The sequence below is a fragment of the Cupriavidus sp. 8B genome, from assembly GCF_054589115.1.
Window position 1 is genome coordinate 34139 of record NZ_BAAILO010000082.1, and the last position, 56139, is coordinate 90277.

The following is a 56139-nucleotide window of genomic DNA, read 5'->3' on the forward strand; positions in this document are numbered from 1 at the left end:
GCGCCAGCATGCCGGTCTGCGCCAGCAGCGCGTCGATCGAAATCGTGCCGTAGCGCACCTGGGCGTCGTTGGCGCCGCATAGCTCGCGCGCCATGAACAGCCCGAGGCCGGTGCCCTGGGCGTTGCTGGTAAAGAAGGGCTCGAACAAGGTGCGCTGGTGCTCGCGCGAGACCTCGACGCCATCGTTCCACACGATCAGCTCGGCATGGTGCTGGTCCAGCGCATGAGCCAGCAGGCGGATCGCCCCGGGCAGGCGGCTGCAATAGCGCCAGGCGTTGTCGAGCAGGTTGCCAAGCACTTGCTGCAACTGGGAGGCATCGAAGATGACCGGGCGCGCCACGTCCACCGTGAGCCGGATGGCATTGGCGTTGATCTCGGCCGCACGCGGCACGCGCCGCGCGCCAACCGGGTCGTGGTCCGCGGAGCGGGCGCGCATCTCCAGCCGCCAGCGGCCGACGATATCCGGCAGCGCCTGGTTCAGGTCCACCGTGGTGCGCTCGGTGCGCGGGCGGCGCGACATCTGCAGCACGTCCGACACCACCTGGTCGAGCCGGCGCACATTGTCGTGGATGATGCGCAGCAGCCGCGCATCCACGTCGCCCTCCGCGCGTCCCGCCTCGCCCGGGCGCGCGGCCCGTCGGCTGGTTTCGGCCAGCAGCTCGCTGGCCTGGCTGATGGCCGCCAGCGGATTGCGGATCTGGTGCGCCACGCTGGCCACCAGGCGCCCCATGGCGGCCAGCTTTTCCTGTTGCACCTGCTCGGCGATGCGCTCCCAGCTTTCGATATGGACCAGCACCGTGTCGCGCATCTCGCTGCGCAGCAAGGCCTCGTCCTCCGGGCGCCAGGCCATGGCCTCGCGCTGGGCGATGGCCAGGCGCAGCCGGGCCGCCGCCTCGGGCGCCAGCTCGTTCCAGGTGCCGGTGTTCATGGCGTTCTGCGCACTGAGCGAGACCGACATCGAGGATGCGAAAGTGGATCGCAGGCTGGCCAGCCCCGGCAGCAGGAAGCGCAGCCGCAGCCGCGTATGCAGGATGGGGCCGCGCCCCGAGGATGGCCGCGACGGCAGCGGCAGCAATTGCAGGATGCGCGGCGCGTCGTCTTTGCTGCGCACCCAGTCGCGCAGCATTTCCATCAGCGGCTGCAGGCGGGGAATCTGGCGCAGGTCGAACAGCGCGTCGCGCCCAAAGGCGGGGGCGTCCGTTTGCTTGCCCCGTTCGGCAGGCTGCACGCCAAGCAGCACCACCGCGGCCGGGTTGGCCGCCACCACCACGCCGTTGGCACGCAGCAGCATCACGCCGTCCTGCATGTCGTTGACCATCAGCCGGTTGACCAGCTGCTGCAGGCGCAGCTCCTGCTCGCGCGCCAGCGCCAGCCGCTCCTGCGCGAGCTGGCGGTTGGCCAGCAGGTACATCAGCGAGGCCGCGATCATGAAGACCAGCCCGTACAGCCCCGAGCCCAGCAAACCCGTGTCGGCCTGGCGCAACAGCAAGGTCTGCGCGAAGGGGGCGCTCATCACCACCAGCGCCGAGGCTGCCGCCGCGAACAGCGCGAACAGCAGGCTGGTGAGCGCGCCGGCCTGCAGCGCGGGCAGCAGGAAGATCATGGCGAGCCCCTCGCCGCGTTGGCCCTGCGCGTGAAAGATCAGGCCCAGCAGGGCGAGATCCGCCAGCACCTGGAAGCGCACCCGCAGGTGAAAGCCGCGGCGCCACCAGAGTGTCGCGACCACCATGGCCAGCGCCACCACGGCATAGGGCACGGCCAGCGGCAGCGCGCCCAGCCCGATGCCGAACCCGCTACTCAGTGTCTGCGCGGCGCGCTGCGCCGGCAGCCACGCATAGCCCAGCAGCAGCGCGGCCACCGCCAGCCGGGTCCAGCAGAAATAGCGCAGCAGGCGCCAGTGGAATTCAGGAGGCTCGGGCTGGCGCCACATCGCGGCGAGGGCACGCCAGGCATTCAGGCGGGACCAGAACGAGGCAGGCCCGTTCATGCGGCAGGGCTGTCCGGATCGCTATCGGCCGGCAGGTGGGCGCGCCGGCAGTAATGCAGGCCGCGGTAGGCGATGGCTTCGCCCTGCGGCAGGTGCACGCCGCAGCGCGCGCATTGGACCATGGCTTGCTGCGCGGGCGCAGGCTGGTCGCGGACAGGCGAGCCGTGCGCGGGACCGTGCCGGGCGGCGCGGTCCTCCCGAAGGCGCGCTTGCGCGCGCTGGCGAAGCCACCAGAAACAGCCCAGCAGGACAGCCAGGACAAGGAAGATGCGTGCCATGCCGGCCTCAGATTCGGTGCAGTATGACTTCGATGACGAAGCGGCTGCCAACATAAGCCAGCAGCAGGATGCCGAAGGACGCAATCACCCAGCGCAACGCGGTGCGCCCGCGCCAGCCGTAGAAAGTGCGCCCGGCCAGGATGCCCGCGAACATCGCCCACGACAGCAGCGCGAACACCGTCTTGTGGTCGAGCCGGAAGGCCCGGCCGAACAGTTGCTCGGAGAACAGCAGGCCTGACAGGATCGTCAGCGTCAGCAACACGAAGCCGGCGCCGATCAGGCGGAAAAGCAGCTTCTCCAGCGTCAGCAGCGGCGGCAGCAGGTCGAGCCAGCGGCCCACCCACTGGGCCGGCTCGCTGGCGCTGCCGGCCTGGGGCGAGCGGTTGAAGCCATGCAGGCGGCGTTCCGCCAGCAACATCAGGAAAGCATGGAAGGCGGCCAGCGTGAACAGGCCGTAGGCCACGTTGGCAATGATGAAGTGCAGCTTGAACAGCGGCCGCGCCGCGTAGCCCAGGATCTGTGCGCCGGGAAACGCCAGCGGCATCAGGCTGGCGAGCATGGCCACCGGGACCACGATCAGCCCGAGGCCGGCCAGCGAGAAGAAGAAGCTCTCGATCCAGTAGATGCCCACGCCCAGCCACAGCATGGCCGACAGCGCAAAGGCAAAGCCAAACACCATGCGGTCTGCCGGGAAGATGGTCTCGTGCAGCAGCAGGCCGTGGCTGGCCACCGCGGCCAGCATCAGCGCGTGCCACCAGGCCGGGCGGCCCTCGCCGCGCCCGCCAGTCCCCCCGCCGCCGTGCAGCAGCACGGTGGTCGCCGCGCCCCCAATGGCACCGCCGGTGCCGGCAGCCGATAGCTGCGGGTTACGCGTTGCCCAGCCGTGATAGGCCAGGCCGCAATAGAGAAGTGCCGTCAAGGCATACAGTACAATGGCCATTTGCACAGTTTACCTTAGCGCCCCGTCCCGGTGGCGCCCCGCTTGAGCCGGGCCAAGAGCCAGCCTCAAGCCTCGATCAAGCTCTATCCCCCGGACTTCTGCCATGCTGGACAATCTCACTCAACGCCTGGCGCGGGTCGTCAAGACCATGCGCGGCGAGGCTCGCCTGACCGAAGCCAATACCGCCGAAATGCTGCGCGAAGTGCGCCTGGCCATGCTGGAGGCCGACGTCGCCTTGCCGGTCGTGCGGGAATTCATCGCCCGCGTGAAGGAAAAGGCACTGGGCGAGGACGTGGTGTCCAGCCTGACGCCGGGCCAGGCGCTGGTGGGCGTGGTGCAGCGCGAGCTGACCGCCGTCATCGGCGGCGAGGAAAGCCTGTCCGCCGACAACAAGAGCGGCGAGCTGAACCTGGCGGTGCAGCCGCCCGCGATCATCCTGATGGCCGGCCTGCAAGGCGCCGGCAAGACCACCACCGTCGGCAAGCTGGCCAAGTGGCTGAAGGAAAACAAGAAGAAGAAGGTGCTGACGGTATCGTGCGACGTCTACCGCCCCGCCGCTATCGCCCAGCTCAAGACCGTGTCCGAGCAGGTTGGCGCCGATTTCTTCCCGTCCCAGCCCGACCAGAACCCGGTGGACATCGCGCGCGCCGCGGTGGACTGGGCGCGCAAGCACTACCACGACGTGCTGATCGTCGACACCGCGGGCCGCCTGGGCATCGACGAAGCGATGATGAAGGAAATCGCCGCGCTGCATGCCGAGATCAAGCCGGTCGAAACCTTGTTCGTGGTCGACGCCATGCTGGGCCAGGACGCGGTCAACACCGCGCGCGCCTTCAATGACGCCCTGCCCCTGACCGGCGTGGTGCTGACCAAGCTGGACGGCGATGCGCGCGGCGGTGCCGCGCTGTCGGTGCGCCACATCACCGGCCGCCCGATCAAGTTCGTCGGCGTTGGCGAAAAGCTGGACGGCCTCGAGCCTTTCTACCCCGACCGCATGGCCCAGCGCATCCTGGGCATGGGCGACATCCTCGCGCTGGTCGAGGAAGCCCAGCGCGGCGTGGACATGGAAGCGGCCGAGAAGCTGGCCAAGAAAATCAAGAAGACCGGCGACTTCGACCTGGAAGACTTCAAGGCACAGATCGGCCAGATGAAGAAGATGGGCGGCCTGGGCAGCCTGGTCGACAAGCTGCCGGCGCAGTTCGCCCAGCAGGCGCAGGGCGCCAATATGGACGTGGCCGAGAAGCAGGTGCGCCGCATGGAAGGCATCATCAACAGCATGACGGCCGCCGAGCGCGCCAAGCCCGACCTGATCAAGGCCAGCCGCAAGCGCCGCATCGCCACCGGCGCCGGCGTGCCGGTGCAGGAAGTCAACCGCCTGCTCAACCAGTTCGACCAGATGCAGAGCATGATGAAGAAGCTCAAGGGCGGCGGCATGATGAAGATGATGCGCCAGATGGGCGCGATGAAGGGCGGCATGAAGGGACTCTTCAACCGCTAAGCCATCCGGCACGGCGGCGCCCGCTCCCGGGCGCCGCGCCACCCGCAAAAGACAGAGACTGAGACAGGATCCACATCATGATGACCGCCGAACAGGCCCGCGAACTGTGGGCCAACTCCGAGGAAATCGTCAGCGCCGAGGCCGTCCAGGCATCGCTGGACCGCATGGCGGGCGAGATCACGGAAAAGATGGGCGATACCTTCCCGCTGGTGCTGTCGGTGATGGGCGGCGCAGTCGTCTTCACCGGCATGCTGCTGCCCAAGCTGGCGTTCCCGCTGGAGTTCGACTACATCCACCTCTCGCGCTACAACAACAAGACGGTCGGCGGCGAGATGCAGTGGCGCGTGGCGCCGCGCGAGTCGGTCAAGGGCCGCGCGGTGCTGGTGCTGGACGACATCCTGGACGAAGGCGAAACCATGGCGGCCATCCGCCAGCGCATCATGGACATGGGCGCGACCAATGTCTACGCGGCCGTCCTGTGCGAAAAAGTGCTGCAGAAGGCCAAGCCGATGCACCCGGACTTCTGCGGCTTCACCGTGCCCGAGCGCTATGTCTTCGGCTGCGGCATGGACGCCCACGGCTACTGGCGCAACCTGCCCGCCATCCGGGCCTTGCGCTAAGCCCTCGCGCTCAGGCCTCGCGTTACGGCCTGGCGCTGACGATCGGCCACAGCGAGGCCAGCAGCATCAGCGCCATCGCCACGTTGAACAGGCGCAGCACCCGCGGCTGCGCCAGCCAGCGCCGCATGGCCGAGCCGAACACCGCCCAGATCGCCACGCTGGGCAGGTTGATCACGGCGAACAGGCCGGACAGCAGCAACACATTGAGCCAGACATTGCCGTGCAGCACGTAGGTGCTGCACGCGCCCACCGCCATCACCCAAGCCTTGGGATTGACCCATTGGAACGCGGCCGCCGCCAGGAAGCCCATGGGCTTGCCCACCTCCTGGTCCTGGATGCCCCCCGCCGTCGCCAGCTTCCACGCCAGCCAGGTGAGATAGGCCACCGCCACCACGCGCAGCACCTGCCAGGTCCACGGCAACGTGGCGAACAGCGATCCCAGGCCGAGGCCGACCACCGCCACCATCAGGCCGAAGCCGATGCTGATGCCCAGCACATGGGGCACCGTGCGGGCAAAGCCGAAATTCACGCCCGAAGCCAGCACCATGGTGTTGTTGGGCCCCGGGGTGATCGACGACACAAGGGCAAACGCGCAGAACGCGGCAAACACGCCGGATCCGGCAACAAGCTGGGGGACTGCCATGACAGGCTCCATCACATGCAAAAAGGAATGGCGCTAGTCTAGCCATGGTCAACTGTACAGTACCGGTACAGTTGACCATAAAACTGGCGATACGGCTTGCCGTGTGGCGCCCGCATCATGGCAACCACGGCTTCGCTGCGTTGACGACATCGAGCGCGTTGAGCGCATCAAGTGCATTCACCGCCACGATCAGCGCGATACCCCACAGCACCACGCCGGTCGCCCGCTCCACGCCGCGTACCGAGCGGGCAAAGCGCGCGCGCACCAGCGGATGGCGCACGCCCCAGGCCACCAGCATGTCCCAGCCGAAGACCATGGCGAACATCCAGCCGCCATAGCCCAGCTGGACCGCCAGCGGCGTGCGGGTGCCGGCCAGTACCGAGAACAGGCTGGCGTAGAACAACGCATTCTTGGGGTTGAGCACGGCGGACAGGAATCCCGTCACGAGTTGCGCCGCATACGCGGCGCGGCCGGCGCCCTGCACCTGCTGGCTATCTGTGCCATTCGCACCATTTGCGCCGGGCAGCGCCGTCTCGCCGCTGGCGCGCAGCAGCCGCCAGCCCAGCCAGGCCAGGTACAGGCAACCCGCCCACTGCAGCAGCATGAACACGCCCTGGCTGGCGCGGGTAGCCGCCAGCCCGGCGATGGCCAGCCCGATAAACACGCCGTTGCCCAGTGCAATGCCCAGGCAGACGGCGCTGGCGCGGCCCACGCCATGCACCAGCGCGCTGCGCACTACCAGGAAAAAGTCGGGCCCGGGGCTGAGCAGCGCGAGAAAATGCGCGCCCGCCACCATGGCAAATTGGCCGAGGCCGGAATCAACAGGGAAATCCACGCCAGTCCTTTCGTGTCTTCGGATGAGCACGAAGTCTGGGCCGCAAGAGGGCGGCAAGTATTGGAGAAAATTGCGCGCGACGGCTCAGCCGCTCAGCCGCTCAGCCGCTTCGGCGCTGGTAGCTGCGTGGCGTCAGCGCTACGCGCTGCTTGAAGGCGCGCTGGAAGTGGCTCTGGTCGGAGAAGCCCAGCACCTGGGCGATCTCCGCCGGCGCCCCGCCCGCGCGCAGCAGCTGGCGCGCGTGGTTGATGCGCAGATCCAGCTGATAGGCATGCGGGGTCATGCCGACGTCAGCCCGGAAGGCGCGGATCAGCTGGTAGCGGCTCATGCCGGCGCCGCGCGCCAGCTCCGCCAGCGGCAGCGGCTCGGCATGATGCGCATGCAGCAGCGCGACAAGGCGGGCCAGCCGGGCCTCGGGCGTGAGCGGCTGGCGCGGCGCGCGCACCGCCTGGCGCCGGTCGGCACCGCCGAACAGCGCAGCCACGAAGCCGCCCAGCGCCGCTTCCTTGGCAGCCAGCGTGGCCGCGGAGAACAGCACTTCGTTAAGCCGGCACAGGCTGGCATAGGTGTCCGCCGCGCTGGTGACCCGCACCCGCGCCAGCGCCGCGGGCAACATCGCCACGCCACGCGCCTCCAGCACCGCTGCCGTCCATGCCGGGTCCAGGTGCAGCATCTGGTAGCTCCAGCGCGCGTCCGGCTCTGGATTGCAGGCGTGCACCTGGCCAGCCGGGATCACGACCACATCGCCGGGCGCCAGCGTTACCGACTCGGTCCCGGTGCTGAACAGGCTGTGGCCGCCATCGACGGCGCCGATCGATAACGTGGGATGGGTATGCGGCAGGTAGGCGGCGCCGCTGTCGCTGGCGCAGCGGCTCTCGACATGCGGCATGGCGGGATCGAACCAATAGCGGGCCTGCCGCGTGCCGGCGACTTTGCTGGATTCGGTGGCTCCGGTGCTGCGCGGGCGCATATCAGTCGGTCCGGTATGGACGCTCGCGCAGCCATTTGGTGGCGATCCATTTCTCGCCGGCTTCAACGGGCAGGCCGGCATGCAGGGTGCGCTCGTCCAGCGCGCCGTCGGACTTGCGATAGCTGAAATAGACCGCGTTGCCCTTGACCGGCGCCACCTCCAGGCCAAGCTTGGGAAAGGCGGTAGCGCCGCCCGCCGGCGGGCTGTTCAGGTAGATCACCAGGGTAGCGACGCGTTGCCCGCCGACCTTGAGCTGGCGCGCCTCGCCGGGGCGCTGCGGGTTAAAGAAATCGTAGTGCGGCTGGTACTCGCCGCCGGGCTTGTAGTTGAGGATCTGCAAGCCTTCGCCGCGGTCCGCGGCAATCCCGGTCACCGCGGCGATGCAGTCCTCGATGCGCTCGATCAGCGCATGCTCGCCGACCTGGAACATCGCGCCCAGGCTGGTGCGCGCCTCGATCAGGTTCTCGTCGCCGGTGTCGGGGTTGATCACGGGTGAGCGCGCCAGGCGGCCGCGCGCCAGCTCCACCAGGGCGTCGCACTCGGCATCCGTCAGCAGTTGCTGGAACAGGGTCACGCGCGGCGCCGCGAGCGTGAACAGGATGGGAATCTCGCGGCCGGCGAAATGTGCCGCGTTGCGCTTGCCTTGCACCCCGCGATGGTCCCGGCCACCGGCGTGATCGGCCGCGCGCTCGGCCGGCTTGCCGATGCCCAGCTCCGCGGCCATCTCCGCGGCGTTGTCCGGCGGCGTCCCCCGCACCTCTGCCCGTGCCGCGGCGGACAGCGCCGCGGCCACCGTGGCTTGCGCGAAGGCCTGCTCGTAGCCGGACTGGCACATCGACTGCACCAGTGCCTCGGCGCCAAAGCCCTGCCCGATATGGCGCCGCAGCCAGCGCTCCAGGTCCGCCGAGGAACTGGTGTAGCCCGCCTTGCCGGCGGTGTCGCCAGTGGCGCTGGTGCCGCGGGTGTTGCTCATGAGGGATTGGCCAGCCGCTGCGGCGAGAACGGGTTGCGCGCCGGCGCTTCGGGCGGAAGCACGCGGCTGCGGGTGGCCGTGCCGGTTTCGGGGTCGCCGGCGACGGTGACCGTGGCTTCGGAATACTGCCAGCGCTTCCAGGCTGCCAATACCGCATTGGGATACTCGGGACGGCCGCGGCTGCCGTTATACCGGCCCAGCGCCAGGAACAGGTCGCCCTGCTCGCGGTCCAGGTAGTAGCGCAGGATGGTGCAGCCGTAGCGCAGGTTGCTCTGCAGGTGGAACAGCTTGCGGCTGTCGCTGTCGCCGATGCTGCGCACCCAGAACGGCATCACCTGCATCAACCCGCGGGCGCCGGCCGAGCTGATCGCGTACTTGCGGAAATTGCTCTCGACCTGCACCAGGCCTAGCACCAGCGCGGGTTCCAGCCCGGCGCGCTTGGCTTCATAGTAGGCGGTCTCGATCAGCTCGATGCGCACCTGCGGCTCGGGGATGCGCCCCGCAAGCCGGTGCGACATTTCTTCCAGCCACTTGAGATAGGCCAGTTGCTCGCCGCCGGTGGCGAAAGCGGGGCGCAGCGGGCGGCTGTCGGCAATCGCCGCGGCCAGCGCGCCGCGCACCGAGTCGGCCAGGTCCTCTTCCTTCTGGGCCCCGGCGTGGGCGGCGGCGCTCAGCACCAGCAGCATGCCGGCACTGGCACGCGCCACGCGCAGGCGGCTCAGGCTCAGGTCAGGCAAGCGCAGCGGGTGCAGTAGGCGCATGGCGCTCAGGCGGACAACAGCCCGCGCACGTGGGCAACCACGTCGGCGACCGGCAGCTGGGTGGCTTCGGCGTCGCGCCGTCCCTGGTACTCCACGCGGCCTTCCTTCAGGCCACGGTCGCCCACCACCACGCGGTGCGGCACGCCGATCAGCTCCCAGTCGGCAAACATGGCGCCGGGGCGCTCGCCGCGGTTGTCCAGGATCACGTCGACGCCGGCTGCCAGCAGCTCGGCATGGATACGGTCGGCCTCGGCCTTGACCGCCTCGGAGCGGTCGTAGCCAACCGGGCAGACCACCACCGCGAACGGGGCGATCGATGCGGGCCAGACAATGCCGCGCTCGTCGAAGTTCTGCTCGATGGCGGCCCCCAGGATACGGGTCACGCCAATGCCGTAGCAACCCATCTGCATGGGCTGGGTCTTGCCGTTCTCGTCCAGGAAGGTGGCGCCCATCGATTCCGAATAGCGCGTGCCGAGCATGAACACATGGCCGACTTCGATGCCGCGGCAGATCGCGAGCGTGCCCTTGCCGTCCGGTGAAACGTCGCCTTCCACCACGTTGCGCAGGTCCGCCACCACGGGCTCGGGCAGGTCGCGGCCCCAGTTCACGCCGGTCAGGTGGTAGTCGCGCTCGTTGGCGCCGCAAACGAAGTCGCTCATGTTGGCGACCGTGCGGTCCGCCACCACGTTGACAGGCTTCTTGGCGCCGATGGGGCCCAGGTAGCCCGGGGGCGTGCCGAAGGTCTCGGCGATCTCGGACTCGGTTGCGAAGCGGAACTCGGCCAGGCCGGCCACCTTGGACGCCTTGACCTCGTTGAGCTCATGGTCGCCGCGCAGCAGCAGCAGCCAGATCTGCGTGCCGGCCTCGCCTTCGGTGGCCAGCACGATCGACTTGACCGTGCGTGCCAGCGGGATGCCAAGCAGCTCGGCCACGTGCTCGCACTTGGCCTTGCCCGGCGTGGGCGTGTTGACCATGGCTTCAGCCGGCGCGGCGCGCTGGGCCAGCAGTGGCAGGGCCTCGGCCGCTTCCATGTTGGCGGCGTAGTCCGAGTCGGGGCAGTAGACGATGGCGTCTTCGCCGGTCTCGGCGATCACGTGGAACTCGTGCGAGCCGGAGCCGCCGATGGCGCCGTTGTCGGCCGCCACGGCACGGAATTCCAGGCCGAAGCGCTGGAAGATGCGCACATAGGCGTCGAACATCTTGTCGTAGGACGCCTTCAGGCCAGCAGTGTCACGGTCGAAGGAGTAGGCATCCTTCATGGTGAACTCGCGTCCGCGCATGATGCCGAAGCGCGGCCGGCGCTCGTCGCGGAACTTGGTCTGGATCTGGTAGAAGTTGATCGGCAGTTGCTTGTAGCTGCGGATTTCGCTGCGGGCGATGTCCGTCACCACCTCTTCGGAGGTAGGCTGGACGGCAAAGTCGCGCTCGTGGCGGTCCTTCAGGCGCAGCAGCTCGGGGCCCATCTTGTCCCAGCGGCCGGTTTCCTGCCACAGCTCGGCGGGCTGGATCACCGGCATCGACAGTTCGACCGCGCCGGCGCGGTTCATTTCCTCGCGCACGATGGCTTCCACCTTGCGGATCACCCGCAGGCCGACCGGCATGTAGCTATAGATGCCAGCGCCGAGCTTCTTGATCATGCCGGCTCGCATCATCAACTTGTGCGACACGATTTCCGCGTCGGAAGGGGCTTCCTTTTGGGTGGAAATGAAGAATTGCGAGGCTTTCATCCGTTACTTTCTCGTGAGGCCATGCCCGCCCTGGCAGGTTCCGTGGGCGAGATGGCGCGAATCCGTGGTGCGCGCGTGCATTATGCAGCGCTTTTTGCTCGGGGAAAACCAGCACCCCGTTGCACAAAGCCCCATTACGCGCTTCCTTTATAATCAACCTAATTCTAAAGGATTCGAGGTGCAGTCATGCTCGATCGTGAAGGCTTTCGCCCGAACGTCGGCATCATCCTCATCAACGCACGGAACGAGGTGTTCTGGGGCAAGCGCATAGGCGAACATTCGTGGCAGTTTCCGCAAGGCGGCATCAAATACGGCGAAACGCCGGAGCAGGCGATGTACCGCGAGCTACATGAAGAAGTCGGTCTGCTGCCCGAGCATGTCAGGATTGTCGGTCGCACACGCGACTGGCTGCGTTATGAGGTGCCGGACAAGTTCATCCGCCGCGAAATCCGCGGCCATTACAGGGGACAGAAGCAGATTTGGTTCCTGTTGCGCATGGCGGGCCGCGATTGCGACATCCGCCTGCGCGCCACCGACCACCCGGAGTTCGATGCCTGGCGCTGGAGCCATTACTGGGTCCCGCTGGACGCTGTCATCGAGTTCAAGCGCGATGTCTATCAGCTTGCGCTGACCGAGCTGTCCCGCTTCCTGCAGCGCAATACCCGCGCGCCGCTGAGCCCCTACGGCACCCATGGCCGGCATGGTTCGGTGCGCGCAGGTTATGCTCGCGCGGGGCTGGACGAGCATCCCGACAGCGTTCCGGACCTGGTGCATCAGGACCTGGCCCACGATCCGGGCCCAATTTCGCCGGCCCAGCCGGCGTCCACAGAACGGAGTACCGATGATTGATTTTGCCGGCCGCGGCTTGCGCCCGAGCCTGCCCGCCGCCTGCTTGCTGGCGGCAACCCTTTGCCTTGGCCTGGCCGGCTGCGGCAGCACGTCCAAGCCGCAACACCTGCCGATGCCCGACGAGTCCGAGGATTACACGCCGAAAAAGGAGTTCAGCATCCTCGACCCGTTCGCCGCGAAGGAATTCAGGGAAGTGGAGACCCCGCTGCCAGCGCCGCCGCGGGATGCGGACCTGATCCCGTTCGAAGTCAGCCCCGCCGGCAACTTTACCTTCGCCGTCGACAGCAAGTCGGTGGCCGTGGGTGCGGACGGCGCGGTGCGTTATACGGTGGTCATCACCGGCGCCGGCGGCATGCGCAACGTGAGCTTTGAAGCCGTGCGCTGCGACACCTTCGAGCGCAAGATGTACGCCACCCTGCCCAGGGGCGCGACCGAGTGGGTACGCAACCGCACCGATGACCGCAGTGGCTGGGTCCAGCTGGCCGGTATCGCGCGCAATAACTATGGCGCGACGCTGGCCAAGGATTTCCTGTGCGAGGGCCGCTCCGCAGCCGGCAAGGCGCAGGACATCGTCAAGGATCTGCGTGGCGAAGCACCGCGCAAGAGCGCGATCGCACGTTGATGGCGGCAACGGCGCAGTAGTACGGCGCCGCTCCATGCAAAAAAGCCCGCGAGCGATCGCGGGCTTTTTTGCATGGTACCTCGGAACAATCAGTCCGCTCAGACCAGTACCAGGTTGTCCCGGTGGATCAACTCGTGCTCGTTCTGGTGGCCAAGCACTCGCTCAATCTCGGACGAGGGCTTGCGCGCGATCAGCTTGGCTTCCGAACTGGAGTAGTTGGTGATGCCGCGCGCCACCTCATGGCCCGCCGCGTCGATGCAGGCAATGACCTCGCCACGCGCGAACTCGCCCTGCACCTCCACCACGCCGATCGGCAGCAGCGACTTGCCGCCGCTGGTCAGCTTATCCACCGCGCCGGCATCGATCACCACCCGCCCACGCAATTGCAGGTGGTCGGCCATCCATTGCTTGCGCGCGGTCAGGCGGCCTGTTGGGGCTAGCAGTTGCGTGCCGATGCCTTCGCCACCGGCAAGCCGCTCCAGCACATTGGCTTCGCGCCCGGAAGCGATCACGGTATGCGCGCCCGATTTGGCGGCGCGCTTGGCGGCCAGGATCTTGGTCAGCATGCCGCCGCGGCCAATCGACGTGCCGGCGCCGCCGGCCATGGCCTCGAGCTCTACCGCGCCGGCCAGCGCCTCGTCCACGAACTCGGCCTGCGGGTTGCTGCGTGGGTCGGCGGTATAGAGGCCGCGCTGGTCGGTCAGGATCACCAGCGCATCGCCTTCGATCAGGTTGGTGACGAGCGCGCCCAAGGTGTCGTTGTCGCCGAACTTGATTTCGTCGGTGACCACGGTGTCGTTCTCGTTGATGATGGGCACGACACCCAGCGACAGCAGCGTCAGCAGGGTCGAGCGCGCATTGAGGTAGCGCTCGCGGTCGGCCAGGTCGGCGTGGGTCAGCAACACCTGGGCGGTGCGGATGCCATAGCGGCCAAACTGGCTTTCGTAGACCTGGGCGAGACCCATCTGGCCCACTGCCGCAGCGGCCTGCAGTTCATGGATTTCCTTGGGGCGCCGGACCCAGCCCAGGCGCTGCATGCCCTCGGCGATGGCGCCGGAGCTGACCAGCACGACTTCCTTGCCGGCCATGCGCAGCTTGGCGATCTGTGCCGCCCAACGGGCGATGGCCTCGTGATCGAGACCCTTGCCGTCGTTGGTCACCAGGCTGGACCCAACCTTGACGACGATACGTTTTGCCTGGGCGATGACCGATTGCATGGTGGGAATCCTGTCTGCTGGGTACTGCTGTTTTGTTTTTGTAGTTAGTTCTGCTCGCCGCCGGACTGGTCGACGTTGTGCAGGCGGTCATCCAGGCGGATGTCCGGCTCGGCCAGTGCGGCGACTTCCTCGGCCTTGATCGCGGCCAGGTGGTCCTTGATCGCGTAGATCAGTTCGCGGCAGCCTTCGCCGGTCAGGGCGGAGATGCGGAACACCGGGCCCTTCCACTTGTAGCGTTTGACGAAGTCCTTGACGCGCGCATCGCGCTCTTCCTCGGGCACCACGTCCAGCTTGTTGAGCACCAGCCAGCGCGGCTTTTCGTACAGGCTTTCATCGTACTTCTTCAGCTCGTTGACGATGGCGCGGGCCTCGGCCACCGGATCCACGGCTTCGTCGAACGGCGCCAGGTCGACGATGTGCAGCAACAGCCCCGTGCGCTGCAAGTGGCGCAGGAACTGATGGCCCAGCCCGGCGCCTTCCGCCGCGCCCTCGATCAGGCCGGGGATGTCGGCCACCACGAAGGACTGCTCGTGATCGACCCGCACCACGCCCAGGTTGGGATGCAGCGTGGTGAAGGGATAGTCGGCCACCTTCGGGCGCGCATTGGAGATGTGCGAGATAAAGGTCGACTTGCCGGCGTTCGGCATGCCCAGCAGGCCCACGTCGGCCAGCACCTTCAGCTCCAGCTTGATCATGCGGCGCTCACCCGGCTTGCCGTCCACCTGCTGGCGGGGCGCGCGGTTGGTACTGGACTTGAAGTGCAGGTTGCCCCAGCCGCCCAGGCCACCCTCGGCCAGGCAAACGGTCTGGCCATGCTCGGTCAGGTCGGCGATCAGTTCGCCGGAATCCATGTCCAGGATCTGCGTGCCGACCGGCATGCGCAGGTTCACATCTTCGCCGCCCGCGCCATAGCAATCGGCGCCCCGGCCATTCTCGCCGTTGCGCGCCACGTGCTTCTTGGCGTAGCGGAAGTCGATGAGCGTGTTGATGTTGCGGTCGGCCACCGCGTAGACGCTGCCGCCGCTACCGCCGTCGCCACCGTCGGGGCCACCGAAGGGCACAAATTTCTCGCGCCGCATCGATGCGCTGCCATTGCCGCCGTTGCCGGCGATGACTTCAATTCTGGCTTCGTCGATGAACTTCATGATGACCTTCCGTGGTGTAGCGACCGCAAAGCGCGCGCCCGGCCGGGATGGCAGGGCCGCGGGCGCGGCGAATGGCGACAATGACATTGTCGCCAGAAAAGAAAAAGCCCCGCAAGTACTGCGGGGCCTTCATGCTGCAAAGGCTGTGATCAGACTGCCGGAACGACGCTGACCTGCTGCTTCTTGGCAGCGCCCTTGACGGCGAACTGCACGTGGCCGTCGACGAGAGCAAAGAGGGTGTGATCCTTGCCAATGCCAACGTTATCGCCCGGGTGCACGCGGGTACCGCGCTGACGCACGATGATGCTGCCGGCGTTGATGGCTTGACCACCAAACACCTTGACGCCCAGACGCTTCGATTCGGAATCGCGGCCGTTCCGTGTGGAACCGCCGCCCTTTTTCTGTGCCATGACTAACTCCTGTCGCTTTACTTTACCTAGTTACGCTTGAATTCGATGTCGACGATGACTGAGCACCGGCTCAGCCAATGATCTCTTCGATGCGCAGCTCGGTGTAATTTTGACGATGGCCTTGACGCTTTTGATAGTGCTTGCGACGGCGCATCTTGAAGATCTTCACCTTATCGTGACGACCTTGGGAGATAACGGTAGCCTTGACGGAAGCCCCGCTAACCAGCGGCGTACCAAACTTGAGTTGGTCGCCTGCGCCCACTGCGAGCACCTGGTCGAGCGTGATTTCTGCGCCAATGTCTGCCGGTATCTGTTCTACTTTAAGTTTTTCGCCAGCAGCAACCTTATATTGCTTGCCGCCGGTTTTTACGACCGCGTACATTGTCGAACCTCTCGATGTGAAATAAAACGCCGAAAGCCAACGCCGGCGCGCCCTTGCGTCCGTTTCATCCCGCTGCTCCAATCAGCAAAAGGCAAGGAAAACAGACAAGCCGGACGGCCCAATTGGCCCGGTTATCTCCCACCAGCGCATCTGCAGACAACACAAAGCGGCCGGAGGAAACCCACGATTCTATACCAAAGCCGGGAAAAGTACAAAGAAAACAGACACATAGCCTGCCCGGCGTCGCGTGGCGCCGCCTGAAGCACTTCCCCGCCCGTTCTGGTCAGATCAGGTCCGCGAGCAGGAAACCGGCCAGGGCGGCGAAAGCTGCCCACAATGCGGTTCGCCGCAGCTTGCGGCGCGAGGAGGATTGTTGCTGGGTCATGGCGGCATTATAGGTCCCCGGGATCGCCGCCCCCGCTCTACGCGCAGCGCGACTGCGCGCCTTGTCGCACCCCCCGTTCAGGGGACATACATACACCCGCATGGCTTATAATCGGCGGGTTTTGCGTAACGGTGAACATCTTGTCCCAGTCTTCCGCCACTGCCTTGCTTGCCCCGGTCGCTGCCGACATGCGCGCCGTTGATTCGGTTATCCGCCAGCGCCTCGCCTCGGAGGTACCCCTGATCGAGCAGATCGGCGAGTACATCATCAGTGCGGGCGGCAAGCGCCTGCGCCCGGTGATCCTGCTGCTGTCCGCGCGGGCCTTCGGTTACGACGGCAACCGGCACCACGAACTGGCCGCCGTGGTCGAGTTCATCCACACCGCCACGCTGCTGCACGACGACGTCGTCGACGAGTCGGAGCTGCGCCGCGGCCGCCAGACCGCCAATGCGGTCTTCGGCAACGCCGCCAGCGTGCTGGTAGGCGACTTCCTCTATTCCCGTGCCTTCCAGATGATGGTGGACGCCGGCAGCATGCGCATCATGGAGATCCTCTCCAATGCCACCAATGTGATCGCCGAAGGCGAAGTGCTGCAGCTGCTGAACATGCACGACCCCGACGTCACGGTGGAGCGCTACCTGCAGGTGATCCGCTACAAGACCGCCAAGCTCTTCGAAGCCTCGGCCCAGCTCGGCGCCGTGCTGGCCGGCGCGGACGCGGCCACTGAAGAAGCCGCCGCGGAATACGGACGGCGCATCGGCACCGCGTTCCAGCTGATCGACGACATGCTGGACTACACCGCCAGCGCCGAGCAGATGGGCAAGAATGCCGGCGACGACCTGCGTGAAGGCAAGCCCACCCTGCCACTGCTGCACCTGCTCGAGCACGGCACCGCGGAACAACGCACGCTGGCCCGCGAAGCCATCGTGCAAGGCGGCACCGAGCATTTCGATGCGGTGTTCACCGCAATCCACGCCTGCGGCGCGCTCGAGGTCACCTTCCAGGCTGCCCAGCGCGAAGCCGAAGCCGCGGAGAAAGCCGCCCAGCAGTTCCCCGACTCCCCATTGAAGCAAACGCTGATCGACCTGTGCGCGTTCTCGCTGCAACGGCAGTCCTGATGCCAAAGCGCCTCGTGCGGGCGTCCTCTTCCATTCCGGAAAAAAGGCTGCTACACTTGTGTGCTTTCGCGCTGCAGCAGTAATTAAGCAGCTAGTAATTAGGCAGGCAGCGCAGAGAAAAACAAACGGGGTGTAGCTTAGCCTGGTAGAGCGCTACGTTCGGGACGTAGAGGCCGGAGGTTCGAATCCTCTCACCCCGACCAGTTTCACGGTCGACAAGACCGTACAAAAAAGGCCGCACAGCAATGTGCGGCCTTTTTTCATTGGCGCACCCGGCTCGCCGATCCTGATTCCCACCCCTTGCGCATCCCCCCGCGCAAGTAGGGTTGCGCCCGTGTCGCGCAAACGCCAACACCCTTTCCGGCTCGCCTTTACAAAAAGTGACCCCGGCGGCAAACTGCCCCGATTCGGGGTCCTCGGCCGCTTGCGGCCAATCGTTTTTTGCCATGACACTTGGTCTAGCTCTTGCACAGAGCCGGCGTATCGCGCCGGCCCTGCTCGCCCAGCTTGAACAGTCGGCACGAGAAAAAAAGTCGCAGCTGATCGACGAGATCATCGCCAGCGGCACCATGACTGCACATGATGTGGCGATCTTCGCGGCTGATAAATATCAGCTGCCGCTGATCGATCTGAATCAGTACAACCTCAACAAGGTGCCGCCGGCGCTGGCGGGCAATCGCGAGTTCCACGCGCACCGCCTGCTGCCGCTGGGCCGGCGCGAGAACCGCCTGGTGCTGGCATTGTCCGACCCGGGCAACCAGGCCGGGCTCGATGCCATCAAGCAGAAATACAACCTGCCGGTGGAACCCGTCGTGGTCGAGCACGACAAGCTGATGCAATACGTGCGCTCGGCTTCCGACGACAGCGGCGGCACGATCAAGTCGATCGGCCCGGGGCACGTCGAGCGCAAGCTGATCGACTACGACCCGGTGGCGTCCGCCGGCGCGCTGCGCAACAAGACCGCGGCCGACATCGACGACGCACCGGTGGTTCGCTTCCTGCACAAGCTGCTGACCGAAGCCTTCCATCGCGGCGCCTCCGATCTCCACTTCGAGCCGTTCGAGACCTTCTACCGCATCCGCTTCCGGGTCGATGGCGTGCTGCAGGAAGTGGCACGGCCGCCGGTGGATATCCGCGACAAGATCTCCACCCGGATCAAGGTGCTGTCGCGCCTGGACATCTCGGAAAAGCGCGTGCCGCAAGACGGCCGCATGAAGCTGCTGATTGCGCTGCCCAAGGAAAAAGGCGGCGACAAGGACGGCAAGGACAGCAAAGACGGCAAGGAGCCGAAGGAAACCGTGGAGAAGGCGATCGATTTCCGCGTCTCCACGCTGCCGACGCTGTTCGGCGAGAAGATCGTGATCCGGATCCTGGAGTCGTCGTCCGACAAGCTCGACATCGACCAGCTCGGCTACGAGCCGGCGCAAAAGGCGCTGCTGCTGGACGTGATCAAGCGCCCCTACGGCATGGTGCTGGTGACCGGCCCCACCGGCAGCGGCAAGACGGTGTCGCTGTACACCTTCCTGAACCGGCTGAACCAGGGCGACATCAATATCTCGACCGCCGAGGATCCGGCGGAAATCCAGTTGCCCGGCATCAACCAGGTCAACGTCAACGAAAAAGCCGGCCTGACTTTCTCCGCCGCGCTGCGCTCTTTCCTGCGCCAGGATCCCGACATCATCATGGTCGGCGAAATCCGCGACCTGGAAACCGCCGACATTTCCATCAAGGCGGCCCAGACGGGCCACCTGGTGTTCTCGACGCTGCATACCAACGACGCGCCGACCACGCTCACGCGCCTGATGAACATGGGTGTCGCGCCCTTCAATATCGCGTCCAGCGTGCTGATGATCACCGCGCAGCGGCTGGCGCGGCGGCTGTGCACCTGCAAGCGGCCCGGAGAGCTGGCGCGCGAGGTGCTGGCCGACGCCGGCTTCCAGGACCAGGATCTCGACGGCAGCTGGCAGCCTTACCACCCGGTCGGGTGCGAGCGCTGCAACGGCAGCGGCTACAAGGGCCGCTGCGGCATCTACCAGGTGATGCCGATCACCGAGCCGATGCAACAGATCATCCTCGCGCATGGCACGGCGCTGGAAATCGCCGAACAAGCGCGTAAAGATGGCGTGCTATCGTTGCGCGAAGCTGGCCTGGCCAAGGTGAAGCAAGGTCTCACCTCGCTTGAAGAAGTGCTGGCCACAACAAATATGTAAAACAACAAGAGATGTCATTAGGGGTCAATCATGGCGACACGCGCACCAGCCGCCGCCGCTCGCAAGGCGGCTGCGCCCAAGGGGAAACCAGGGCGTAAAGCGCCCACGCAGTACCTCTTCGAGTGGGAAGGCAAGGACCGCAAGGGCAAGGCGTTCTCGGGCGAGCTGCGCGCCGAGAGCCAGGCCGAGGTCAATGCCACGCTGCGAAAGCAGGGGCTGACGGTCGTCAAGCTGAAAAAGCGGCGGGCCGCGCGCGGGAAAAAGATCACCCAGAAGGACATCGCGTACTTCACGCGCCAGCTCTCGACCATGCTCAAGGCGGGCATCCCGCTGCTGCAATCGATCGACATCATCGCGCGCGGGCATGCCAACCCCAACTTCACCCAGCTGCTGTCCGAGATCCGCTTCGACATCGAATCCGGCAGCAGCATGGCGCAGGCCTTCCGCCGCCATCCGCGCTACTTCGACACGCTCTACTGCAACCTGATCGACGCCGGCGAGCAGGGCGGTATCCTGGACGCCCTGCTGGAGCGCTTGTCGCTCTACATGGAAAAGACCATCGCGCTGAAGAGCCAGATCAAGTCGGCCATGATCTACCCGATCGCCGTACTGACCGTGGCCTTCGCGGTGACGGTGATCCTGATGATCTTCGTGATCCCGGCGTTCAAGGGCGTGTTCTCCAGCTTCGGCGCCAACCTGCCGGCGCCGACCCTGGTCGTGATTGCCATGTCGGACTTCTTCGTCGACCACTGGTACCTGATCATTGGCGCGCCGGTCATCGCCATCACGATGTATATACGCGGGCTAAAACGCTCGGAGAAGGTCCAGCGAGCCAGCGACCGCCTGCTGCTCAGGCTGCCGATCTTCGGCTCGCTGTTCCGCAAGGCGGTGATCGCCCGCTGGACCCGCACGCTTGCCACCATGTTCGCCGCCGGCACGCCGCTGGTGGAGTCGATGGATTCGGTCGCCGGCGCCGCCGGCAACTGGGTGTACTACGACGCTACCAAGGAGATCGAGCAATCGGTGCGCATCGGCACCAGCCTGACCAACGCCATGCAGGCCACCCATGTGTTCGACAGCATGGTGCTGCAGATGACGCAGATCGGCGAGGAATCCGGCGCGCTGGACAACATGCTGCTGAAGGTGGCGGAGTTCTACGAGCGCGAGGTCGATGACGCTGTTGCCGCCATCTCCAGCCTGATCGAGCCGCTGATCATCGTGGTGCTGGGCGTGCTGATTGGCGGCATGGTGGTGGCGATGTATCTTCCGATCTTCAAACTGGGACAGGTGGTGTAAGCCATGTGGCTGTTTTCCGCGGACGGCGCCAGTGGCGCGATTTCTTCACTGGCTGCCCCCGCGCAGACCATTGCCGAGCTGGCGGCGCTGCCGCCCTGGTTCCTGGTGGCCGCCGCCGCGCTGATCGGCTTGCTGGTCGGCAGCTTCCTCAACGTGGTGGTGCACCGCCTGCCGCGCATGATGGAGCGTGATGAAGCCAACTACATCGCGTCGCTGCGCGACGACCCGCTCCCCCACCCCGAGCCCTACAACCTGATGGTGCCGCGCTCGGCCTGCCCGCACTGCGGACACGCCATCGGCGCGCTGGAGAATATCCCGGTACTGAGCTACCTGTTCCTGCGCGGGCGCTGCTCGTCGTGCGCCGCGCCCATCGGTGCGCGCTATCCGCTGATGGAAGCGGGCACCGCGCTGCTCACCGCGCTGGCTGCGGCGCACTTCGGCCCGACCTGGCAGGCTCTCGCGGCCATCGCCCTGATCTGGGCCCTGATCGCCCTCACCCTGATCGACGCGGACACGCAGCTGCTGCCAGACCAGATCACGCTGCCGCTGGTGTGGCTGGGCCTGCTGCTCAATCTTGGCGGGCTGTTTGCCCCGCTGGCCGATGCCGTGATCGGCGCGGCCGCCGGCTACCTGCTGCTGTGGACGGTGTACTGGATCTTCAAGCTGGTGCGGGGCAAGGAAGGCATGGGCTATGGCGACTTCAAGCTGATGGGCGCGCTGGGCGCCTGGTTCGGCTGGCAGGCCCTGCCCGCGCTGGTGCTGCTCTCCTCCGTGGTGGGGCTGGTATTCGCGCTTGCCAATATCGCGCTGCGCCGTCAGGATCGCGATACGCACTTCGCCTTCGGCCCTTATATCGCCGGAGCCGGGCTGCTTGTGCTGTTCGTTGGGCCCAATGTGCTGCCGCTGGGCATCATTGCTGGCTGAACCGGCGCCGGCTGCCTGAAGGCGGCCCTTGTCAAACCCACCGCAAGCTTCGAGACCCACATGCTGCAAATCGGACTGACCGGAGGCATCGGCTCCGGCAAGACCCGCGTGGCGGACCTGTTCGCCGCGCGCGGCGCCGCCCTGATCGATACCGACCTGCTCGCGCACGAGATCACCGCGCCGGGCGGGCTGGCCATCCCTGCCCTGCTGGAAGCCTTTGGCCCCGCCTGCCTGCGCGCCGACGGCGCCATGGATCGCAATGCCATGCGCGAACTGGTGTTCTCGGACCCGGCGGCCAAGGCCCGGCTGGAGGGCATCACCCACCCCCTGATCCGCCAGCTGACCGAGGCGCGCGCGGCCGCGGTCCATGCCTCCGGGCTGCACCCCTACCTGATCTACGTGGTTCCGCTGCTGGTCGAATCGGGCTCATGGCGCGCGCGGGTGGACCGGGTGCTGGTGGTGGATTGCAGCGAGGCCACGCAGGTTTCCCGGGTCATGGCGCGCAACGGCTTTTCCCAGGGCCAGGTCGAGGCCATCATGGCCAGGCAGGCCAAGCGCAGCGAACGCCTGGCCGCCGCCGACGATGTGGTCGACAACGAAGGCCCGCCGGAAGCCCTGCCCGCGCAAGTGGATCGGCTCGACCAGCTGTACCGCAGCCTGGCCGGCGCCTAGGCAGCCATGGGGAGCCATAGGCAGAGTGGCTGGCAGCATCCGGCACCATCCTTGTGCGGTGCTGCATGCGACACCTCAAGTCGGCTGTTTCATTGTCCTGATTGGCGGTCTCGCATAGAATGCGCTGGAATCACGCGGGAAATGGCCGCATACTGCCGATATCGAGGGCCCAGGCCGATTCACATCGCGCAGCCCCGGATGCACCGGAAGCCTCACCGCTCCGGCAATGCCGCCCGGGTCAGATTGCCCACCCGCCAACCCGCCCTGTTGCACGGATACACCCATTGATTCTGTACGAATATCCTTTTAACGAACGCATCAGGACTCTCCTGCGCCTGGAAGACCTGTTCGATCGGCTGGATTATTTTCTCGGCCAGGATCACGCCCTGCAGCATCACGTGGCGTTGACGACGCTGTTCGAGATCATCGACGTCGCCGGCCGCGCTGACCTGAAGACCGACCTGCTCAAGGAACTGGAACGCCAGCGCCAGGCGCTTGCCGCGCTGCGCGCCAATCCGCAGATCGACCAGGGCGCGCTGGATGGCGTCATCAGCGAGATCGAGCAAGCGATCGCCCAGCTCAACCAGTTGGTTGGCAAGGCCGGCCAGCTGCTGACCGACAATGAGTGGCTCACCAGTATCCGCAGCCGCGCCATTATCCCGGGCGGCACCTGCGAGTTCGACCTGCCGGCCTATTACGCGTGGCAGCACCGCCCCCCCGAAGAGCGACGCGCGGACATACTCAAGTGGGCGCGCCCGCTGGTGCCGCTGCGCTTTGGCACCAACACCGTGTTGCGCCTCTTGCGCGAGTCCGGCCAGAGCGGCAAGGTTATCGCCACCGGTGGCAGCTACCAGCAGATGCTGTCCGGGCGCAGCTACCAGCTGATGCAGGTGCTGCTGGACGAATCGCTGCTGGCCTTCATCCCCGAGATGAGCGCCAACAAGTACATGCTGTGGGTCCGTTTCACGCAGCAGGATGGCGACTTGCGTCCCCGTTCGGTCGACGCCGACATCCCCTTCCTGCTCAAGCTCTGCAATTTCTGAAGCAATGACAACCGTAGTCAAATGCCCCACCTGCGGCACGGACGTGGCCTGGGTACCCGAGAATAAATTCCGTCCCTTCTGCTCGAATCGCTGCAAGCAGATCGACCTGGGCGCGTGGGCGGCCGAGAAATACGTGATCGGCGGCAAACCCGGCGAGGAACCCTCGCCGGACGAGGACGACGAGGATTAAGCACCGCGAGGCCGTTGCGGCCCCGACGGTTCAGGCGGCGCCGCTCTCGGCAGCCAGCCAGTCCACCACGGGGATCGTTGCGGGCAGCAAGGGCCCCACGTCCACCGGCGCAGATTGCCACGAGAAGGCCTGCCCCTCGCGGCCGACCAGCTCGCCCGCCCACGCCGTGACCTTGCAGAAATGCAGGCGCACGTAGGCATGCGGGTAGTCATGCTCCAGCACGTGCCAGCGCACGCTCGCGCCCACCTCGATGCCGAGCTCCTCGTGCAGCTCGCGCGCCAGCGCTTGTTCCACTGATTCACCGGGCTCCAGCTTGCCGCCCGGGAATTCCCAGTAGCCTTCATAGGGCTTGCCCGCTGGCCGCTGGGCCAGCAGGAAGCGCCCGTCGGGCTGCACCAGCACGCCGACGGCAACCTCGGTCACCTTGCGCGCCGGCGCCGCTGCATCGGTCACTTGCGATGCCTCGCTCATGCCTGGCCGTCCTGCGCCGAGGCAACGAACGGCTTGCCATGCTTGCCGCCCCAGTCACGGGCGAACTGCCATGCCACCCGGCCCGAGCGCGAGCCGCGCTCCAGCGCCCACACCAGCGCATCGCCGCGCGCGGCGGCGATGTCTTCTGTGCTGCAGCCAAAGTGTCCGAGCCAGTGGCCGACGATGGTCAGGTACTCGTCCTGCTTGGGCGGGTAGAACGACAGCCACAGCCCGAAACGCTCGGACAGCGAGATCTTTTCCTCCACCACTTCGCCGGGATGGATCTCGCCATCGTCGGTATGGCGGTAGGTCTCGTTGTCCTTCATGTACTCGGGCAGCAAATGGCGGCGGTTGGAGGTGGCGTAGATCAGCACATTGTCCGACTGCGCGGCCACCGAGCCGTCCAGCGCCGACTTCAGCGACTTGTAGCCCGACTCGCCCTCTTCGAACGACAGGTCGTCGCAGAAGATGGCAAAGCGCTCGGGACGCCCCGACAGCTGTTCGACGATATCGCCGAGGTCGCCCAGGTCATCCTTGTCCACTTCCACCAGCCGCAGGCCATCCTTGACGAAAGCATTGAGGCAGGCCTTGATCAGCGAGGACTTGCCGGTGCCGCGCGCGCCCGTCAGCAACACGTTGTTGGCCGGCAGGTGCTGCACGAACTGGCGCGTATTGGCGACGATGGCGTCCTTCTGCCGCTCGATGTTCTTCAGGTCGTCGAGATGGATCGGCGGCAACTGGCGGATCGCCTGCAGGTAGCCGATGTTGCCGAACAGGCTCTGCCGCTTGCGCCAGCGGAATGCGACGGCCTGCTCCCAGTCAGCGTCGGTCAGCTGGGGCGGCAACCATTGTTCAAGGCGGGCGAGGAAACTATCGAGGCGGGCAGCAAGGTCTGACATGGCGGCTTGGGGGAAGGCGGATCGTTGGCAGGAATGCGAGCGGATGGCGTGCCGCGCCCGCGCTGGCGGGAGCGGCACAAACGCGATGGTGCTTACGAGCGATAGTCCGCGTTGATCGAAACGTAGTCGTGCGACAGGTCGCAGGTCCAGACCGTGGCGGTGGCGTCGCCACGGCCGAGCGCGATGCGCACGGTGATTTCCGCCTGCTTCATCACGCGCTGGCCGTCTTCCTCACGATACTCGGGGTTGCGGCCGCCGTCGCGCGCGACCAGGACATCGTCCAGCCACAGATTGACACGCTCCACTTCGAGATCGTCCACACCGGCATAGCCCACCGCGGCCAGGATGCGGCCCAGGTTGGGGTCCGAGGCGTAGAAGGCGGTCTTGACCAGCGGCGAATGCGCCACCGCATAGGCGATCAGGCGGCATTCGGCCACGTCCTTGCCGCCCTCGACCTGGATGGTCATCAGCTTGGTGGCGCCTTCGCCATCGCGCACGATCATCTGCGCGAGTTCCTGCGACAGGTCGGTCAGCGCGGCGCGCAGCGCCTCGAAATCCGCCCCCTCGGCACGCTCGATGGCCGGCGCGCCGGCCTGGCCGCTCGCGATCAGCACAAAGGAGTCGTTGGTGGAGGTATCGCCGTCGATGGTGATGCTGTTGAAGGACCGGTCCGCGGCAAACGACACCAGTGCTTGCAGCACATCCTGCGACACGGTGGCATCGGTGGCGACAAAGCCGAGCATGGTCGCCATATTGGGGCGGATCATGCCCGCGCCCTTGCTGATGCCGGACAGCGTCACGGTCTTGCCGCCAATCAGCACGGTGCGCGAGGCGGCCTTGGGCTGGGTGTCGGTGGTCATGATCGACTCCGCCGCGGCCAGCCAGTTGTCGGGCCTGGCATTGGCGATGGCGGCGGGCAGCGCGGCGGTGATGCGGTCCACCGGCAGCGGCTCGAGGATCACGCCGGTCGAGAACGGCAGGACTTGCTCAGGTGCAATGCCGAGCTGCGCGGCCAGCGCATCGCAGGTGGCGCGCGCATTGGCCAGGCCGGGCTCGCCGGTGCCGGCGTTGGCGTTGCCGGTGTTGACCACGATTGCGCGGATGCCCTTGCCCGCGGCCAGGTGCTCGCGGCAGACCTGCACCGGCGCGGCGCAGAAGCGGTTGCGGGTGAACACGCCCGCCACGGTGCTGCCTTGGGCAATGCGCACCACCAGCACGTCCTTGCGGTTGGCCTTGCGGACACCCGCTTCGGCCCAGCCAAGCTCAACGCCGGCGACGGGTTTCAGGTTTTCTGCCAGCGGCAGGGGCAGGTTGACGGCCATGTGCGTTCCTCTATGCGTTCGACGTTGCTGGTTTTGCTCGTTTTGCTCATGCCAGGGGCCGCGGGTTCCACTTGATGCAACGTAATGCACCGCCCCTGACGAACATGCCCGCTTGCGCGGGCATGTTTGCTGACTTCACGGTGCGCGGCTTAGCTGAGCTTGCCGTGGCACTGCTTGAACTTCTTGCCGGAGCCGCATGGGCAGGGATCGTTGCGCCCCACCTTGGCCATGCCCGCGGCTTCCGCCGCGGCGGCGTAGGCAATGCCGGCGCGCTCGGGCGCGGTGCTGCCCACGCTTTCCGCACCCTGGGTGGCCTCCTCGAACTCATCATGCTTGTACTGCACGTTGGCGAGGTGCGACAGGCCTTCCTCGATCTGCTCCGAGGCTTGCTCGAGTTCTTCCGGCGACTGGATCTGCACGTTGAAGATCACGCGCGTGACTTCCACCTTGATCACGTCCAGCAGGCGGGCGAACAGCTCGAACGACTCGCGCTTGTATTCCTGCTTGGGATCCTTCTGCGCATAGCCGCGCAGGTGGATGCCCTGGCGCAGGTGATCCAGCGCTGCCAGGTGTTCACGCCAGTGCGTGTCGATGCTTTGCAGCATCACCGAGCGCTCGAAGCCGGCAAAGGATTCGCGGCCGACCTGGTTGACCTTGGCGTCGTAACGCTCGTCGGCCGCGCGCATGATCTTGTCCAACAGCACCTCGTCCTCGATGCTCTGGGCGGCTTCGATGGTCGCGGCGAGCGGCACTTCCAGGGACCATTCCTCGCGCAGCTTGGTCTCCAGGCCCTTGATGTCCCACTGCTCTTCCATGGTGTCGGCCGGCACGTGGTCGCGGAACATCTCGACCAACACGCTCTGGCGCAGGTTCTTCACCATCTCGCCAACGTCGTGCGACTCGAGCACTTCGTTGCGCAGCTTGTAGATTTCCTTGCGCTGGTCGTTGGCAACGTCGTCGTACTGCAGCAGTTGCTTGCGGATATCGAAGTTGCGGCCTTCCACCTTGCGCTGGGCGGATTCGATCGAGCGCGTGACGATGCCCGCTTCGATCGGCTCGCCTTCCGGCATCTTCAAGCGTTCCATGATGGCGCGCACGCGGTCGCCGGCAAAGATGCGCAGCAACTGGTCGTCCAGCGACAGGTAGAAGCGGGACGAGCCCGGATCGCCCTGGCGGCCGGCACGGCCGCGCAGCTGGTTGTCGATACGGCGCGACTCATGGCGCTCGGTGCCCACGATATGCAGGCCGCCGGCGGCCTTGACCTGCTCGTGCAGCGACTGCCACTCGCCTTCCAGATGGGCGATGCGCGCGGCCTTGTCGGCCTCGGAGAGGCTCTCGTCGGCTTCGATGAAGCCAGCCTGCTTCTCCACGTTGCCACCCAGCACGATGTCGGTGCCCCGGCCCGCCATGTTGGTGGCGATGGTGATCATCTTGGGGCGGCCGGCCTGTGCCACGATCTCGGCTTCGCGCGCGTGCTGCTTGGCGTTGAGCACCTGGTGCGGCAGCTGGGCCTTGCCGAGCAGGCCGGACAAGTATTCCGAGGTCTCGATCGAGGTGGTGCCCACCAGCACGGGCTGGCTGCGCTCGTAGCAATCGCGGATATCGCGCACCACGGCATCGTAGCGTTCGTTCGAGGTCTTGTAGATCTGGTCCTGGAAGTCCTTGCGCTGGGCGCCACGGTTGGTGGGGATGACCACCACTTCCAGGCCGTAGATCTCCTGGAACTCGTAGGCTTCCGTATCGGCCGTGCCGGTCATGCCGGACAGCTTCTCGTACATGCGGAAGTAGTTCTGGAACGTGATCGTCGCCAGCGTCTGGTTTTCCTGCTGGACCGTCACGCCTTCCTTGGCTTCCACTGCCTGGTGCAGGCCGTCGGACCAGCGCCGTCCGGTCATCAGGCGGCCGGTGAACTCGTCGACGATGACGACTTCGTCGTTCTGCACCACATAGTGCTGGTCGCGATGGAACAGGCTCTGCGCGCGCAGCGCGGCGTAGAGGTGATGCATCAGCGTGATGTTCTGCGGCGCGTAGAGCGATTCGCCCTCGCCGATCAGGCCTTGCTGCGCCAGGATCTCTTCCGCCTTCTCGTGGCCAGCCTCGGTCAGGTAGACCTGATGGCCCTTTTCGTCGACGAAGTAGTCGCCCGGCTTCTCGACGCCCGTGCCGTCGGCCTTTTCCTCGCCGATCTGGCGCACGAGCAGCTTGGGCACGCCGTTCATGCGCTGGTACAGGTCGGTCTGGTTCTCCGCCTGGCCCGAGATGATCAGCGGGGTGCGCGCTTCGTCGATCAGGATCGAGTCCACCTCGTCGACGATGGCGTAGTTCAGCGGACGTTGCACGCGCTGGCCAGGATCGTAGACCATGTTGTCGCGCAGGTAGTCGAAGCCGAACTCGTTGTTGGTGCCGTACGTGATGTCGGACGCATAGGCCGCTGCCTTCTGGTCATGCGGCATCTGCGACAGGTTCACGCCGACCGACAGGCCGAGGAAGTTGTACAGGCGCCCCATCCACTCGGCGTCACGCTGGGCCAGGTAGTCGTTGACCGTGACAACGTGCACGCCGCGGCCGGTGATGGCATTGAGGTACACCGGCAGCGTCGCGGTAAGGGTCTTGCCCTCGCCGGTGCGCATTTCAGCAATCTTGTTGTCGTTGAGCACCATGCCACCGATCAGCTGGACGTCGAAGTGGCGCATCTTCATGATCCGCTTGCTGGCCTCGCGGCACACCGCGAAGGCCTCGGGCAGCAACGCCTCGAGCGACTCCCCGGCGGCGTGGCGCTGCCGGAAAATCTCGGTCATGCCGCGCAGGTCGTCATCCGAAAGTGCCTCGAACTTCGGTTCCAGCGCATTGATCTGCGCGACGGTCCTGCCATATTGTTTGATCAGCCGTTCATTACGGCTGCCGAAGACTTTCTTGAGAAGGCCCGTGATCATCGATTGCTTTCACCTACGCGAGTGGTACGCCGCCGTGGTACGCACTAGGGCGGCCTAGCCGCCGGCTTGGCCGGCTGCCCAGGGCGGACCGCGCGAGGAAATAGGAAGATTGGCGCAAAACGCCGAGTTTATCACGCGCGCGGGTCACGACCGGAACCTGGCGGCAGGCGAAACGCTGTGCAAACCACACCGCGCGTCCCCCACCACTTGACGGCCCGGACACAACCCGCGCATCCAATGCTTCCGACATCGGGGCGGCGCCCTGGTTCTTCAACGGATGAGATTGCGATCGGTGGGCACCGGCGCCTGCGCAACCTGGGCCGGCGCAGGCTTGGCGATGGCCAGGAAGCGATTCGGGTTTTGCGGCACTCCGTCCACATGCACCTCGAAATGCAGGTGCGCGCCGGTGGCGCGCCCGGTGGAGCCTACCAGGGCGACCTGCTGGCCAGGCTTGACCAGGTCGCCGGCCTTCACCTGCAGCTTGGAGGCGTGCGCATAGCGGGTCTTGAGGCCGTTGCCGTGATCGATGTCGATCAGGTTGCCGTACTCGGGATGCCATTGCGCCGCGACCACCACGCCGCCGGCCGCCGCCACGATCGGGGTACCCGCGGGTGCCGAAAAATCCACTCCGTCATGCGGGGTGCGGCGCCCGGTGAAGGGGTCAAAGCGCCAGCCAAAGCCGGACGCGTCGTAGCCGCTCGCCACCGGCAGCACGCGCGGGACACGGCGACTCTCGCTCTGGCGATCCAGCAACGTGCTCGCCACCACGTCGAAATAGTCCGCGTGCTGCTCGGCCTGGTCCGACAGGCGCGCCAGCGCAAGCTGCAGTTCTGGCAGGCTCGACGTGCGCGACTGCGCGGACGCGGCCAGGCCGCCCCGCCCGGGCGGCTGCTGGAAGTTGAATTCCTTGGGCGCGATGCCGGCCAGCCCCGAGACCCGCTCGCCCAGCGCATCCAGCCGCACCATCCGGGCCTGGATCTCGCCCACGCGGGTGGCAAGCACATTGAGGTTGGCCTGCAGGTAGGCGTCGTCGCCCGGCGCGCGGGCCGGCGCTGTGATGCCCGAGCGCGCCACGATCCAGGTCAGGGCCGACGACACCAGCGCAACGACCAGGCACAGCAGCACGACGACGGCAAAGACCTTGCCCCGCGACAGGGTGAAATGGTGAACACGCGGCAGGCGGGGGTGAAGCACGATGATCTGCAGGGCGCAACTCCTTCTCATGCGAGGCCGGCGACGGCCAGGCAGCCGCGGCGCATAAGCCGCCGCACTGACGCAAACGGCACGCTAGAATGCGCGCATGCGCATGTTTACCCATTACGCCCTCCAGACGCCCGCCGCCAAGCCGCTTAACGACTGGCTGGACAAGGCCGGCCCGGTCTCGGCCCTGATGCAGACGGCACGGGAACTGGCGGCACTGGAGGCTGAGGTGCTGTCGCTCCTGCCACGCGGACTGCAGGATGGCATCGCTGTTGCCGGCGTCAAGCAAGACGCCCGCGGCATCGGGCAAGGCCAGTCGGAGCGAACTTTACTGTTGCTTGCAGCCCATGGGGCCGCAGCGGCACGAGTTCGGCAGGTGGTTCCTACGCTACTTTCGAGACTGCAACAGCGGGGGTCGCAGATTACCGCAATCCGGGTGAGGGTACAACCGGAGGTCGGGCGGCAGAGCGATTGGGACACCGGGCCGGTGGTGAAGCCCAAGGTGGCGCGGATGTCCGCGACGGGGCTGTCCAGCCTGGACGAGTTGGCGAAGGGCTTGCCGGATTCGCCGCTGCGGGATGCGTTGAATACGCTGTTGTCGCACCATCGGTAAGGCTGCCAGGCAGCCGCCGGGCGTAAAAAAACCGGCCCTGAGGCCGGCTCTTCATGCAAGGCCGGAAGACTGGCCCCGACTCCTGCCAGGCGTTACAGGCGTTAGGCAAACGCCGGCACCAACTGCGGCAGGAAAGCCGGCGGCGCATCCTCGACGCGGTCGAACGTCACCATCTCGTAGGCTTCCTGGTCGGCCAGCAACGCCCGCAACAGCTGGTTGTTGAGCCCGTGCCCTGATTTGTTGGCGATATACGCGCCAATCAGCGGATGCCCGACCACGTACAGGTCACCGATCGCATCCAGGATCTTGTGGCGCACGAACTCGTCGCCGTAGCGCAGTTCTTCGTTGTTCAGCATGCGGTGCTCGTCGAGCACGATCGCGTTGTCCAGGCTGCCGCCGCGGGCCAGGCCCATCTCGCGCAAGGCCTCCACTTCATGGGCAAAGCCGAAGGTGCGGGCGCGGGCGATTTCGCGCACATAGCTGGTGTCGGCGAAATCGATGGCGAAGGTCTGGCCGGTCTTGTCGACCGCGGGATGGCGGAAATCGATGGTGAAAGCCAGCTTGAAGCCAAAGAAGGGCTCCAGGCGCGCCAGCTTGTCGCCTTCACGCACTTCCACGGCTTTCTTCACGCGGATGAATCGCTTGGGCGCCGATTGCTGCTCGATCTCGGCCGACTGCAGCAGGAAGACGAAAGACGCGGCGCTACCATCCATGATGGGGATTTCTTCGGCGTCGACATCCACATACAGGTTGTCGATGCCAAGGCCCGCGCAGGCGGACATCAAATGCTCCACGGTCGAGACGCGCGCGCCATCCTTCTGCAGGACCGACGCCAGGCGCGTGTCACCAATGGCTGACGCGCTCGCGGGGATCTCGACCGCTTCTGGCAGGTCGACGCGGGTGAATACGATGCCGGTATCCACCGGGGCCGGGCGCAGCGTCAGCGTCACTTTACGGCCCGAGTGCAAACCAATGCCAACGGTCTTGACCAAGGATTTGATGGTGCGCTGTTTGAGCATGACAGTCTCAGCTATTATTAAAATCTATCAAGTACACTTTCTAATATAGCGATTTTACCATTGCTTCGTTTGCTGCGCTGCGTCACTTTGTTTCGGTGTGTTAGCACAGAAGAAATAAATCACTATAAATGCTCCAAACGTCACTTATGTGGCGTGTGCTGACACATTCCCGTATTACGCGCGCAACGCAGCCAGCACGGCTTCGGCGCTGCTGACCTTGAACTCGCCGGGCGCTTCAAGCCACAGGTGAGACACTACGCCATCGTCGAGCACCATGGCGTAGCGCTTGGAGCGTACGCCCATGCCGCGCGCGGTAAGGTCTTGTTCCAGGCCCAGCCGGCGCGTCCATTCGGCGCTGCCGTCGGCCATCATGCGCACACGGCCGCCGGTGTTCTGCTCGCGGCCCCAGGCGCCCATGACAAAGGCGTCGTTGACCGATACGCACCAGATTTCGTCCACGCCGGCCGCGCGCAGCGCGTCTGCCTGCGCGACAAAACCCGGCACATGCTTGGCGGAGCAGGTCGGCGTAAAGGCGCCGGGCAGGCCGAACACCACGATCTTGCGGCCACGCGCGAGTTCCGCCGCCGAGAAGGAATTGGGCCCGAGGGCGCAGCCGCCGGTTTCGACCTCAAAGAACTCGTTCAGCGTGGCGTCCGGCACACGCGCTCCAATAGCGATCATGCTGTGTCTTCCTGTCTCGGTAAAAACCCTGTTTAGCATCATAGTGCGCCCGCCGCGGGTGCCCAAGGCGGTTCACCGCCCGTTACGTCGTCGGAATCCTCCGACAAGGCGGCGCCCGGGTTCCTGAGCAGGGAGCATCAGGCGACTCGCGCCATGTGCGCACGATGGACGCACGATGCTTACATCACTTCAGGGCGACCTTTCCTGCTGCGGGCCGCACTGTTCTTGAAATAAATCTGCGCGCCGATCTTGCGATCGACGCGCGGACGACGGCACATCCCGGCCGGGAGGGGCGGGAGACCAGTCCGGGGAGGCGGCCGGAGGCACGCCTGTCCCGGCGACGGGATGCAGCCTGAGCGCGTCAGCGAAAGTGCGGCGGGGCTGGCTGCCGCTCAGTCCGAAACCACCGGGCGGAACACGAGCGTAGGGAGCGCTTGCGTGTTTCGCTGGTCCGGGGTCACGGCCTGATGGCAAGCGGCCTTGCCGGCACCTTGCCGAGGCATCTCAGTCCGCCTGCTTGCGCAGGAAGGCCGGGATGTCGTACGTATCCACGCCCTTTTCCTGCAGCGCGGCCACGTGGGCGGATGCAGACTCGCGCGAGCTGCGCCATACCGCCGGCGTGTCCAGGTTGCTGTAGTCCGGCGCGCTGCTGTGGCTTGCGCCCACGTTGTTGGTCATGTTGCCCATCATCTGCACCGGCATGTTGTCGGTACCGGTCTTGAGCAGGGTCATCGGCTGTTGCTTCTTGGCCGAACGGCCCAGGCCCGTTGCCACCACCGTCACGCGCAGTGCGTCGCCCATGGCGTCGTCATACACCGTACCGAAGATCACGGTGGCATCCTCCGCGGCGTAGCTGCGGATGGTGTTCATGACTTCCTTGGTTTCCGACAGCTTGAGCGAGCGGCTGGCGGTGATGTTGACCAGCACGCCGCGCGCGCCCGACAGGTCCACGCCTTCCAGCAGCGGGCTGGCGACAGCCTGCTCGGCAGCCAGGCGGGCGCGGTCAACGCCCGACACGGTGGCCGTGCCCATCATGGCCTTGCCCTGCTCGCCCATGACCGTCTTCACGTCTTCGAAGTCGACGTTCACCAGGCCATCGACATTGATGATCTCGGCGATGCCGGCAACCGCGTTGTGCAGCACGTCGTCGGCGCACTGGAAGCACTTGTCCATCTCGGCGTCGTCGCCCATCACTTCGAACAGCTTTTCGTTGAGCACAACGATCAGCGAATCGACGCAGGACTCCAGCTCGCCGGAACCGGCTTCCGCCACCTTGGCGCGGCGCGCGCCTTCGAACTCGAAGGGCTTGCTGACCACGCCCACGGTCAGGATGCCCATTTCCTTGGCAACCTGGGCCACGACCGGGGCAGCGCCGGTACCGGTGCCGCCGCCCATGCCGGCAGTGATGAAGACCATGTGCGCGCCGCGCAGCGAGTCGGCGATCTGCTCGCGCGCCTGATCTGCGCAGTTGCGGCCGACCTCCGGCTTGGCGCCGGCCCCCAGGCCGGTGTTGCCGAGCTGCAGCACGCGCGAAGCGCTGGAGCGCTTGAGCGCCTGCGCATCGGTGTTCATGCAGATAAATTCGACGCCTTGCACGCCACGGCTGATCATGTGCTGCACAGCGTTGCCGCCCGCGCCGCCCACGCCAATCACCTTGATGATGGTGCCGTCCTGCAATTCCGTTTCGATCATGTCAAAGTCCATCACTGCCTCCAAGAAGAATCAGCCGCCAAACGCTGCAGCCTCCCCGCCGCAACCCTTGGTTACTGAACAAGAAACCATCAAAAAACTGCGTGTTCAACGGCCTGCCCGCCATTCGGTGGACAGGCCCGCCATTCAATCCAGTGCAATCCGATCGCCTGCAACGTTCAGAAGTTGCCGACGAACCATTCCTTCATGCGGGTCCACACCTGCTTGACCGAGCCGCTCTGCACCGCCACCTTGCGGCCACGCATGCGCTGCACGCGGCCTTCGAGCAGTAGTCCCATTACGGTCGAATAGCGCGGACTCTTAACGACTTCGTGCAAATTTCCGCGATATTCAGGCACGCCGACCCGAACCGGTTTGAGGAATATGTCCTCGCCCAGTTCCACCATGCCCGGCATCATCGCCGTGCCGCCGGTGATCACCACCCCCGACGACAGCAATTCCTCATAGCCCGATTCGCGCACCACCTGGTGCACCAGCGAGTACAGCTCCTCGATACGCGGCTCGATCACCGCCGCCAGCGCCTGGCGCGACAGCGAGCGCGTGCCGCGGTCGCCAACGCCGGGGACCTCGATCATGTCTTCCGGATCGGCGATGGCCTGCTTGGCGATGCCGTACTGGATCTTGACGTCCTCGGCATCGGGCGTGGGCGTGCGCAGCGCCATGGCGATGTCGTTGGTGATCTGGTCGCCGGCGATGGGGATCACGGCCGTATGCCGGATCGCGCCTTCGCTGAAGATGGCGATATCGGTAGTGCCGCCGCCAATGTCGACCAGCACCACGCCGAGTTCCTTCTCGTCCTCGGTCAGCACTGCCAGGCTGGAGGCCAGCGGCTGCAGGATCAGGTCGTGCACTTCCAGGCCGCAGCGGCGCACGCATTTGACGATGTTCTGCGCCGCGCTGACCGCGCCGGTGACGATATGCACCTTCACTTCCAGGCGGATGCCGCTCATGCCGATCGGCTCGCGCACGTCTTCCTGGCCGTCGATGATGAATTCCTGTGTCAGGATGTGCAGGATTTGCTGATCGGTCGGGATATTGACCGCCTTGGCGGTCTCGATCACCCGGGCCACGTCGGTCTGGGTGACCTCCTTGTCCTTGATCGCCACCATGCCGCTGGAATTGAAGCTGCGGATATGGCTGCCGGCAATGCCGGTGAACACCTCGGAGATCTTGCAGTCGGCCATCAGCTCAGCCTCCTCCAGCGCACGCTGGATGGACTGCACGGTGGCCTCGATATTGACCACGACCCCTTTTTTCAGACCCTTGGACTCAGACTGGCCCATCCCGATCACTTCGTAGCTGCCGTCGGGGCGCAACTCCGCCACCACCGCGGCCACTTTGGAAGTGCCGATATCGAGACCGACCAGTAGGTCCTTGTATTCCTTGCTCATCGGTTTTTCTCCGCGTTCTTGCTCTTGAGTCGCGTCGGGTTGTTGTTCGGATTGGTGCGGGCGTTCGTACTCGCGTTGGTGCTCGTGCTTGTGCTCGTGCTTGTGCTCGTGCTTGTGCTGGAGCCAGCGGCTTTCGCCTTGGCTGCCGCCGTTGCCTGGGCATCGGTCAGGAATCGCACGTTAGCCGCGCGAATCGCGAACCCGTTGGGGTATCGCAGGTCCGCATACTCGATCTGCTTGCCCCACTGCTCCGTGACCTGGGGCCAGGCCACCACGAATCGCTTGACGCGCTGGTCCATGGCGTCGCGCTCCTCGTCATTCTGTTCACGGCCAAGCTCCACCACCATGCCGTTGGAAAGCTTGGCGCGCCAGGCATAGCGGGACGACAGCGTGACCGCCAGCGGCTCCACCTTCAGCGGCTTGAACCACTCGCGCATGACTTCGAGCTTGCCCACCACGTCGCTCTCGCTGTCCGGCGGGCCATCGAGCGCGAGCAACTGGGCATCTTCCTCGGCTTCAGCCGGATTGGCGACGAAAACTTCGCCATAAGTGTTGATCAGGCGCCCACTGTCGGCATTGCCCCACGTACCGAGGGCTTCGTGCTCCTCGACTTCGACCGCCAACCCGTTGGGCCATTCGCGCCGCACGCTGGCACGGCGTACCCAAGGCACCGACTCGAAGATCTGGCGCGCCTCGTTCAGGTCGAGCGTGAAAAAGCTCCCGGACAGCTTGCCCAGCGCGTTGGCACGCACGCTCGGCGCATTGACATGGCGCAGGGAGCCGCCTTCCATCGACGCCAGCTCGACGTGGGTAATGGCAAACACCGGCCGCTGCGCCAGCCATAGCAGGCCGGCCGCGAACGCCATCACCGCCACCAGCGCGTAGAGCGTGGAGGCGATCAGGTTAAGCAGGCGAGTGTTGTGCCACATGGCTTTGGCTTGTTCCGGTTCCGGTCAGTCAGGGTTCAGTGTTGGCTCGGTCTATGCTCAGTCGGGCTTCCAGGCCGCGCTGGGATGCAGGTCCAGCGTGGCCGCGGCAATCACCTGCATGACGAAGTCCTCGTAGCTGATGCCCACCGCGCGCGCCGCCATCGGCACCAGCGAATGGCCGGTCATGCCGGGCGAGGTATTCATCTCGAGCAGGTAAGGCTTGTTGTCGGCGCCGAGCATCACATCGGCGCGCGCCCAGCCGCGGCAACCGAGCACGCGGAAGGATTGCACCGCCAGGCGCCGGACTTCGGCTTCCACGTCGTCCGGCAGGCCCGACGGGCACAGATACTGGGTATCGTCAGTAAAGTACTTATTTTGATAGTCGTAGTTCGCGCCGGGCGCGACGATGCGGATCACCGGCAGTGCTTCGGCGGTGGCGCCCTCCCCTACGATCGGGCAGGTCAGCTCCGCGCCGTCGATGAAGGTTTCGGCGATCACGTCGTTGTCCAGCGCCGCGGCCTTTTCGAAGGCGGCACGCATCTGGCCGGCTTCGGTCACCTTGGTCAGGCCGATGGACGAGCCCTCGCGCGCCGGCTTGACGATCAGCGGCAGGCCCAGGTCGGCCACCACGGCGTCGAAATCGGTATCGGCGTGCAGCATGGCGAAGCGCGGCGTGGGCAGCCCGTGCGTGGCCCACAGGCGCTTGGTGGCCTGCTTGTCCATGGCCAGCGCCGAGGCCAGCACGCCGCTGCCGGTATAGGGCACGCCGAGTTGCTCGAGCAGGCCCTGGATGGTGCCATCCTCGCCGTAGCGGCCATGCAGGGCAATGAAGACGCGATCGAAGCCAGCCGTGGCCAGCTCGGCCACCGACTGCAGGCCGGGATCGAAGGCATGGGCATCGACGCCGCGCGAGCGCAGCGCGGCCAGCACGCCGTTGCCCGAGAGCAGCGAGATCTCGCGTTCGGCCGAGCGGCCGCCGAGCAGCACGCCAACCTTGCCCAGCGCTTTGGGATCGATATTGGGATGGGCGACGAAGCTCATGCCTGCCCCCCAGCTTGCTGCGAAACCAGTTGTCCGGGCACGGTACCGATCGTGCCCGCGCCCATCGTCACCACCACATCGCCGGGACGCACGGCGTTCAGGATAGCCTGCGGCATTTCGTCGATCTGCTCCACAAAAACGGGTTCAACCTTGCCTGCCACGCGCAACGCGCGCGTCAGCGCGCGGCCGTCGGCGGCCACAATCGGCGCTTCGCCGGCGGCATAGACCTCGGCCAGCAGCAGCGCATCCACGGTGCCCAGCACCTTGACGAAGTCCTCGAAGCAATCGCGCGTGCGGGTATAGCGGTGCGGCTGGAACGCCAGCACCAGCCGGCGCCCCGGGAACGCACCGCGCGCGGCGGCCAGCGTCGCGGCCATCTCGACCGGATGGTGGCCGTAGTCGTCCACCAGCGTGAACGTGCCTCCGCTCTTGGCTTCGCCCCGCGCGTCGGTGCCAACGCATGCCACTTCGCCATAGCGCTGGAAGCGGCGTCCGACCCCGTGGAACTCGCGCAGCGCCTTGACGATGGCGGCGTCCGGTACTTCCAGCTCGGTGGCGATGGCAATCGCCGCCAGCGCGTTCTGGATGTTGTGCATGCCCGGCAGGTTCAGCACCACGTCCAGCGGTGCCTCGGCATGGCCGTTCAACTGGCGCAGCACGGTGAAATGCATCTGGCCGTCAACGGCGCGCGCATTGACCGCGCGAATCTGTGCATCCTCAGCAAAGCCGTAGCGCACGATCGGCTTGGACACGAACGGCATGATCTCGCGCACATTGGGGTCGTCCACGCACAGCACGGCGATGCCGTAGAACGGCAGGCGCTGGGTGAACTCCACGAACGCCTGCTTGAGCCGGGCAAAGTCATGCCCGTAGGTGTCCATGTGGTCGGCGTCGATGTTGGTGATGACCTCGATCACCGGGAACAGGTTCAGGAACGAGGCATCCGACTCGTCGGCCTCGGCCACGATGAAGTCGCCCGTGCCGAGGCGCGCGTTGGCGCCCGCCGAGTTGAGCCGGCCGCCGATCACGAAGGTGGGATCGAGCCCGCCTTCGGCCAGCACCGACGCCACCAGGCTGGTGGTGGTGGTCTTGCCGTGCGTGCCGGCGATGGCCACGCCCTGCTTCAGGCGCATCAACTCGGCCAGCATCACCGCGCGCGGCACCACCGGGATGCGCTTGGCGCGCGCGGCCAGCACCTCGGGGTTGTCGTTGGTGACGGCAGTGGACACCACCACGGCATTGGCGCCGTTGACATTGGCAGCATCATGCCCGTGCATCACGGTCGCGCCCAGCGACGCGAGGCGCCGCGTGGCGGCATTGCTGCCCACGTCGGAACCCGAGACCTTGTATCCCAGGTTCAACAGGACCTCCGCGATGCCGCTCATGCCGGCGCCGCCGATGCCTACGAAATGGATGTTCTTGACGATGTGCTTCATGAATCCGTTGGTTCAATCCCTGGCCATCTGGCTGCAGATCTCCGCCACGCGCCGGGTCGCATCCGGCTTGGCAAGACCGCGCGCCTGATGCGCCATCTCTCTGAGTCGGGGCCGCGACAGCGAGGCCAGCGTCTGCGCCAGCCCGCTCGCGGTCAGTTCGTTCTGTTGGACCAGCAAGGCGGCATCCTGGGCCGAGAGGAATTGCGCATTGGTGGTCTGGTGGTCATCGACCGCATGCGGGAACGGCACGAATAGTGCCGCCACGCCTGCCGCCGCCACCTCCGACACGGTCATTGCGCCCGCGCGGCAGATCACCAGATCCGCCTGCGCGTATGCCGCCGCCATGTCGTCGATAAAAGGCAATGTTTCCGCCGCCACGCCGGCGGCCTGGTAGTTGGCGCGCAGCGCGTCGATCTGCTTCGCGCCGGCCTGGTGCTTGACCAGCGGGCGCTCGTCTTGCGGCAGCAGCGCCAGCGCCTTCGGCACGACTTCATTGAGCGCCGCCGCGCCCAGGCTGCCGCCCACCACCAGCAGCCGCAACGGGCCGGTGCGGCTGTCGTAGCGCGCCTCGGGCGCCGGCATGTGCGCCACTTCGTCGCGCACCGGGTTGCCGGTCCACTCACTGTCCGGCAGGGCATTGGGGAAGGCGCACAGCACCCGGTCCGCGACCTTGGCCAGCACCTTGTTGGCCAGCCCGGCAATCGAATTCTGCTCGTGCAGCACCAGCGGCCGCCCCAGCAGCGAGGCCATCATGCCGGCGGGGAACGTAATATAGCCGCCCATGCCCAGCACCACGTCAGGCCGCACCCGGCGCAGCGCCTGCAGGCTTTGCCAGAAGGCGCGCAGCAGGTTCAGCGGCAGCAGCAGCATGGTCAGCGGGCCTTTGCCACGCAGTCCGCCAAACTGGATGAACTCCATCGGGATGTCGTACTTGGGCACCAGCGTGGCTTCCATGCCGGTGCGGTTGCCCAGCCATACCACCCGCCAGCCCTGCTCACGCAGCGCACGCGCGACCGCCAGCCCGGGGAAGACATGCCCCCCGGTGCCGCCAGCCATCACGAGCAAGGTGCGCGGTGCGGTCATACCTTCCCTCCGCGCATCATTGGATGGTTCTGGCTACGGCCGCTGCGCTTAACTTCCTGCTTACGCAGGAAGTTAGCCTCCGCCGGAACCAGGTGATGCTGCGCTACGGTCATACCTTCCCTCCGCGCATCATCACCCGGTTCTCATAGTCAATCCGCAGCAGGATCGCCAGCGCCACGCAGTTCATCAGGATGCCCGAGCCGCCGTAGCTCACCAGCGGCAAGGTCAGCCCCTTGGTGGGCAGCAGGCCCAGGTTCACGCCCATATTGATAAAGGTCTGCCAGCCTACCCAGATGCCGATGCCCTTGGCCACCAAGCCGGCAAAGGTACGGTCGAGCTGCAGCGCGGTGCGGCCGATGCCAAAGGCGCGGCGCACCATCCAGTAGAACAGGACGATCACCACCAGTACGCCCACAAAGCCGAATTCCTCGCCAATCACGGCGAGGATGAAGTCGGTATGCGCCTCGGGCAGGTAGTGCAGCTTCTCAATGCTGCCGCCCAGCCCCACCCCGGTCCACTCGCCGCGGCCGAAGGCTATCAGCGAGTGGGTGAGCTGGTAGGCCTTGCCGAGCGCGTTGGCTTCTTCCCACGGGTTGAGATACGCGAAGATCCGCTCGCGCCGCCAGGGCGACGCCGTGATCAGCAGCGCGAAGGCGCCCACCGCCACGCCGACCAGGCCGGCGAACAGCTTGCCGTTGATGCCGCCGAGGAAGAGGATGCCCATGGCGACGGTGGCCACCACCAGGAAGGCGCCCATGTCGGGCTCCAGCAGCAGCAGCATGCCCACCACCACCACCGCCACGCCCATCGGCAGGAAGCCCTTGCCCACGTTCTGCATCCACTCCTGCTTGCGCACGGTGTAGTTGGCGGTGTACAGCACCACCGCCAGCTTCATGAACTCGGACGGCTGGAAGTTCATGATGCCCAGCGGAATCCAGCGCCGCGCGCCATTCACGCCCTTGCCCACGAACGGCACCAGCACGATGATCAGCATCACCAGCGCGATCACGAACAGCTTGGGCGCGTACTTGTCCCAGAACTTGACCGGGATCTGGAAGGCCAGCAGGCCCATGGACAGCCCGATGAACAGCGCGAATGCGTGCCGCGCGAGGAAGTGGCTCTCACGGTAGTTGGCGTAGCGCGGCGAGTCAGGCAGCGCGATCGAGGCCGAATAGACCATCACCAGGCCAAGCGCGAGCAGCACGATCGCCACCCACAGCAGCGGCTGGTCGTACTCCATCATGCGCGAGCGCGTTGGCTTGACGCCGGACACCGCATCGCGCAAGCCGCCCCAGGCGTTGCCGATGGTGGCCCCGATAAAGCCGCTGCGCTTGACCTGTGCGTCGCTCATGGCACGATCCCCCTGGACATCGCCAGTTCTTCCACCGCGGCGCAAAAGACTTCAGCACGGTGCACATAGTTACGGAACATGTCGAGGCTGGCGCAAGCCGGCGACAGCAGCACGGCGTCGCCGCCCTGCGCCGCACTGGCGGCCAGCGTCACGGCCTGCTCCAGCGTGGCGGCATCGGCCAGCGTGACGCCGGTGTCCTGCAACGCACGGCGCAGCTCGCCCGCATCCTTGCCGATCAGCACCACGGCGCGCGCGTACTGCGCCACCGGCGCGGCCAGCGGCGAGAAATCCTGGCCCTTGCCTTCCCCGCCGGCAATCAGCACGACACGCTTGTCCAGGCCCGACAAGGCAGCGACGGTGGCGCCCACATTGGTGCCCTTGCTGTCATCGAAGAACTCGACGTCATCCACCGTGGCGACCCACTCCACGCGGTGCGGCTCGCCGCGGTACTCGCGCAGGCCGTGCAGCAACGCGTTCAGCGGCAGGTCGATGGCACGGCACAGCGCCAGCGCGGCCATGGCGTTGGTAGCGTTGTGCATGCCGCGGATATGTAGTGCGTCGGCCGGCATCAGGCGCTTGTGGCGTACCGGCACGGCTTCCACGCTGTCGGCGGCCGCGGCCTTGCGGCGACGCGGCTTGTTCTCGCCCTCGGCTTCGCCATCGGGCTCGGCCACCACCAGCCAGGGCATGCCGCCCTCGCGCTGGATGCCGAAGCTGCCCGGGAACTCGGGCAGATCGGTGCCGAAGGTCACCGGCGCGCTGGCCGGCCGTGCCATGTCAAGGCTCGTGCGATCGTTGCGGTTCAGGATCTGCACGCAGCCGGTTTCGCCGGGCGCCGGCGCCGGGCCGAAGATCCGTGCCTTGGCGGCGGCATAGGCTTCCATGCTGCCGTGCCAGTCCAGGTGGTCCTGGGTGATATTGAGCACCGTGGCGGCATGCGGCGCCAGCGTGTGCGTGGTCTCCAGCTGGAAGCTCGACAGCTCCAGCACCCAGACCTCGGGCAGCGTGGCCGAGGCGATGCAGGCGGACAGCTTGTCCAGCGCCGACGGGCTGATATTGCCCGCCACCGCCACGCTCTTGCCGGCGCGCTCAACAAGGCGGCCGGTCAGCGCGGTGGTGGTGGTCTTGCCGTTGGTGCCCGTGATGGCCAGCAGCTTCGGCGCGTAGCCCGACTCTGCCTGCATGTGCGCCAGCGCACGCGCGAACAGCTCGATCTCGCCCCATACTGGAATCCCACGCTCGCGCGCCGCAGCCAGCAACGCGGCGGTATCGCTCTCCAGCGGCGACAGGCCGGGGCTGATCGTCACCAGTTCGATGCCGTCCAGCAGTGCTTCGGTCAGGACACCGCCATGAAATTCTGCCGAAGGCAGCTCGGCTTGCAGGAAGACCAGGTTGGCAGGAGCCTCGCGCGTGTCGGCAACGCGCACGGGGGCACCATACAGGCCGCACCAGCGCGCCATCGCCAGCCCCGATTCACCGAGGCCCAGCACCAGCACATGAGGTTTTTGCAACTCGCCAAACACTTCGATTCCCGCCTTTCTCGTTACTGCGTTGATAGATATGCGCCGGTTCAGCGCAACTTGAGCGACGACAGCCCGATCAGCACCAGCAGCATGGTGATGATCCAGAAGCGCACCGTCACCTGCGTTTCCTTCCAGCCCGACAATTCAAAGTGGTGATGCAGCGGCGCCATCTTGAACAACCGCCTGCCCTCGCCGTAGCGCCGCTTGGTGATCTTGAACCAGCCCACCTGCAGCATCACCGACAGCGTTTCCACCACGAAGATGCCGCCCATCACGAACAGCACGATCTCCTGGCGCACGATCACCGCCACCGTGCCCAGCGCGCCGCCCAGCGCCAGCGCACCGACGTCGCCCATGAACACCTGGGCCGGGTGGGCGTTGAACCAGAGGAAGGCCAGGCCCGCCCCCGCCAGCGCCGAACAGAAGATCAGCAACTCGCCAGCCCCTGGGATATGCGGGAACAGCAGGTACTTGCTGTAGACCGAACTCCCCATCACGTAGGCAAACACGCCCAGGCCGCTGCCGACCAGCACCACCGGCATGATCACCAGGCCGTCCAGGCCATCGGTCAGGTTCACCGCGTTGCTCGAGCCCACGATCACCAGGTAGGTCAGCACGATGAAGCCGGCCACGCCCAGCGGATAGCTCACTTCCTTGAAGAAGGGCACAATCAGGTTGGACTTGTAAGGCATATCGAGCGACAAACCGCCTTCGACCCAGCCCAGGAACAGGTCCCACACCCGCACATTGCTGCTTTCCGACACCGAAAACGCCAGGTAGACCGCGGCCACCAGGCCGATCAGGGTCTGCCAGAAAAACTTCTCGCGGCTCGACATGCCGCGCGGATCGCGATAGACCACCTTGCGGTAGTCATCCACCCAGCCGATCGCGCCGTAGCCCAGGGTCACCAGCATCACGACCCAGATAAAGCGGTTGCCCCAGTCGCACCAGAGCAACGTGGAGATGGCGATCGACACCAGCACCAGCACGCCGCCCATGGTGGGCGTGCCGGCCTTGACCAGGTGCGACTGCGGGCCGATGGTGCGCACCGCCTGGCCGATCTTCAGTTCGGTCAGCTTGCGGATCACCCACGGCCCAAGGCCGAGCCCGATCAAAAGCGCGGTGAGGTTGGCCATCACCGCGCGGAAGGTCAGGTAGTTGAAGACCCGCAGGAAGCTGTAGTCGTTTTGCAGCCACTGGGCCAGAGCCAATAACATCGTGTTTCCGTATTCCTTTCGACAACCGCCCGGCGGTGCCGGGCTATCTGATTGATTAACTAACCGTCGATGACAATTAATGCGCGGACGTGTCTGCGACCAGCGCATCCACCATCCGTTCCATCCGCATGAACCGCGATCCCTTAATCAGTACCGCGCTTGCGCCTGCCACGGTACCGTCCTTGTCTTCCACCAGGGCCTGGGCGAGGTCTTCGGCACGCTCGAAATGCCGGGCTCCCGTGCCAAACGCCTGCACGGTGTGCACCATGGCCTCGCCGGTCGCCCACAGCGCCTCGATGCCGCGCGCGTGCGCATAGGCCCCGATTTCCGTATGGAAAGCCGGCCCCTGGTCGCCCACTTCCCCCATGTCGCCCAGCACCAGCAGGCGTGGCGCGGCAAACCCGGCCAGCACGTCGATGGCCGCGCGGACCGAGTCAGGGTTGGCGTTGTAGCTGTCGTCGATCACCAGCGTGCCGCCGGTGGTGTGCTTGACCTGCAACCGGCCCTTGACCGCGGCAAACCCGGCCAGCCCCGCCTGGATCGCCTCGATGCCAACGCCCGCGCCCAGCGCGCAGGCGATCGCCGCCAGCGCGTTGCGCACGTTGTGGGTGCCGAGCACCGACAGCCGCACCTCGAACGCGGCGTCAGGCGCGCGGACCTGCATCACTTGCACGCCGTCGTCGAGCGCCACGTCGGCGCGGACATCGGCACGGGCATCCAGGCCGAACGACAGCACGCGGCGCGCGCCGGCTGCCTGGCGCCAGATGCCGGCATGCTCGCCGCCGCCTTCGGCGTCGAGCGGGAACACGGCCACGCCGTCGGCGGGCAATGCCGCGATCGCCGCCGCGTGTTCATGCGCCACGGCCTCGACGTTCACCATGAACTCCTGGTGCTCGCGCTGCGCATTGGTCACCACCGCCACGGTGGGCTGGGCGATGCCGGCCAGGTAGACGGTCTCGCCCGGGTGGTTCATGCCAAGCTCGAGCACGGCGAGCCGGTGCGCCGCGGACAGCCGCAGCACGGTCAGCGGCAGGCCGATATCGTTGTTCAGGTTGCCGCCCGTTGCCAGGCGAGCGCCCTCCCCTACCGCCGCCGCGAAGATCGCGGCGATCATTTCCTTGACGGTGGTCTTGCCGTTGCTGCCCGTCACCGCGACCGCGGGCAGGCTGAAACGGCGGCGCCAGCCGGCGGCCAGCTGGCCCAGCCCCAGGCGGGTACCCGGCACCACGATGGCGGGAATGCCAAGCGCGGCGTCAGGCTCGCGCTCCACCAGCACCGCGGCGGCGCCGCGCGCCACCACGTCGGCCAGGAAATCGTGCGCGTCGAAGCGCTCGCCCTTGAGCGCGACGAACAGGTCGCCCGGCTGGACCGTGCGGCTGTCGGTCAGCACGCGCGAGAAACGCCGGCTGGCGGCGCCGTCGGGCCCGGAAATACGCGCGCCGGCGATCCAGCCGGCGGCTTGCTGCAAATCGGTCATGGTGTATTGCGTCATGCGGACACCCCACGCGTGCCCAGCGTCAGCCGGACATGCTCGCGGTCGGAGAACGGCCGCTTGCGGCCATGCACCTCCTGGGTGGCTTCGTGCCCCTTGCCGGCCACCAGCACCACGTCGGCTGTGGTGGCGTGCTTGATGGCATACAGGATGGCGGCGGCGCGGTCCTCGATCAGGTGCGCGCGGCTACGGTCGGCCATGCCGTCGGCAATGGCGTTCAGGATGTCTTGCGGGTCTTCGCTGCGCGGGTTGTCGCTGGTCAGCACGACCTCGTCGGCAAGCCGCTCGGCGACTTCGCCCATCAGGGGGCGCTTGATCGGGTCGCGGTCGCCGCCGCAGCCGAACACGCACCACAGCCGGCCTTTGCGGGCCTGCGCCACGGGGCGCAGCGCTTCCAGGGTCTTTTCCAGCGCGTCCGGCGTGTGGGCGTAATCGACCACCGCCAGCGGGCCGTCCTGGCCGCCGTGGCTGCCGCCGAACAACTCCATGCGGCCGTCGACCGGCTTGAGTGTGCGCAGCGCGTCGATGGCGGCGTCCCAGGCAATGCCGTTGGCCAGCGTGGCGCCCAGCACGGCGAGCAGGTTGCTGACATTGAACGCGCCGATCATCGGCGTGCTGACATCAGCGCTGCCGAAGCTGCCATCCACATGGAAGGCGGTGCCAGCGGCGGTGGCGCGCACGTTGGTGGCGCGCAGCCACTGGCCTGCCTTGCGGGTCGGGCCGGCCGCGCCGTCAATGCCGTATTCAATCACTTGCGAGGCGAGCGCGGGATTGGCCAGCAGGCGCGCGCCCATGGCGTCGTCACGATTGATCACGGCGGCACGCAGGCCGGGCCATTGGAACAGCAGGGCCTTGGCCGCCTCGTACTCGGCCATGGTGCCGTGGTAATCGAGATGGTCCTGGGTCAGGTTGGTCAGCACCGCCACCGCGAAGTGCGTGCCGGCCACGCGGCCTTGCTCCAGGCCGTGCGAGGACACTTCCATCGCCACCGCGCGCGCGCCGGCGCCATGCAGCGCGGCCAGGCTGTCCTGCAGCTGGACGGCGTCGGGCGTGGTGAAGCCGGTCGCCGCGAGCGCATCGGGAAAACCGGTGCCAAGCGTGCCGATGGTGGCGCAGCGCTTGCCCGCGGCCTGCAGCACGCGCGCCAGCCACTGGCTGCACGATGTCTTGCCATTGGTGCCGGTGATGCCGGTCACGGCAAGATCGCGCGCGCCGTTCTCGTACCAGCCGGCGGCGATCGGCCCGGCGAGCTGATGCAGGCCGGACACGCCAAGATGCGGCACGCCTTCGCCGTGCGGCCAGGTGAAGCCATCGGCCTCAAAGACCACGGCGCTGGCGCCGCGGGCAATGGCCTGGGCGATATGCGGGCGCGCATCGGTCGACAGGCGCGCATTGCCCAGCACATAGGCAACGAACACGTCGCCCTGGGCCAGCCGGCGCGTGTCGCCGGTCAGCTTGGCGCCGGCGGGGGCGTGCTGGCGCAGCCAGGCCAGCGCGTCGGCAGCCTGCGCGGCCACTTCGAGTGGGAGCAGCGTCCGGCTCATTGCGTCGCGCTCCACGGTTCGCTTTCCTGCACCTTGTCGCTGACCACCAATTGGCGGATCGGCGAATCCGGTTGCACATTGAGCGCGCGCAGCGCGCCGCCGGTAATCGCGGAGAAGGCCGGGCCCGCCGCGGCGCCGCCGTAGTGGCTGCCGGAGGTAGGCTCATCCACGCTCACGGCCACGATCACGCGCGGATTCGACATCGGCGCCAGGCCGATGAAGGAAGCCCGGTACTTGCTGCGGTCGTAGCCGCGGCCCACGTGCTTGTACGCCGTGCCCGTCTTGCCGCCAACCCGGTAGCCCATCACCTGGGCCTCGGGCGCGGTGCCGCCCGGCGCCGTCACCGTCTCCAGCATGGCCCGCACCTGGCGCGCCACCTCGGGAGACAGCACGCGCTCGCCGGTGACCGGGCCCTGGTTGCGGAACATGGTGACCGGAATCAGCTCGCCGTCATGGGCGAAGATGGTGTAGGCGTGGGCGATCTGGAACAGCGACACCGACAGGCCGTAGCCATAGGACATGGTCGCCTGCTCGATGGGCCGCCAGCTCTTGTACGGGCGCACCCGTCCGGCCACGGCGCCGGGGAAACCGATCTTGGGCGCCTGACCCAGGCCCACGCTCATATACATATCCCACATTTCCTGCGGCTTGAGCAGCATCGAGATCTTGGTCGTGCCGATGTTGCTGGACTTCTGGATGATGCCGGCCACGGTCAGCGCCCCGTAGTTGTGGGTGTCGCTGATGGTGGCGCCTTCGTAGTTGAACTTGCCGGTCGTGGCAAATACCGTCGAGGGCGTGACGCGCTTGAGCTGCAGCGCCAGGCCGATCGTGATCGGCTTCATCATCGAGCCCGGCTCGAAGGTGTCGGTCAGGACCCGGTTGCGCAGTTGCTCGCCAGACAGCCGGGTGCGGTCATTCGGGTTGTAGGTCGGCCAGTTGGCCAGCGCCAGCACCTCGCCGGTCTGCGCGTCAAGCACCACGGCGCTGGCCGCCTTTGCCTTGCTGCGCTCGACGATGGCCTTGACCTCGTTGTAGGCCAGGTACTGGATCTTGGCGTCGATGGAGAGCTGCTGGTCCTCGCCATCGCGCGGGGTCTTGAGGATGCCCACATCCTCCACCACGCGGCCAAGGCGGTCCTTGATCACCTGGCGCGCGCCGGACTTGCCGGCCAGCACGGCCTCGCGCGCCAGCTCCACGCCTTCCTGGCCGCGGTCTTCCACATTGGTAAAGCCGACGATGTGCGCCATCGCCTCGCCTTCCGGGTAGAAGCGCTTGTATTCGCGGGTCTGGTGGATGCCTTCGATCTTGAGCGCGGCGATCTTGTCCGCGACATCCGGCAGCACCTGGCGCTTCAGGTAGACGAAGCTCTTGTCTTCCGTAAACTTGCGGCGCAGTTCCTTGTCGCTCATGTCGAGCAGCTTGCTCAACTGGCGAATCTTGCCCGCGTCGATCTCGTCGGGCACGTCCTCCGGGACCGCCCAGATGGCCTTGACGGGCAGGCTGGTCGCCAGCACCAGGCCATTGCGGTCGAGAATCTTGCCGCGCGTTGCCGGCAGCTCGAGCGTGCGCTGGAAGCGCTTCTTGCCTTCGGCCTCGTAGAACTGGTTGCCCGGGCCCTGGATCCAGAGCGCGCGCCCCGCCAGGGCGACGAAGGCGGCGAACATCATGAACACCACCAGCTTGGAGCGCCACATCGGCAAGCGCAGGCCAAGCACGGGGCTGGCGGCGAACTGGCCGGTGCGCGGACGCGAAGGGTTGCCGCGCTGGGCGTTATGCGAGGGCCGTGCGATGGTCATGGCTTACTCCCCTCGGGCGCTGCAGCCGCAGGCGCGCTGGCGGGCGGCGCGTCCAGCACTACGCCGGCCAGGTATTGGGTCCTGCCGGGAAGCACCGGCGTCATCTTCAGCTGTGCCCGCGCCGCGTCCGCAATGCGCGCGCTCTTGCCAAGCGAGCTCTGCTGGTACTGCAAGCGGGACCAGTCGATGTCGAGCTGCTTTTCTTCCGCCTGCGCGCGCTCGTGGGCGACGAACAGGGTGCGGGCCTGGTGCTGCGCGCTCACCAGCGAGAGCGCGCACAGCATCAGGGCAGCCAGCAGGAAGAAAGTCAGGCGGTTCATGGGCGGCCCGCCTTCTGGGTGGAGGCGGACGAAAGGGATGCCAGGGACGGCAGCTTCTCGGCCACGCGCATCACCGCGGAGCGGGCACGCGGGTTGGCGGCAACCTCTTCGGCGCCCGGCTTGACCCGGCCGAGCAGCTTCAGCGTGGGCTGGGGCAGCTGGTCCGCGCGCAGGGGCGCGCGGCGCATGGCGGGATCGGCATTCTGCTGCGGACGGGCGTGCGCCTGCATGAACCGCTTGACGATGCGGTCCTCAAGCGAATGAAAGCTGATGACCACCAGCCGCCCGCCTTCCTGCAACAGGTCGTAAGCCGCGCTCAGGCCGCTTTCGAGGTCCGCAAGCTCTTGATTGACGTGAATCCGTAGAGCCTGAAAGGTGCGGGTCGCAGGGTCCTGACCCTTCTCGCGTGTTTTGACGGCTTTTGCCACGAGCGCGGCAAGCTCGGCAGTAGTGGTAAGCGGTCCGCCATGGCCGGGTTCGCTCCGGCGAGCAACAACCGCCTTTGCAATCTGTACAGCAAACCGTTCTTCCCCATAGTCCCGTATCACCCTTGCGATGTCTTGCTCATCCGCTTGCGCCAGCCACTGCGCGGCGGTAATGCCGCGCGTCGTGTCCATGCGCATGTCCAGCGGCCCCTCGAAGCGAAAGGAGAAACCCCGCTCCGCGTCGTCGATCTGGGGCGAGCTGATGCCCAGGTCGAGCAATATCCCGGCGACCTTCCCCCGGCCCGCCAGCGCCGCCGGCATCTCGGCGAAGCTGGTGTGCTCAATGGAGAAGCGGGCATCCATGATGGTGCCCGCCTCTGCGATTGCTGCCGGATCCTTGTCGAAGGCCACCAGTGCCCCGGCCGGGCCCAGCCGGGCCAGAATTGCCCGGCTGTGCCCCCCTCTGCCGAAGGTGCCGTCCACGTAGACGCCATCGGGCCGCCAGACCAGGGCTTCGACAGCCTCGTCCAGCAACACGGTGCGATGGCGCAGGGCGGTGGTCCCCGGCGTTTGGGTTGAGCTCATGACCTCGTCAGAAAGAGAAATTCTTCAATGCTTCCGGCATGCCCTGCGCCATCGCCTGCTGTTCCTTGGCGGCGTAGGTTGCGGCATCCCAGACTTCGAAATGGCTGCCCATACCGAGCAGCATGACTTCCTTGTCGAGCAAGGCGGCACCACGCAGCTCAGGTGCGATCAGCACCCGGCCCGCGCCATCCATGTCGACGTCTGCGGCATTGCCCAGGAAGATGCGCTTCCACCAGTGCGCGTCCATCGGCAAAGCCGCAATGCGGCTACGGAAGTTTTCCCATTCAGGGCGCGGAAACAGCAGCAGGCAGCCATCCGGGTGCTTGGTCAGCGTAACCCGGCCCTCGGCCTGCTGTTGTAGCGCCTCACGGTGCCGCGCCGGAATCGACATCCGGCCCTTGGCATCCAGTGACAGCGCCGATGCTCCCTGAAACAAGCTAGCTCCCGGTCCGCGCCGGCATGCTTACCGCCGGCTGGCGCGTGAATCCTTTGAATCCGACGTTGGGCGATGATCCCATAGCCAGACTGCGTTTTCACACAAAATCACACTTCCTCACACTATTTCCCACTTTAGAGGAAGCGATTTGACGGGTCAAGGCTCGTTGTAGTGCAACAATCCGGATTTTTTTAATTAGAACAATGACTTAGCGCGCACACCTCGCGCACCGAAAAAGTGAATTCCCAATGAAATGAAGGTCTTATGGAAGAAAGCAGAGAAACCACCTGAGAACAACTGAGGAAGGAACTGCCTGCAGCAGGAAAAACGGCCGAGCCGGACCGATGGAAGGATACAACGTTTTGGCGTCTACCCCGCGTGCGAAGGGTACCAGGCCTGCCGGGGCACGGTGCCACGGGGCGGGCCTGCGCTGACGCTGGCGGGGGCATCGCGCGCCGGCGCCGTCCCTCAGATCCGATAAGCGGCGGTGGTCATCACCTTGGAGGCCGCCCGCATCATCGCACGCACCGGCGACGGCAGCGGCATGCCGCCCGCCTCGCGCGCGGCAGCGCCGTGCCTCGCCTCGTCGTCGCGCATCTGCTCCAGGATCGCGCGCGACCGGTCGTCGGCAATGGGGATCTGTTCCAGATGGCCATTCAGGTGCTGCTCGACCTGGTACTCGGTCTCGGAGACGAAGCCCAGGCTGATCCGGTCGCCCGCGCGCCCCGCCGCCCAGCCGATGGCAAACGCGCCCGCGTACCAGAGCGGGTTGAGCAGGCTGGGACGCGAGCCGAGCTCGCGCAGCCGTTCGGCGCACCAGCCAAGGTGGTCTTCTTCCTCGCGCGCCGCCTCATCCATCTGGGCGCGAACCTGCGGCGTGCGCGCGGTCAGCTTCTGGGCCTGGTAAAGGGCCTGCGCGCAGACCTCGCCCACGTGGTTGATGCGCATGAGCCCGGCCACGTGGCGGCGTTGCGTCTCGTCGAGGCCCTGCGCATCGGGCGCAAGCGCCTCGGCAGGATTGGCGCGGCTGGCGCGGGTGACGCCTGCGATCGCGCGCAAGGCCACATCGAATTCGCGAATCAAGGTATCCATGGATGCATGCACTGATGGTTACTCGGGGCGATTCCGCGTCCTACTCCCTGGCTGAAGGGGGGAGACGGCCCGGTGAATACGCCCTCGGGATTTCCCGCATTGTACCGTGGCCGAGTTGCCGGGTTTCTCCCGCCGCGCGCGCACTGGCAAGCGCCGGATACTCCAAAACCCTGAGTTGTGAAAAGCTGACAAGGGCAGTGAACCCGATTGTGAATCGAGGGCGGTTTGTTACAGTAGTTGGCAGCTTCTGACGAAGTTGGGTAAGCGGAAAATGGAGACTCAGGAGGTTTCTCCGCTAGCCACCAATAATTCTTATACGGAGATCATCGAGCATGAAAAAATCGCTTCTCGCGCTGGCTGCGTTGGGTGCATTCGCAGGTGCCGCTCAGGCCCAGTCCAGCGTGACGCTGTACGGCGTTGCGGATATGAACCTCGAATACGTCAATCACCTCGGCGTTGCGCCGTCAGCCGCCAACGGCCTCAGTACCGGCCGCGGCAACTCCGTCTATCGCATGTCCTCCGGCGGCCTGTCCGGCTCGCGTTGGGGCCTGCGCGGCGTGGAAGACCTGGGCGGCGGCTTGAAGGCGCTGTTCGTGCTCGAAAGTGGCTTCGCCCTAGACACCGGCTCTCTGCAGCAAGGCGGCCGCCTGTTCGGTCGTCAGGCGTACGTGGGTATCGAAAGCGCCCAGGCTGGCCGCTTCACCTTCGGTCGCCAGTACACCACGCTGTTCGACCTGCTCGCCAACTTCTCGCCCAGCGGCTACGCCACCCAGTATGAGCCGGTGGTCGCCCAGCTCGGCCTGAACTTCCGCTCCGACAACACCGCCAAGTACACCGGCGTGTTCGGCCCGGTGACCGCGATTGCGCACTGGTCCTTCGGTAACGGCGTGGCAGGCAACGGCGAAGTCCCGGGCCAGTTCCGCCGCGACACCGGCTACGGCGCCGGCGTGGCGTACGCCGCCGGTCCGTTCGGCGCGACCGTCGCCTACGACCAGTACAACCCGACCCTGAGCGCGACCGGCGACACCGGCACGTTCAAGAAGGCGGCAGTGGCGGGCAGCTATGCCTTCGGCCCGGCCAAGATCATGGGCGGCTATCGCTGGGGCCAGGCCAAGGCACAGAACGGCGCACCCATTCTGCGCGACAACTACTACTGGATCGGCGCCAACTACCAGGTCACCGCACCGCTGGGCCTGACGCTGCAGTACAACTACGACGACGTCAAGAACTTCGGCGGCAACACCCACCTCGCCAATCCCTGGCAGGTTTCGTTCATCGCCGACTACAGCCTGTCCAAGCGTACCGACGTCTACCTGACGGCCGCATACGCGAAGAACGCCGGCCTGAACTTCGACACGTCGGCAATCAGCTTCGCCAACGGCTACTTCCTCGGCTCCAACAACGACAACATGCTGGGCGTCGGCGTGGGTATCCGCCACAAGTTCTAAGCGCATCCGCGCGGCACTGCAAAGGCACCTTCGGGTGCCTTTTTTCATGGCGGACTCGCGCCGGTCCTAGGGCATCACCTCATCGGCACATTGTTATCCCGACACTACAATGCAGCAGCCTTGCGGATGCATCGACGAACGCACCGCGTCGTCGCGCCCTCCGGCAAAACGCAGGCACCCATAAGGAGACCCCATGCACCGCACCCGCCGCGGCGCGGCCCAAAGGCTGCTTGCCACCATCGCCAGCGCTTGCCTTGGCACCCTCGCCTGGCAAGCACCCGCGCAAGCCGCGGACCCCTACCCCAACAAGCCGATCCGCCTGGTGGTGCCGTTCCCCGCCGGCGGCACGACGGACATCCTGGCGCGCGCGGTGGCTGCGGAGCTGTCGAAGCTGCAGGGCTGGAACGTAGTCGTCGACAACCGGCCGGGCGCGGGCGGCAACATCGGCGCCGACATGGTCGCCAAGGCCGCGCCGGATGGCTACACGCTGTTGATGGGCACGGTGGGCACGCATGGCATCAACCAGTCGCTGTACGGCAAGCTGCCGTTCGACCCGATCAAGGACTTCTCACCCATCACTGAGGTCGCGTCGGTGCCCAATGTGCTGGTGGTCAACCCCGCCTTTGCGCAGCAGAACCGGATCAACAGCGTGACGGACCTGATCGCCTATGCACGTGCCAATCCCGGCAAGCTCAATATGGCCTCGAGCGGCAATGGCACCTCGATCCACCTGGCAGGCGAGCTGTTCAAGACCCAGACCCGTACCTTCATGGTGCACTTCCCTTACAAGGGCAGCGGCCCGGCGCTGACCGACCTGGCCGGCGGCACCATGCAGCTCATGTTCGACAACCTGCCCTCGTCGATGGCGCTGATCAAGGGCGGCAAGCTCAAGGCGCTGGCGGTCACCAGCGCCAAGCCCTCGCCGGCGCTGCCGGGCGTGCCGACGGTGGCCGAAGCGGCCCGCCTGCCGGGCTTCGAGGCCAGCTCCTGGTTCGGCTTGCTGGCGCCCGCCGGCACGCCGCACGACATCGTCGCGCGCGTCCAGCAGGAAGTCGCGCGCTCGCTGGCCACGCCGGCCGTGCGGGAGAAGCTGCTGGCCCAGGGCGCCGATCCGGTCGGCAACACGCCGGAGCAGTTCGCCGCCTTTATCCGCGCCGAGCTCACCAAGTGGGCCAAGGTGGTCAAGGACTCGGGCGCCAAGGTGGATTGAGGCGTGCGCCGGCCCGTGGCGGCGTGCGAGCGCATATACTTGAGGCATCAAACAACCAGCGTGTCGCGATGCCCATCCCACCTGCCGCCGAGGCCGCCACCAAGGCCGGCGCCGAAGAAGCGCCGGTCGATCTCGAAACCAGCGCCGACGATAATGCCCACGATGCCCTGCGCCTGTGGCTGCGCCTCTTGACCTGCACAAACCTGGTCGAGGCCGACATCCGCTCGCGGCTGCGCCAGGATTTCGCCTGCACCCTGCCGCGCTTCGACCTGATGTCCCAGCTCGACCGCCATCCGGAAGGCCTGAAGATGGGCGAGCTGTCGCGCCGCATGATGGTCACCGGCGGCAACGTCACCGGCATTACGGACCAGCTCCAGCAGGAAGGCCTGGTCTCGCGCGAGGCCTTGCCCAGCGATCGCCGCGCTTACCTGATCCGGCTCACGCCGGCCGGGCGCACCGCATTTTCCAAGATGGCGCGCGCGCATGAAGACTGGATCGAGCAGTTGTTCGGCGGCCTGCCCCAGACTGACCGGCGCGCCCTGTTTCGCTTGCTGGGCCGGCTCAAGACCGGGCTGGTGAGCGCATGAGCGCGGCCCGCCCCGGACCGGGCACGCGCTGCGCATTGCTGCTGACGCTGCCGGTGCTGCTCCTCGCGGCCTGCCAGAGCGCACCACCGGGGCCGGAAATCTCGCCGCTGAACGTCACGATCAAGCTTGGGCGCATCGGCGCGAAGACGCTGGTGGGCCAGGTCGACGTGCCGGACAACGGCGCGGTAGGCACCGCCGTGGGCGTTGGCGGCGGTGCATGGAACGGTGGTGGCTGGAGCGGTGGAGGCGTTGGTTTTTCCGTCGACCTGAACCAGTTGTTACGCCCGCAGCCGCGGCCGCGCATGGACCTGTTCCAATACACGGTGACGCCACTGGATGGCAGCGGCGGCAACGTCATCGTCAACGGCCCCGCGGCGCCGGGCCTGGAACCCGGCGCCTGCGTGCGGATGGTCTATCCCGACGGCGCGCCCGAGCCGCTGCTCGTGCCCTCCCGGGAATGCTGACGCGCCCCGCATGAAAAAAGCCTCCCTTGCGGGAGGCCGTTCTTACTGCGGCGCGCGCAGCTGGATTTCGCGCCTCGTTCAGGCCGCCTTGCGGCTGTCGCGCAGTTCGCGGCGCAGGATCTTGCCCACATTGGTCTTGGGCAACTCGCTGCGGAACTCCACGAACTTGGGCCGCTTGTAGCCGGTCAGGCGTTCCTTGCAGAAGGCAATCAGCTCGGCCTCGGTC

The 56139-nt window shown here is 66.3% G+C and carries 53 protein-coding genes and 1 tRNA gene (1 of these 54 running past the window's edge); 17 read left to right on the plus strand and 37 right to left on the minus strand.

Annotated features, from left to right (window positions below; genetic code table 11):
* The 3 genes from ACYP5B_RS07755 to ACYP5B_RS07765 all read right to left on the minus strand — a co-directional run.
* A partial coding sequence (locus ACYP5B_RS07755) for a sensor histidine kinase (RefSeq protein WP_459569197.1) occupies positions 1–1987 on the minus strand: 1987 nt, incomplete at its 3' end.
* Positions 1984–2265: a PP0621 family protein gene (locus ACYP5B_RS07760; RefSeq protein WP_459569198.1), complete on the minus strand. Its 282-nt coding sequence runs from the start codon at positions 2263–2265 to the stop codon at positions 1984–1986. The genes ACYP5B_RS07760 and ACYP5B_RS07755, both read right to left, overlap by 4 nt.
* A gap of 7 nt (positions 2266–2272) precedes the next feature.
* Positions 2273–3205 carry a cytochrome C assembly family protein gene (locus ACYP5B_RS07765; RefSeq protein ID WP_318230813.1) on the minus strand — a complete coding sequence of 311 codons (933 nt, stop codon included), beginning with the start codon at positions 3203–3205 and terminating at the stop codon, positions 2273–2275.
* Positions 3206–3308: 103 nt separating this feature from the next.
* Between ACYP5B_RS07765 and ffh the strand changes: the two genes are divergently transcribed.
* Together ffh and ACYP5B_RS07775 are read left to right on the plus strand one after the other, a co-directional pair.
* The gene (ffh, locus tag ACYP5B_RS07770) at positions 3309–4703 is read left to right on the plus strand and encodes a signal recognition particle protein (protein ID WP_267604490.1); all 1395 of its coding nucleotides are present in this window, start codon (positions 3309–3311) and stop codon (positions 4701–4703) included.
* Between the two features lie 77 nt (positions 4704–4780).
* Positions 4781–5323: a hypoxanthine-guanine phosphoribosyltransferase gene (locus ACYP5B_RS07775; RefSeq protein ID WP_459569199.1), complete on the plus strand. Its 543-nt coding sequence runs from the start codon at positions 4781–4783 to the stop codon at positions 5321–5323.
* Between the two features lie 22 nt (positions 5324–5345).
* Here ACYP5B_RS07775 and ACYP5B_RS07780 read toward each other — a convergent pair whose 3' ends face one another.
* The 6 genes from ACYP5B_RS07780 to ACYP5B_RS07805 form a co-directional block, all read right to left on the minus strand.
* The gene (locus tag ACYP5B_RS07780) at positions 5346–5966 is read right to left on the minus strand and encodes a LysE family translocator (protein ID WP_459569200.1); all 621 of its coding nucleotides are present in this window, start codon (positions 5964–5966) and stop codon (positions 5346–5348) included.
* Between the two features lie 115 nt (positions 5967–6081).
* Positions 6082–6801 carry a LysE family translocator gene (locus tag ACYP5B_RS07785; protein WP_400093193.1) on the minus strand — a complete coding sequence of 240 codons (720 nt, stop codon included), beginning with the start codon at positions 6799–6801 and terminating at the stop codon, positions 6082–6084.
* A gap of 100 nt (positions 6802–6901) precedes the next feature.
* The gene (locus ACYP5B_RS07790) at positions 6902–7771 is read right to left on the minus strand and encodes a helix-turn-helix domain-containing protein (protein WP_459569201.1); all 870 of its coding nucleotides are present in this window, start codon (positions 7769–7771) and stop codon (positions 6902–6904) included.
* Between the two features lies 1 nt (position 7772).
* Entirely contained in the window at positions 7773–8744 is a 972-nt protein-coding gene (locus ACYP5B_RS07795; protein WP_459569202.1) for a 2OG-Fe(II) oxygenase, read from the minus strand.
* The gene (locus ACYP5B_RS07800; RefSeq protein WP_318230909.1) at positions 8741–9430 is read right to left on the minus strand and encodes a lytic transglycosylase domain-containing protein; all 690 of its coding nucleotides are present in this window, start codon (positions 9428–9430) and stop codon (positions 8741–8743) included. Before ACYP5B_RS07800 ends, ACYP5B_RS07795 begins: the two co-directional genes overlap by 4 nt.
* Before the next feature lie 80 nt (positions 9431–9510).
* A complete protein-coding gene (locus ACYP5B_RS07805) occupies positions 9511–11232 on the minus strand; it encodes a proline--tRNA ligase (RefSeq protein WP_400096755.1) in 1722 nt (573 codons plus the stop codon).
* Between the two features lie 186 nt (positions 11233–11418).
* On the opposite strand from ACYP5B_RS07805, the gene ACYP5B_RS07810 reads away from it, so the two are divergent.
* Together ACYP5B_RS07810 and ACYP5B_RS07815 are read left to right on the plus strand one after the other, a co-directional pair.
* Positions 11419–12081 (plus strand): RNA pyrophosphohydrolase, encoded by a 663-nt coding sequence (locus ACYP5B_RS07810; RefSeq protein WP_043349734.1) that lies wholly within the window; start codon positions 11419–11421, stop codon positions 12079–12081.
* The gene (locus ACYP5B_RS07815; RefSeq protein ID WP_459569203.1) at positions 12074–12703 is read left to right on the plus strand and encodes a CNP1-like family protein; all 630 of its coding nucleotides are present in this window, start codon (positions 12074–12076) and stop codon (positions 12701–12703) included. Before ACYP5B_RS07810 ends, ACYP5B_RS07815 begins: the two co-directional genes overlap by 8 nt.
* 98 nt (positions 12704–12801) lie before the next feature.
* Here the strand turns inward: ACYP5B_RS07815 and proB are convergent, their stop codons facing one another.
* From proB to rplU, 4 genes are all read right to left on the minus strand, one after another.
* On the minus strand, positions 12802–13920 hold the full coding sequence (gene proB / locus ACYP5B_RS07820; protein ID WP_267604497.1) for a glutamate 5-kinase: 1119 nt from the start codon (positions 13918–13920) through the stop codon (positions 12802–12804).
* A 44-nt stretch (positions 13921–13964) separates the two neighbouring features.
* Complete coding sequence (gene obgE / locus ACYP5B_RS07825; protein ID WP_441633931.1) at positions 13965–15065, minus strand: GTPase ObgE; 1101 nt, start codon at positions 15063–15065, stop codon at positions 13965–13967.
* A 149-nt stretch (positions 15066–15214) separates the two neighbouring features.
* On the minus strand, positions 15215–15475 hold the full coding sequence (gene rpmA, locus ACYP5B_RS07830; RefSeq protein ID WP_006162509.1) for a 50S ribosomal protein L27: 261 nt from the start codon (positions 15473–15475) through the stop codon (positions 15215–15217).
* Positions 15476–15545: 70 nt separating this feature from the next.
* Positions 15546–15857 (minus strand): 50S ribosomal protein L21, encoded by a 312-nt coding sequence (rplU, locus tag ACYP5B_RS07835; protein WP_006162510.1) that lies wholly within the window; start codon positions 15855–15857, stop codon positions 15546–15548.
* Between the two features lie 573 nt (positions 15858–16430).
* On the opposite strand from rplU, the gene ispB reads away from it, so the two are divergent.
* The 8 genes from ispB (at position 16431) to ACYP5B_RS07875 (ending at position 23695) form a co-directional block, all read left to right on the plus strand.
* The gene (gene ispB / locus ACYP5B_RS07840; protein WP_267606511.1) at positions 16431–17360 is read left to right on the plus strand and encodes an octaprenyl diphosphate synthase; all 930 of its coding nucleotides are present in this window, start codon (positions 16431–16433) and stop codon (positions 17358–17360) included.
* A 126-nt stretch (positions 17361–17486) separates the two neighbouring features.
* Positions 17487–17563: transfer RNA gene (locus ACYP5B_RS07845), tRNA-Pro, on the plus strand.
* A 243-nt stretch (positions 17564–17806) separates the two neighbouring features.
* Positions 17807–19570: an ATPase, T2SS/T4P/T4SS family gene (locus tag ACYP5B_RS07850; protein ID WP_459569204.1), complete on the plus strand. Its 1764-nt coding sequence runs from the start codon at positions 17807–17809 to the stop codon at positions 19568–19570.
* Positions 19571–19600: 30 nt separating this feature from the next.
* The gene (locus tag ACYP5B_RS07855) at positions 19601–20866 is read left to right on the plus strand and encodes a type II secretion system F family protein (RefSeq protein ID WP_318230803.1); all 1266 of its coding nucleotides are present in this window, start codon (positions 19601–19603) and stop codon (positions 20864–20866) included.
* Positions 20867–20869: 3 nt separating this feature from the next.
* Complete coding sequence (locus ACYP5B_RS07860; RefSeq protein WP_459569205.1) at positions 20870–21790, plus strand: prepilin peptidase; 921 nt, start codon at positions 20870–20872, stop codon at positions 21788–21790.
* A gap of 60 nt (positions 21791–21850) precedes the next feature.
* Entirely contained in the window at positions 21851–22462 is a 612-nt protein-coding gene (coaE, locus tag ACYP5B_RS07865) for a dephospho-CoA kinase (protein WP_459569206.1), read from the plus strand.
* A 284-nt stretch (positions 22463–22746) separates the two neighbouring features.
* Positions 22747–23505: a cell division protein ZapD gene (gene zapD / locus ACYP5B_RS07870; protein WP_318230800.1), complete on the plus strand. Its 759-nt coding sequence runs from the start codon at positions 22747–22749 to the stop codon at positions 23503–23505.
* 4 nt (positions 23506–23509) lie between these two features.
* Positions 23510–23695, plus strand: a complete 186-nt coding sequence (locus ACYP5B_RS07875; RefSeq protein WP_459569207.1) for a DNA gyrase inhibitor YacG — start codon at positions 23510–23512, stop codon at positions 23693–23695.
* A 30-nt stretch (positions 23696–23725) separates the two neighbouring features.
* On the opposite strand, the gene ACYP5B_RS07880 is transcribed toward ACYP5B_RS07875, so the two are convergent.
* The 5 genes from ACYP5B_RS07880 to ACYP5B_RS07900 all read right to left on the minus strand — a co-directional run bounded on the left by ACYP5B_RS07880 (position 23726) and on the right by ACYP5B_RS07900 (position 30526).
* A complete protein-coding gene (locus ACYP5B_RS07880) occupies positions 23726–24166 on the minus strand; it encodes an NUDIX domain-containing protein (protein WP_459569208.1) in 441 nt (146 codons plus the stop codon).
* Positions 24163–25065: an ATP-binding protein gene (locus ACYP5B_RS07885; RefSeq protein WP_267604505.1), complete on the minus strand. Its 903-nt coding sequence runs from the start codon at positions 25063–25065 to the stop codon at positions 24163–24165. The genes ACYP5B_RS07880 and ACYP5B_RS07885 overlap by 4 nt, the downstream gene beginning before the upstream one ends.
* Before the next feature lie 92 nt (positions 25066–25157).
* A complete protein-coding gene (gene argJ / locus ACYP5B_RS07890) occupies positions 25158–26387 on the minus strand; it encodes a bifunctional glutamate N-acetyltransferase/amino-acid acetyltransferase ArgJ (RefSeq protein ID WP_318230798.1) in 1230 nt (409 codons plus the stop codon).
* A gap of 149 nt (positions 26388–26536) precedes the next feature.
* Positions 26537–29320, minus strand: coding sequence for a preprotein translocase subunit SecA (gene secA / locus ACYP5B_RS07895; RefSeq protein ID WP_459569209.1), 2784 nt, complete (start codon positions 29318–29320; stop codon positions 26537–26539).
* 270 nt (positions 29321–29590) lie between these two features.
* Positions 29591–30526, minus strand: coding sequence for a M23 family metallopeptidase (locus tag ACYP5B_RS07900; protein ID WP_459569226.1), 936 nt, complete (start codon positions 30524–30526; stop codon positions 29591–29593).
* A gap of 94 nt (positions 30527–30620) precedes the next feature.
* On the opposite strand from ACYP5B_RS07900, the gene ACYP5B_RS07905 reads away from it, so the two are divergent.
* Positions 30621–31133, plus strand: a complete 513-nt coding sequence (locus tag ACYP5B_RS07905; protein WP_267604508.1) for a DciA family protein — start codon at positions 30621–30623, stop codon at positions 31131–31133.
* Between the two features lie 101 nt (positions 31134–31234).
* Here the strand turns inward: ACYP5B_RS07905 and lpxC are convergent, their stop codons facing one another.
* From lpxC to coq7, 18 genes are all read right to left on the minus strand, one after another.
* Entirely contained in the window at positions 31235–32152 is a 918-nt protein-coding gene (gene lpxC / locus ACYP5B_RS07910; RefSeq protein WP_267604509.1) for a UDP-3-O-acyl-N-acetylglucosamine deacetylase, read from the minus strand.
* A 174-nt stretch (positions 32153–32326) separates the two neighbouring features.
* Entirely contained in the window at positions 32327–32833 is a 507-nt protein-coding gene (locus tag ACYP5B_RS07915; protein ID WP_006162526.1) for a peroxiredoxin, read from the minus strand.
* 504 nt (positions 32834–33337) lie between these two features.
* Positions 33338–34537, minus strand: coding sequence for a cell division protein FtsZ (ftsZ, locus tag ACYP5B_RS07920; protein WP_267604510.1), 1200 nt, complete (start codon positions 34535–34537; stop codon positions 33338–33340).
* 164 nt (positions 34538–34701) lie between these two features.
* A complete protein-coding gene (ftsA, locus tag ACYP5B_RS07925; protein ID WP_035875601.1) occupies positions 34702–35934 on the minus strand; it encodes a cell division protein FtsA in 1233 nt (410 codons plus the stop codon).
* Complete coding sequence (locus ACYP5B_RS07930) at positions 35931–36863, minus strand: cell division protein FtsQ/DivIB (protein WP_459569210.1); 933 nt, start codon at positions 36861–36863, stop codon at positions 35931–35933. Before ACYP5B_RS07930 ends, ftsA begins: the two co-directional genes overlap by 4 nt.
* 57 nt (positions 36864–36920) lie before the next feature.
* The gene (locus tag ACYP5B_RS07935; protein WP_459569211.1) at positions 36921–37904 is read right to left on the minus strand and encodes a D-alanine--D-alanine ligase; all 984 of its coding nucleotides are present in this window, start codon (positions 37902–37904) and stop codon (positions 36921–36923) included.
* The gene (gene murC / locus ACYP5B_RS07940) at positions 37901–39340 is read right to left on the minus strand and encodes a UDP-N-acetylmuramate--L-alanine ligase (protein ID WP_459569212.1); all 1440 of its coding nucleotides are present in this window, start codon (positions 39338–39340) and stop codon (positions 37901–37903) included. Before murC ends, ACYP5B_RS07935 begins: the two co-directional genes overlap by 4 nt.
* 12 nt (positions 39341–39352) lie before the next feature.
* Complete coding sequence (murG, locus tag ACYP5B_RS07945; RefSeq protein WP_400096744.1) at positions 39353–40423, minus strand: undecaprenyldiphospho-muramoylpentapeptide beta-N-acetylglucosaminyltransferase; 1071 nt, start codon at positions 40421–40423, stop codon at positions 39353–39355.
* A gap of 109 nt (positions 40424–40532) precedes the next feature.
* Positions 40533–41774, minus strand: a complete 1242-nt coding sequence (gene ftsW, locus ACYP5B_RS07950; protein ID WP_267604514.1) for a putative lipid II flippase FtsW — start codon at positions 41772–41774, stop codon at positions 40533–40535.
* A complete protein-coding gene (gene murD, locus ACYP5B_RS07955) occupies positions 41771–43297 on the minus strand; it encodes a UDP-N-acetylmuramoyl-L-alanine--D-glutamate ligase (RefSeq protein WP_459569213.1) in 1527 nt (508 codons plus the stop codon). Before murD ends, ftsW begins: the two co-directional genes overlap by 4 nt.
* Before the next feature lie 47 nt (positions 43298–43344).
* Positions 43345–44514, minus strand: a complete 1170-nt coding sequence (gene mraY, locus ACYP5B_RS07960) for a phospho-N-acetylmuramoyl-pentapeptide-transferase (protein ID WP_017227540.1) — start codon at positions 44512–44514, stop codon at positions 43345–43347.
* A 76-nt stretch (positions 44515–44590) separates the two neighbouring features.
* A complete protein-coding gene (locus ACYP5B_RS07965) occupies positions 44591–46006 on the minus strand; it encodes a UDP-N-acetylmuramoyl-tripeptide--D-alanyl-D-alanine ligase (protein ID WP_400096742.1) in 1416 nt (471 codons plus the stop codon).
* Positions 46003–47550 carry a UDP-N-acetylmuramoyl-L-alanyl-D-glutamate--2,6-diaminopimelate ligase gene (locus tag ACYP5B_RS07970; protein WP_459569214.1) on the minus strand — a complete coding sequence of 516 codons (1548 nt, stop codon included), beginning with the start codon at positions 47548–47550 and terminating at the stop codon, positions 46003–46005. Before ACYP5B_RS07970 ends, ACYP5B_RS07965 begins: the two co-directional genes overlap by 4 nt.
* Positions 47547–49346 carry a peptidoglycan D,D-transpeptidase FtsI family protein gene (locus ACYP5B_RS07975; protein ID WP_318230787.1) on the minus strand — a complete coding sequence of 600 codons (1800 nt, stop codon included), beginning with the start codon at positions 49344–49346 and terminating at the stop codon, positions 47547–47549. Before ACYP5B_RS07975 ends, ACYP5B_RS07970 begins: the two co-directional genes overlap by 4 nt.
* Positions 49343–49666: a cell division protein FtsL gene (gene ftsL, locus ACYP5B_RS07980; RefSeq protein WP_267604519.1), complete on the minus strand. Its 324-nt coding sequence runs from the start codon at positions 49664–49666 to the stop codon at positions 49343–49345. Before ftsL ends, ACYP5B_RS07975 begins: the two co-directional genes overlap by 4 nt.
* Positions 49663–50676 carry a 16S rRNA (cytosine(1402)-N(4))-methyltransferase RsmH gene (rsmH, locus tag ACYP5B_RS07985; RefSeq protein ID WP_318230786.1) on the minus strand — a complete coding sequence of 338 codons (1014 nt, stop codon included), beginning with the start codon at positions 50674–50676 and terminating at the stop codon, positions 49663–49665. The genes ftsL and rsmH overlap by 4 nt, the downstream gene beginning before the upstream one ends.
* A 7-nt stretch (positions 50677–50683) precedes the next feature.
* Entirely contained in the window at positions 50684–51112 is a 429-nt protein-coding gene (gene mraZ, locus ACYP5B_RS07990) for a division/cell wall cluster transcriptional repressor MraZ (protein WP_318230785.1), read from the minus strand.
* 468 nt (positions 51113–51580) lie between these two features.
* Positions 51581–52204, minus strand: coding sequence for a 2-polyprenyl-3-methyl-6-methoxy-1,4-benzoquinone monooxygenase (gene coq7 / locus ACYP5B_RS07995; RefSeq protein ID WP_459569215.1), 624 nt, complete (start codon positions 52202–52204; stop codon positions 51581–51583).
* A gap of 332 nt (positions 52205–52536) precedes the next feature.
* Here coq7 and ACYP5B_RS08000 point away from each other — a divergent pair, with 332 nt between their 5' ends.
* The 4 genes from ACYP5B_RS08000 to ACYP5B_RS08015 all read left to right on the plus strand — a co-directional run bounded on the left by ACYP5B_RS08000 (position 52537) and on the right by ACYP5B_RS08015 (position 55913).
* On the plus strand, positions 52537–53652 hold the full coding sequence (locus tag ACYP5B_RS08000) for a porin (protein WP_318230783.1): 1116 nt from the start codon (positions 52537–52539) through the stop codon (positions 53650–53652).
* 193 nt (positions 53653–53845) lie between these two features.
* On the plus strand, positions 53846–54862 hold the full coding sequence (locus ACYP5B_RS08005) for a Bug family tripartite tricarboxylate transporter substrate binding protein (RefSeq protein WP_459569216.1): 1017 nt from the start codon (positions 53846–53848) through the stop codon (positions 54860–54862).
* 68 nt (positions 54863–54930) lie between these two features.
* Complete coding sequence (locus ACYP5B_RS08010; RefSeq protein ID WP_267604524.1) at positions 54931–55449, plus strand: MarR family winged helix-turn-helix transcriptional regulator; 519 nt, start codon at positions 54931–54933, stop codon at positions 55447–55449.
* Positions 55446–55913, plus strand: a complete 468-nt coding sequence (locus tag ACYP5B_RS08015) for a hypothetical protein (protein WP_400096739.1) — start codon at positions 55446–55448, stop codon at positions 55911–55913. The genes ACYP5B_RS08010 and ACYP5B_RS08015 overlap by 4 nt, the downstream gene beginning before the upstream one ends.
* Positions 55914–55991: 78 nt before the next feature.
* Here ACYP5B_RS08015 and ACYP5B_RS08020 read toward each other — a convergent pair whose 3' ends face one another.
* On the minus strand, positions 55992–56139 hold the end of the coding sequence (locus ACYP5B_RS08020; protein ID WP_459569217.1) for a long-chain-fatty-acid--CoA ligase. 1535 nt of this gene lie beyond the right edge of the window; 148 of the gene's 1683 nt are visible here — the last part of the coding sequence; its start codon lies beyond the right edge, outside the window — the gene reads right to left on this strand; its stop codon occupies positions 55992–55994.

Excerpts from the sequence above, each read along its gene's own strand:
- ACYP5B_RS07760 (WP_459569198.1), bottom strand. The coding sequence starts at position 2,265 with ATGGCACGCATCTTCCTTGTCCTGGCTGTCCTGCTGGGCTGTTTCTGG.
- ACYP5B_RS07765 (WP_318230813.1), bottom strand. The coding sequence starts at position 3,205 with ATGGCCATTGTACTGTATGCCTTGACGGCACTTCTCTATTGCGGCCTG.
- ffh (WP_267604490.1), top strand. The coding sequence starts at position 3,309 with ATGCTGGACAATCTCACTCAACGCCTGGCGCGGGTCGTCAAGACCATG.
- ACYP5B_RS07775 (WP_459569199.1), top strand. The coding sequence starts at position 4,781 with ATGATGACCGCCGAACAGGCCCGCGAACTGTGGGCCAACTCCGAGGAA.
- ACYP5B_RS07780 (WP_459569200.1), bottom strand. The coding sequence starts at position 5,966 with ATGGCAGTCCCCCAGCTTGTTGCCGGATCCGGCGTGTTTGCCGCGTTC.
- ACYP5B_RS07790 (WP_459569201.1), bottom strand. The coding sequence starts at position 7,771 with ATGCGCCCGCGCAGCACCGGAGCCACCGAATCCAGCAAAGTCGCCGGC.
- ACYP5B_RS07795 (WP_459569202.1), bottom strand. The coding sequence starts at position 8,744 with ATGAGCAACACCCGCGGCACCAGCGCCACTGGCGACACCGCCGGCAAG.
- ACYP5B_RS07800 (WP_318230909.1), bottom strand. The coding sequence starts at position 9,430 with ATGCTGCTGGTGCTGAGCGCCGCCGCCCACGCCGGGGCCCAGAAGGAA.
- ACYP5B_RS07805 (WP_400096755.1), bottom strand. The coding sequence starts at position 11,232 with ATGAAAGCCTCGCAATTCTTCATTTCCACCCAAAAGGAAGCCCCTTCC.
- ACYP5B_RS07810 (WP_043349734.1), top strand. The coding sequence starts at position 11,419 with ATGCTCGATCGTGAAGGCTTTCGCCCGAACGTCGGCATCATCCTCATC.
- ACYP5B_RS07815 (WP_459569203.1), top strand. The coding sequence starts at position 12,074 with ATGATTGATTTTGCCGGCCGCGGCTTGCGCCCGAGCCTGCCCGCCGCC.
- proB (WP_267604497.1), bottom strand. The coding sequence starts at position 13,920 with ATGCAATCGGTCATCGCCCAGGCAAAACGTATCGTCGTCAAGGTTGGG.
- obgE (WP_441633931.1), bottom strand. The coding sequence starts at position 15,065 with ATGAAGTTCATCGACGAAGCCAGAATTGAAGTCATCGCCGGCAACGGC.
- rpmA (WP_006162509.1), bottom strand. The coding sequence starts at position 15,475 with ATGGCACAGAAAAAGGGCGGCGGTTCCACACGGAACGGCCGCGATTCC.
- rplU (WP_006162510.1), bottom strand. The coding sequence starts at position 15,857 with ATGTACGCGGTCGTAAAAACCGGCGGCAAGCAATATAAGGTTGCTGCT.
- ispB (WP_267606511.1), top strand. The coding sequence starts at position 16,431 with ATGCGCGCCGTTGATTCGGTTATCCGCCAGCGCCTCGCCTCGGAGGTA.
- ACYP5B_RS07850 (WP_459569204.1), top strand. The coding sequence starts at position 17,807 with ATGACACTTGGTCTAGCTCTTGCACAGAGCCGGCGTATCGCGCCGGCC.
- ACYP5B_RS07855 (WP_318230803.1), top strand. The coding sequence starts at position 19,601 with ATGGCGACACGCGCACCAGCCGCCGCCGCTCGCAAGGCGGCTGCGCCC.
- ACYP5B_RS07860 (WP_459569205.1), top strand. The coding sequence starts at position 20,870 with ATGTGGCTGTTTTCCGCGGACGGCGCCAGTGGCGCGATTTCTTCACTG.
- coaE (WP_459569206.1), top strand. The coding sequence starts at position 21,851 with ATGCTGCAAATCGGACTGACCGGAGGCATCGGCTCCGGCAAGACCCGC.
- ACYP5B_RS07875 (WP_459569207.1), top strand. The coding sequence starts at position 23,510 with ATGACAACCGTAGTCAAATGCCCCACCTGCGGCACGGACGTGGCCTGG.
- ACYP5B_RS07880 (WP_459569208.1), bottom strand. The coding sequence starts at position 24,166 with ATGAGCGAGGCATCGCAAGTGACCGATGCAGCGGCGCCGGCGCGCAAG.
- ACYP5B_RS07885 (WP_267604505.1), bottom strand. The coding sequence starts at position 25,065 with ATGTCAGACCTTGCTGCCCGCCTCGATAGTTTCCTCGCCCGCCTTGAA.
- argJ (WP_318230798.1), bottom strand. The coding sequence starts at position 26,387 with ATGGCCGTCAACCTGCCCCTGCCGCTGGCAGAAAACCTGAAACCCGTC.
- secA (WP_459569209.1), bottom strand. The coding sequence starts at position 29,320 with ATGATCACGGGCCTTCTCAAGAAAGTCTTCGGCAGCCGTAATGAACGG.
- ACYP5B_RS07905 (WP_267604508.1), top strand. The coding sequence starts at position 30,621 with ATGCGCATGTTTACCCATTACGCCCTCCAGACGCCCGCCGCCAAGCCG.
- lpxC (WP_267604509.1), bottom strand. The coding sequence starts at position 32,152 with ATGCTCAAACAGCGCACCATCAAATCCTTGGTCAAGACCGTTGGCATT.
- ACYP5B_RS07915 (WP_006162526.1), bottom strand. The coding sequence starts at position 32,833 with ATGATCGCTATTGGAGCGCGTGTGCCGGACGCCACGCTGAACGAGTTC.
- ftsZ (WP_267604510.1), bottom strand. The coding sequence starts at position 34,537 with ATGGACTTTGACATGATCGAAACGGAATTGCAGGACGGCACCATCATC.
- ftsA (WP_035875601.1), bottom strand. The coding sequence starts at position 35,934 with ATGAGCAAGGAATACAAGGACCTACTGGTCGGTCTCGATATCGGCACT.
- ACYP5B_RS07930 (WP_459569210.1), bottom strand. The coding sequence starts at position 36,863 with ATGTGGCACAACACTCGCCTGCTTAACCTGATCGCCTCCACGCTCTAC.
- ACYP5B_RS07935 (WP_459569211.1), bottom strand. The coding sequence starts at position 37,904 with ATGAGCTTCGTCGCCCATCCCAATATCGATCCCAAAGCGCTGGGCAAG.
- murC (WP_459569212.1), bottom strand. The coding sequence starts at position 39,340 with ATGAAGCACATCGTCAAGAACATCCATTTCGTAGGCATCGGCGGCGCC.
- murG (WP_400096744.1), bottom strand. The coding sequence starts at position 40,423 with ATGACCGCACCGCGCACCTTGCTCGTGATGGCTGGCGGCACCGGGGGG.
- ftsW (WP_267604514.1), bottom strand. The coding sequence starts at position 41,774 with ATGAGCGACGCACAGGTCAAGCGCAGCGGCTTTATCGGGGCCACCATC.
- mraY (WP_017227540.1), bottom strand. The coding sequence starts at position 44,514 with ATGTTATTGGCTCTGGCCCAGTGGCTGCAAAACGACTACAGCTTCCTG.
- ACYP5B_RS07965 (WP_400096742.1), bottom strand. The coding sequence starts at position 46,006 with ATGACGCAATACACCATGACCGATTTGCAGCAAGCCGCCGGCTGGATC.
- ACYP5B_RS07970 (WP_459569214.1), bottom strand. The coding sequence starts at position 47,550 with ATGAGCCGGACGCTGCTCCCACTCGAAGTGGCCGCGCAGGCTGCCGAC.
- ACYP5B_RS07975 (WP_318230787.1), bottom strand. The coding sequence starts at position 49,346 with ATGACCATCGCACGGCCCTCGCATAACGCCCAGCGCGGCAACCCTTCG.
- ftsL (WP_267604519.1), bottom strand. The coding sequence starts at position 49,666 with ATGAACCGCCTGACTTTCTTCCTGCTGGCTGCCCTGATGCTGTGCGCG.
- rsmH (WP_318230786.1), bottom strand. The coding sequence starts at position 50,676 with ATGAGCTCAACCCAAACGCCGGGGACCACCGCCCTGCGCCATCGCACC.
- coq7 (WP_459569215.1), bottom strand. The coding sequence starts at position 52,204 with ATGGATACCTTGATTCGCGAATTCGATGTGGCCTTGCGCGCGATCGCA.
- ACYP5B_RS08000 (WP_318230783.1), top strand. The coding sequence starts at position 52,537 with ATGAAAAAATCGCTTCTCGCGCTGGCTGCGTTGGGTGCATTCGCAGGT.
- ACYP5B_RS08005 (WP_459569216.1), top strand. The coding sequence starts at position 53,846 with ATGCACCGCACCCGCCGCGGCGCGGCCCAAAGGCTGCTTGCCACCATC.
- ACYP5B_RS08010 (WP_267604524.1), top strand. The coding sequence starts at position 54,931 with ATGCCCATCCCACCTGCCGCCGAGGCCGCCACCAAGGCCGGCGCCGAA.
- ACYP5B_RS08015 (WP_400096739.1), top strand. The coding sequence starts at position 55,446 with ATGAGCGCGGCCCGCCCCGGACCGGGCACGCGCTGCGCATTGCTGCTG.